The organism is Allobosea sp. Root483D1 (assembly GCF_001429505.1).
GTDB lineage: Bacteria > Pseudomonadota > Alphaproteobacteria > Rhizobiales > Beijerinckiaceae > Allobosea.
The window spans coordinates 278,000-332,097 of record NZ_LMJW01000018.1; the positions used below are offsets into that span (position 1 = coordinate 278,000).

Sequence of the window (54,098 nt, forward strand, 5' to 3'; positions counted from 1 at the left end):
TCGGCGGCCATCTTGCCCGACTTGTTGTCGCGAGCGACCTCGAAGCTGATCTTCTGGCCTTCCTGCAGATCGCGCATTCCAGCGCGCTCGACAGCAGAGATGTGGACGAAGACGTCCTGGCTGCCGTCGTCAGGCTGAATGAAGCCGAAGCCCTTGGTGGAATTGAACCATTTCACTGTGCCGGTGGCCATTGAAGAACCCTCCTATTGGCAATACCTGTCGTCCGCCATGCGACTGCTCGGCGGATTCAGAACGATTTCGAAAGGGGGGAGTTCATCAGAAGCGTGCCGAAGCACGAAAATAAAACCGACCGTCCAAGCAAATATCGACAAAATCAAGCTACGATTTTCGAGGCGAGATGTCAATCATCGCTCTCGTTTTTCATTTCAATCGCGCCGAATTTGGGGGTTGAATTCGAGTTTTTAGTGAATGAAGACCAGATTTTAGACCTGAGCTCAGTGAAGTTTCGCAGTATCGCCTGCTTCTTTATTTTCCATAGGGCCGGGTGCGGCAAATGTGGTGAGCGGGCTTGCGCCTCACCGCTTCAAATTGACGATCACCACGCCGGCCAGAGCCATGGGGCGCTCGAAGCGCTCCACCAGCGAGACGTCGCTTTCAGCCCGGCCCCTCTCCCACCCGGGAGAGGGGTTCTCCGGCTCTCTCACCCCGTCGGCATTGCCGACATGTCGGCGAAAACGGCCTCGAAAGTGTGGCCGTCGGCATCCTCGAAGGCGCGATTGTAGAGCCAGCCCATATCGGTCGCCGGGCGCGGATCGGCCTTGCCGCCGGCGGCTGCCGCAGCCTTGACCAGCGCATCGACCGCGGCGCGGCTCTCCTGGGTGAGCGCCAGCAGGACCTGCGCCCCGGCATGAGCGTCGGCGACTGGCTTGGCGGTGAAGGTCGCGAAATAGTCGCGGCTCAGCAGCTGGAAGGTGATCGCCTCGGACCAGACCATGCTCGAGGCCTGGTGATCGCTGAAATCGGGGTTCTGCGTGCAGCCGATCGCCTCGTAGACGCGGGTCGCGGCAGCGATGTCGGTGACGGGCAGGTTGACGAAGATCATCTTGGACATGGCAGTTCTCCTTGCTGGGGTAGGGGGCTGTCAGAGGTTCTGCTGCAGGATGCGTTCGTTCGGATGGACGCAGATCAGCGCGAGCCGGCCTTCGCCGACATTCTCGAAGCGATGCGGGATATCGGGAGCGGCGACGACGATGTCGCCGGGGTAGCCGCGAGTGGTTTCGCCACCGACGGTGAACTCGGCCTCGCCCTTCTGGACGATCCAGGTCTCGGAATAGGGGTGGACGTGCAGCATCGAGCCCTGGCCCGGCTCGGCATCGACCATGAAGAACGAGATCGGCCCGCCGAGCGCTTCGCCCTCGAAGCGCAGCGTGCGGTTGGCGCCGCGCTGCTGGTCCTGTGCACGAAGGATATTGAACATCGCTGCCTCCCTGGCTGCTGGTGATCTATCTTCACGAGAAGATATCTATCGCAGAAAATATCTTCCCGTCAAGATAAATATCTTCGCGCCGAGATATCTTGGCCAAAGGGCATGCGCCGTGTATGTCTCGCTGTGGCGGCAGCGACGGCCAAGGCTCGGAAATGACAAACGAATCAGTGAACCAGGAAGGCACCGCGGAGGACCACGTCGACCGGCTGCGTCGGCTATGGGCACGGGAGCTGCCCGGCCTGAACACCGAGCCGATGGCGATCCTCGGCCGAGCCTTTCGGCTCGGCAACATGGTCCGGCCCAGCATCGAGGCGACCTTTGCCGGCTTCGGGCTCGACCGCGGCGAGTTCGACGTGATTTCGACCTTGCGCCGGTCCGGGCCGCCCTACCGGCTGACGCCGACCGAGATGTATTCCCTGCTGATGATCTCCTCGGGTGGACTGACCCACCGGCTCGACCGGCTGGAGAAGGCCGGGCTGATCCGGCGCGAGAAGTCGCCGCAGGACGGGCGCAGCGTGCAGGTCGCGCTGACGGAAAAGGGTGCGGCGCTGGCCGAGCAGGCGTTTCGCACGGATATGGCGAGCGAGCTTACCTTCCTGCAGCCGCTCGATGCAGGCGAGCGCGAGATGCTGGCGGGATTGCTGAGGAAGCTGATTTTGGGGGTCGAACGGGATCAGGCGGGAGCTCAGGGCGCCGAGTGAAGGCACGTCATGCTCGGGCTTGACCCGAGCATCTCAGACCGGATGAGGCTCCAATCCGCGCCTTCTCGTCACGAGATTCTCGGGCCTGCGCTTCGCTTCGCCCGAGAATGACGACGTGTTCACCGCTTCAAATTGACGATCACCACGCCGGCCAGCGCCATGGCGCCGCCGATCAGGCCGAGCGTGGTCGGGATCTCACCGAGCCAGAGGAAGCTGATCAGCATCGCCGCCGGCGGCACGCAGTACTGGAAGTTGGAGGCGCGGGCAGCCGGCAGGCGCGATAAGGTAATCGCCCAGGTGCCGTAGGCGACGACGCTCGAGACCAGAGCAAGCCAGACGACGGACCAGATCGCCTGCGCCGGGGCGGCCGGCAACTGCTCCAGTGCGCCGGGCAGGAAGGGCGTGAGCGCGAGGCCACCGAGCGCCATGTTCCAGGCCGCGACGGTGAGCGGCTTGTGACGGGCGAAGAGCGGCTTTTGCACCACGGTCGAGACCGAGTTGCAGAGGGCGGCGCCGAGGATCAGCAGGACGCTGATGCCGATATTGAGGTCGAGCCCGTTGCCGAGCGCGATCACGCCGATGCCCGCGAAGGCGAGCGCTGTGCCGAGCCAGGCGATCAGGCTGAAGCGCTCGTTCAGGACCAGCATGGCGAGCGCTGCCGTCATGATCGGGTTGGTGTTGATGATGAAGCTCGCCGCGCCCGCCGGCACGACGCGCTGGCCGAGATTGAGGAAGATCGCATAGAGCGCGATGAAGACGATGCCGCCGGTGAGGAAGCGCCAGATGTCGGCGCGCTCGGGCAGCTTCGGACGCATCACGACCAGGAAGAGCGCCGCGAACACGCCGGCGATGGCAAAGCGCAGCGCCGCGAGTTCGAGCGCGCCGAAGCCGGTAAGGCCCGCCCGGATCGCCGGGAAGGAGGACGCCCAGGCGATGACGGTGAAGGGAATGGTGAAGAGGAGAATGGCGTCGAGGGTGGAGCCGGGCCGGGTGGGCGCGGCGGGAGCGGCGGTGGTCATGGTGGCCTCACAGGGGCAAATGACGGTTCGCTCCCGATAGACGCCCCGGCGAGCTGATTGACAAACGAGTAATTCGATGGCGAGCTGTGAGCATGGATCACAGCTCGCCGCTTCCACCCCTCGATACGCTGCGCGCCTTCGAGGCCGCTGCCCGCTCCGGCAGCTTCTCGGCCGCGGCCGAGGCGCTGAACCTCACCCATGGCGCGATCTCGCGGCAGGTCGCCAAGCTGGAACACTGGCTTGGCCTGCGGGTGTTCGAGCGGCAGGCGCGCGGGGTTGCGCTGACACCGGAGGGGCAGCGCCTGTTCCAGCGCACGCAGGAGGCTTTCCTGGTCTTCGCCGACAGCTCCGACCGCTGGAGCGAGCCGCGCGGGACGGCGGTGGTGCGCTTCAGCGCGACGCCATCGGTCTGCTCGCTCTGGCTGATGCCGCGCTGGCAGCGCCTCGAAAGCGGCGATCCCGCCGTGCGGATCATGCTGCAGGTCGATCATCGCAAGGTCGACCTTGAGGAGGAGGGTATAGACCTCGCCATTCGCTGCGGCCGCGGCGGCACGCCGGGCCGGGTCTCAGTGCAGCTCTTCGAGGAGTGGTGCTACCCGATCGCCTCGCCGGAACTGGCCAAGGCGATCGGCGAGGGCAAGCCGGAGCGCTTCCTCGACCAGCCGCTGATCCATGATTCGGACGCCGCCGGCTGGCGCGCCTGGTTCAATGCGCAGGGGCTCGACTTCCGGCCGCGCCAGCAGGATCGGAGGTTCGAGGACTACAACCTCGTGCTCGACGCCGCCGCCAGTGGGCTAGGCGTGGCCTTGTCGCGCCCGCCTTTGGCGCAGGCGCAGGTCGATGCCGGGCGGATCGCCAGGGTCGACGCCCGCATTGCGCTCAACCCGGTCTCGTACTGGCTCGACCGGCCGATGGGGCAGCCACGGCCCGCGGCAGTGGCGCTGGCGACGCGGATCGCGACTGAGGCCGGACTGTCGGCGGCCAAGCTGGCGGGCTTCCTGAAGCTGGAGGCGAAGGCGGCCTAGGAGACGGCATCCAGTCACGTCGTTTCGATCCAATGCAGGGCTGCTGGATCGGGCGCAGCCCTCCCCCCTTGTGGGGGAGGGTTGGGAGGGGGGTATGCAGGGCGCTGCCCCTTCGGAGACGTCTCTACTGCAAAGCTGATGTTTGCCCGCGGGGCTGACTACCCCCCTCTCCAACTCTCCCCCACAAGGGGGGAGAGGGCCTGTTGCGGCGCCCGCGCTAATTGAGGGGCGATGTCATTGGAAGCCGAGTGATCCAGATGTGCCCGCATCTCCTCGGCCAGGGCGAAGAAGCGGTCGCGAACCGGCCTGGCATGCGGGTGGGCCTGCTCGATCGCCATGAAGACACCGGGGCTGTCATGGCGGACCATCTCGGTCGCGCGCATCAGGAGGTCGAAGCTCGCCGTGGTCATCCGGCGCGGCAGCGGCTCCATCCTGACCAGGATCTTGGCGATGAGATGGGTCAGGCCCTGGACCATCGCCGCCTCGCGGTCGTGCGCCTCCGGCGTCGTCATGATCACGGTGAGGCCAAGCATGCGGCGCAGGAAGGCGGCGATGCGCCAGGCGCTGCGGCCCCGGATCGGGCAGATCGCGATCTTGAGGCCGGCAATGCCGTCGCGCCCGCTCTGCGGGCCGAAGAGGGGGTGTGTGCCGACGATCTCGACGTTGTCAGGCAGCTCGGCCAGCATGGTCGCGGCCGGGCCGATCTTGACCGAGCCGACATCGACGACGATCGCCCCGGCGCGCAGATGCGGCCTTAACGTCGCGATCGCCTCGGAGAGGGCCGCGACCGGCACGGCGAGAATGACGATGTCGCAGGCGGCGATCTCGGCCGGGTCGGCGGCGATGATGCCGCCAGCAGCGGCGTCCGCTGTCAGCGCCGGATCGAACGCCAGGAGGCGGCAATGCGACCTGAGATGACGGGCGATCAGGCGGCCGAAGGCGCCAAAGCCCATCAGGCCGATGGAGGGATTGGTCTTGTTTTGGGTAAGCATCGCGTTGTCCTTGAGGAGGGCCGCGATGCCGGGTGACTGCCTGATTTCAACCGCCAGCGCGGCGGTTGAGCATGGGAGTGCGACCGCCTTCTATGAGGACGGCGCGTAATAGTTGCGAGCGAGGCAGGTCGCTTGGTTCATGCTTCGCTTCAAGCGCAGGCTGCGGGGACTGTCAACCACAGCCTCATCTCGGGCAGTTGTTCTCGCGCTCGCGCCGCTGGATGTCGGCGATATCGGCCCGGTTGCGGGCCGTCAGCGGCACGTCCGCGACATTGTCGTATTTGCAGCCGGCATTGTCGCCAAAGGCCTTCTTGCCGCGCTCCGTCTTGAAGCAGTAGCCGGCTTCAAAATAGATCGCGTTGCGTTCGCCCCAGAGTTCGTCACAGGGGAACGCCGCCAGCGCCGGCTGGTGCAGCAACATGAGCGCCAGGCAAGCCGCTGGAAGGCGCAGCATCAGGCGGCCTTCTTCGCCTTCTCGGCTTCCATCAATTCGACGAAGCGGGTGAAGAGGTAGTGGCTGTCCTGCGGGCCGGGTGAGGCCTCCGGATGATGCTGGACGCTGAAGGCCGGGCGATCGTTCAGCGCGATGCCGCAGTTCGAGCCGTCGAAGAGCGAGACATGAGTCTCGGTCGCGTTGGCCGGCAGCGTCGCCGGATCCACGGCGAAGCCGTGGTTCATCGAGACGATCTCGACCTTGCCGGTGGTCTTGTCCTGGACCGGATGATTGGCGCCGTGATGGCCCTGCTTCATCTTCATGGTCTGGCCGCCGATCGCGAGCGCCAGCATCTGATGGCCGAGGCAGATGCCGAAGGTCGGGATCTTGCGGTCGAGCAGCTCCTTGATCACCGGCACGGCATATTCGCCGGTCGCGGCCGGATCGCCCGGGCCGTTCGACAGGAAGACACCGTCGGGGTTCAACGCGAGGATGTCCTTGGCGGTCGCGGTCGAGGGCACGACCTCGACCTCGCAGCCGGCCTTGGCGAGCAAGCGCAGGATGTTGCGCTTGACGCCGTAGTCGATCGCGACGACCCGGTGCGCCGCGCTCTCGCGCTTGCCGTAGCCGCGCGGCCACTGCCAGGGCGTCTCGTCCCAGTCATAGCGCTGGGTCGCGGCGACGAGCGGCACGAGGTCGAGCCCGGCCATGTCGGGCAGGGCGGCGGCCTCTTTCTTGAGACGCTCGATGTCGAAATTGCCAGCCGGGTCATGGGCGATGACCGCGTTCGGCATGCCGTTCTCGCGGATCAGCGCTGTCAGCGCCCGGGTGTCGACACCGCAGATGCCGACGATGTTGCGGGCCTTGAGCCAGGCATCGAGATGCTTTGCCGAGCGCCAGTTCGAGGGCTGCGTCACCTCGGCATGCAGCACGATGCCGCGCACGCCGGAGGAGGCGGCGGCGTTGACCGTCTCGGTGTCCTCCTCGTTGACGCCGACATTGCCGATATGCGGGAAGGTGAAGGTGATGATCTGCCCAGCATAGGACGGATCGGTCAGGATCTCCTGATAGCCGGTCATCGCCGTGTTGAAGCAGACCTCGCCGGGAGCCTGCGTGATGGCGCCGAGGCCGAAGCCTTCGAGCACCGTGCCGTCGGCCAGCACCAGCACCGCGGTCGCGCGTGGCTCAACCCAGCCCTCTTGCCAGCCTTGCGTGGCGGGGTTTCCTTCATGAGCGGTCATGTCTATGTCTCGTCCAGGCCGCTGGAAGCTGCGGCAAGCGTGAAGGCTGCGCGCGAGTGGCGCTGCCGGTCTGGAGCGCGAGCCTTAATCAGGCGCCTGCGCCCCGTCAATGAATGAAGAAGGTTTGCAACATCATGTCCAACCTGCGTGAGCAGTTCACCGCCGACCTGAAGACCGCGATGAAGGCCGGCGAGAAGGGCAAGGTCTCGACCATCCGCCTGGTCCAGGCGGCGCTGAAGGACAAGGACATCGAGGCGCGCGGGGCCGGCAAGGGCGAGGCGACGCCGGACGAGATTCTCGCCTTGCTGCAGAAGATGATCAAGCAGCGCCAGGAATCGATCACGATCTACGACGCCAATGCCCGTCCCGAGCTCGCCGATGGTGAGCGCGCCGAGGTCGCGGTGATCTCCGCCTACCTGCCGAAGCAGATGAGCGACGAGGAGATCAAGGCGGCGATCGAGGAGGTCATCGCCGAGGTCGGCGCGGCCAGCGTCAAGGACATGGGCAAGGTCATCGGCGCGCTGCGCGCCGCCTATGCCGGCCAGATGGACTTTGCCAAGGTCTCCCCTATGGTAAAGCAGTTGCTGGGCGGCTGATCCGCAGGCGGCATTTCCGCCATATCGACGGGGCAGCGTTTCGGCAAAGGAGGCTTCCGATGTCGAAACGGTCGATCATTGTGATCGCGCTCGGCCTCGCCTTGCAAGGCCCGGCTGCGCTCGCCCAGTCGGAGGGCTGGGGCACCGGCTATCAGATGGGCACCTCCTATGCCGGGGTGAGCGGCGCCGACGGGACGCGGCTCACCTTCTATTGCGGCGATGCGGCGGCGGCTCGCGCCAACCCGGCGATTGCGAGCGGCCCTTACCTGATGGCCGTCCTGCCCAAGACGCAGCTCAAGGACGCCTTGCCGTCGACGATCGAGATCGTGGCTGACGGCAAGGCGACGCGCGTGCCGGTCAAGGCTCAATCGGGTGTCGACGAGGTCGAGCTGACCTGGACACCCGATGAGGGTTTCGGCGTCATACAGATGAGGCCGGTGGTGGCGGGCCTGCGCGAGGCGAAGCGGATCGAATTGCGGGCTGCCGACGCGACCATCCTGCTGCCGACGGACGGTGTGGCGAAGGCCCTGGCTGGCGATCCGCTGCGCTGTCCGTAAGGAGCCGGCTGCTTACGGCGAATAGCTCGTGCGCTGCATCACCCGCTCCTCGATCGCGCCGACCATGCGGCCGTGCTCGGCGGCGCTGCTGTCCTTGATCTTCGACCATTCGGCATCCTGCATGAAGCGGGCCCAGCGCTCGCGCATCGTCGCTTCATCATGCCAGCGCAGGACATAGACGAACTCGGTGCGGTCCTTGCCCTTAGCCTCCCACATCGCTGCGATGTCGAAGCCATGGGCCTTCATGATGCGGGCGGCATGGTCGCGGAAGCGGGCGTGGAAGGCCTCCTTGTTGCCGTCGAAGATCTCGTAGATGCGCAGTTGTTCGATCATGGTCGGTCGCTCGGTCGCTGAGGCAGGGAGGGCGAAGGCGGCCGCCGCGGTGAGCGCGGCCGCAAGCAAGGCTGATCGCCGGATGGGGCGGTGCATGAGCTGAAGCTCCTCGGCTATTGCTGTGCGAGGAGGCTGCCTGCCTGGCTGCTCTCAGTAAAATATATTGTTCGTCCTAGTTTGATATGTCCTGCATATCGATGGCCGCTTGCCGGAGCACGGCGAGGAAATTGTCCCGCGCGGGCGAGCCGCGCGTCGCATCCCAGGCGGCGATCAGTTCGACATGCGCCATCTCCGGAGGCGCCTCGACTGCGATCGGCCGGAAGGCGACGCCGGCGCGCGGTATCAGCGCCAGCGAAGCCGGGATCAGCGCGACGCCGAGGCCGCTCGCGACCAGGCTGGCGACAGTCTGCATCTGGCGGGCCTCCTGGACGATGCGCGGCGAGAAGCCGGCGAGCCGGCAAAGCCAGATGATCTGGTCGTGGAAGCCGATGCCGAGCTGGCGCTGCGTGCCGATGAAGTCGTCGCCGGCGAGAGCGGCGAGGGGAATGGTCTTGCGTCCAGCAAGCGCGTGATCGTCCGGCAGGGCGGCGAGGATCGGTTCGCGCAGCAGGCATTCGCTGGCGAGCTGCGCAACCATGATGCCGGGCTGGCGCATCAGGCCGATATCGGCCTCGCCGGCGGTGATCGCTGCGAGTTGCTCGCCGGTTGTCGCCTCGCGCAGGACAAGCTCGATGCCGGGGAATTCGGCGCGGAAACGGCGCAGCGCCAACGGCAAAAGATCATGGGCGGTGCCGACGAAGGTGATCGCGAGGCGGCCGGCCTGGCCGGCGGCGACGCGCTGGGCCTCCCTGATGCCGTCATCGAGCTGGGCGAGGACGCGCCGGGCGGTGACGAAGAAGGCTGCGCCGGCCGGCGTGAGCGCGACGCTGCGGTTGCTGCGCTCGAACAGGCGGAGGCCGAGCGCGTCTTCGAGCTTGCGGATCGCCTGGCTGAGCGGCGGCTGCGCCATGTGCAGCCGCTCGGCCGCGCGGTGGAAATTCAGCTCCTCGGCAACGGCGATGAACTGGCGCAGCAGCCGCGTCTCGATCATCGGGCGCGCTCCTGCCTCGCTTCGCCAGCATGGCTGGCTATCACGCGCTGTGGATTGCGCCAATAATCAGGGGAGCGCTGCGATCGGCGATTGGCACAAGCTCTCCGCATCGCCAGATAGGAAGCCATGAAGTTCCCGCCCTCCGTCCTTGAGGAGATCAAGGCGCGGCTGCCAGTCTCGGCGGTCGTGGGCAAACGCGTGCGCCTCGCCAAGGCCGGCCGCGAATGGAAGGGGCTCTCGCCCTTCAACGCCGAGAAGACGCCGTCCTTCTTCGTCAACGACCAGAAGGGCTCGTTCTTCGATTTCTCCTCCGGCAAGAACGGCGACATCTTCAAGTTCGTGATGGAGACCGAGGGGCTGTCCTTCCCGGAGGCGGTCGAGAAGCTCGCCTCGGAAGCCGGCGTTATCTTGCCGAAAGTTTCCGTCGAGGCGCAGGTACAGGAGGAGAAGCGCAAGGGGCTGCACGAGGTCGTCGAGCTCGCGGCACGCTTCTTCGAGGCCGAATTGCAATCCGAGCGCGGCGGGCTGGCGCGGCGTTATCTCTCGGGGCGCGGACTGGAAGGCCAGGCGCGCCAGCTCTTCCGCATGGGCTATGCCCCGCCCGACCGATTCGCGCTGCGCGATCATCTCGCCGGCAAGGGCGTCGGCGCGGATGCGATGATGGAGACCGGGCTTCTGGTGCATGGCGAGGAGATCGCCGTGCCCTATGACCGCTTCCGCGACCGGGTCATGTTCCCGATCCATGATGCGCGTGGACGGGTGGTCGCCTTCGGCGGCCGGGCGATGAGCGCCGAGGTCTCGGCCAAATACCTGAACTCGCCGGAGACGCCGCTCTTCCACAAGGGCGGTCTTCTGTTCAACCACCACAATGCCCGCAAGGCCGCGCACGACACTGGCCAGGTGATCGTGGTCGAGGGCTATGTCGACGTCATCGCCATGACGCTCGCCGGCTTCCCGCAGGTGGTGGCGCCGCTCGGCACTGCGCTGACCGAGGACCAGCTCACCCTGCTCTGGCGCATGGCCGGCGAGCCGGTGATCTGCCTCGACGGCGACAAGGCCGGGCGCAAGGCGGCGAGCCGGGCGATCGATCTTGCGCTGCCGTTGCTCGAACCGGGGCGCTCGCTCTCCTTCGCGCTGTTGCCGGAGGGGCAGGATCCGGACGATCTCGCCCGCTCCGGCGGCAAGCCAGCGGTCGCCGAGGTGATCGGTTCGGCAAAGCCGCTGGTCGACATGCTCTGGGCCCGCGAATTCGAGGCGAGCCAGCTCGACACGCCCGAGCGGCGCGCTGCCTTCGAACGCCGGCTGAAGGAGCCGCTCGGCCTGATCCGCGACGAGGCGACACGCCGGCATTATCGCCGTGAGATCGACGAGCGCATCGGCCAGCTCTTCGCCCCGCCACCGCAGCAGGAGCGTTTCGAGGGGCGCCGGCAGGGTGGCTTCGGCGGCAATGCGCGCGGCGGACGCGGTTTTCAGCGCGGCCCGGAGAGGCAGCCGCTGTCGCTGGTGCGGCCGAGCCAGCAGCTCACCAGTTCGCCGCTGATGCAGCGCCGGCATGGCGAGAATCAGCGCGAGGCGTTCATCCTGCTGGCGCTGGCGAGCCATCCCGACCTCGTCATGCGCTGCGTCGACGAGATTGCCGAACTCGCACTCGACGGGACGGCGGCCGAACGCTTTCGCCAGGCGCTGCTCGATGCGGCGATCGACGGCGCCTTCGACCAGGAGGCGTTCGGGCGGCGGCTGGAGCAGGGGCGTGTCGCCGAAGCACGGGCGGCGCTGCTCGCCGTCACCCAGCCGGCCGAGCGGCTGAAGCTGGCGCAAACTGCTGATCCTGAATCGGTTTTTGATTCGATTCGTCAGGCTCTCGTCTTGCATCATCGCGCACGCACGCTACATAGCGAGCTGAAGGCAGCCGAACGCGCATTGGCTGACGAACCAACGGAAGCCAATTTCGCCTGGATGAAGGACGTCAAGGGCCGCCTCGAGACGATCGAGGGGACCGAGGCGAATTCCGACAAGTGACCAGGCTGGCGCGTTGCTTTTCGTCGGCAGATCCGGGGTGACTTTCGAGATGGTGCACGATTCATCAACGATGGTCGGCGCTATCTGTGACGAATGAGTAGGGTGGGGTGCGCGGCAGCAACGGCAGCCGCGGCGCCCTTTTCTGCGTCGGAGCGGCTACCTCCGGCGCGCAAGATGGTGGAGCGCTGATTGATGGCGACCAAAGTGAGCGAGCGGGACAAGTCCGAACCGGGTTCCCCGGAAGCGCCCCCGAGCACGGACAGCCCGCTCCTCGATCTCACGGATCAGGCCGTCAAGCGGATGATCAAGCTCGCCAAGAAGCGCGGCTATGTCACCTATGATGAATTGAACGAGGTCCTGCCTTCGGAGGAATTCTCTTCCGAGCAGATCGAGGACGTGCTCGGCCAGCTCAGCGAGCAGGGCATCAACGTCGTCGACAACGAGGATCCGGAATCGGCCGGCGAAGAGCGCGCGGCCCGCGGCAAGGACGATAGCGAGGACGAGGCCGAGGGCGGCGATCTTGTCGAGGCTTCGCGCCCATCGCTGCCGGTCGAGACCAAGCGCAATCTCGAGCCGACCGAGCGCACCGACGATCCCGTCCGCATGTATCTGCGCGAGATGGGCTCGGTCGAGCTGCTCTCGCGCGAGGGCGAAATCGCGATCGCCAAGCGCATCGAGGCTGGCCGCGAGGCGATGATCGCCGGGCTCTGCGAGAGCCCGCTGACCTTCCAGGCGATCATCATCTGGCGCGACGAGCTCAACGAGGGCAAGGTCCTCCTGCGCGACATCATCGACCTCGAAGCGACCTATGCCGGCCCTGACGGCAAGAACCCGGAGCAACTGCCGGGCGAGGGCGAGGAAGGTGCGGAAGCCGCCGAGGAGGCGACGCCGGAGGGCGAGACCCCACCCGAGGGCATGGATGACGACGATATCGAGAACAACGTCTCGCTCTCGGCCATGGAAGCCGAGCTGAAGCCGCGTGTGCTCGAGACCTTCGATTCGATCGCGAGCAACTACACCAAGCTGCGCCGCCTGCAGGATCAGGACATCGCCAACCGGCTGGAGAACACCAAGCTCTCGCCGTCGCAGGACCGCAAATACAAGAAGCTGAAGGACGACATCATCGTCGCGGTGAAGTCGCTCTCGCTCAACAACAACCGCATCGAGGCGCTGGTCGAGCAGCTCTACGACATCAACAAGCGCCTGATCTCGCACGAGACCCGGCTGCTGCGTCTCGCCGAGAGCTATGGCGTCGGCCGCGAGGATTTCCTGAAGCAGCATATCGGCGGCGAGCTCGATCCGAAGTGGCTGCTGCGCGTCTCCAAGCTCGGCTCGCGTGGCTGGAGGGAGTTCGTCGCGCAGGAGAAGGATCGGATCAAGGATCTGCGCGAGGACATCCACACGATGGCCTCGGAGACCGGCCTGGAGATCCAGGAGTTCCGCAAGATCGTGCTGATGGTCCAGAAGGGCGAGCGCGAGGCCCGGCAGGCCAAGAAGGAGATGATCGAGGCGAACCTGCGTCTCGTGATCTCGATCGCCAAGAAGTACACCAACCGCGGCCTGCAGTTCCTCGACCTGATCCAGGAAGGCAATATCGGCCTGATGAAGGCGGTCGACAAGTTCGAGTACCGCCGTGGCTACAAGTTCTCGACCTATGCGACCTGGTGGATCCGGCAGGCGATCACCCGCTCGATCGCCGACCAGGCCCGCACCATCCGCATCCCGGTGCACATGATCGAGACGATCAACAAGATCGTCCGGACCTCGCGCCAGATGCTGCACGAGATCGGCCGCGAGCCGACCCCGGAAGAGCTGGCCGAGAAGCTGGCCATGCCGCTGGAGAAGGTGCGCAAGGTCCTGAAGATCGCCAAGGAGCCGATCTCGCTGGAGACCCCGATCGGCGACGAGGAGGATTCTCACCTCGGCGACTTCATCGAGGACAAGAACGCGATCTTGCCGATCGACGCCGCGATCCAGAGCAATCTGCGCGAGACGACGACGCGGGTGCTGGCCTCGCTGACCCCCCGCGAGGAGCGCGTGCTGCGCATGCGCTTCGGCATCGGCATGAACACCGACCACACGCTCGAAGAGGTCGGCCAGCAGTTCAGCGTCACCCGCGAGCGCATCCGCCAGATCGAGGCGAAGGCGCTGAGGAAGCTCAAGCACCCGAGCCGCAGCCGGAAGCTCCGGAGCTTCCTGGACAATTGAGACGGGTTTCGAACGGGGCGCTTCGGCGCCCCGTTTCTTTTTGTGCAAGCGATCGTCGTCTCGCAGATCCGGCTCTAGCGATTGGCCGCCGTGGTCTCGCGATAGTCGCTGATCGCATCCATGATATCCCAGGCCGCGAAGACGACGGGGACAGTTACGCCGCCGGCTTTGGCGAGGGCCACGTTGCGGTTGCGCGCTGCCAGTTCCGCCGTACGCGTCGTCAAGCGCGCGGTGTCTTCGACTATGCGCTGGGAGGCCTTCTCGGACGCTTTCCTGGTCAACGTCTGCTGAGCGAGTCGAGCTGACTGCTTATTGATCTCGCCCTGGACCGAGCGGACGATATTTTCGGCGTTCGCCGAGTTTGCGAGAGCTTTGTCGAGGACACGCGTTGCCCCCTTTCCTGCCAGTTCGCTGCCCCCGGCCTTCCCTCCTTCCATCGCAATCCCTGCCACTTGAGCACCGGCGCCGGCGTCCCAACTCTTGATGACCGAATGGGTGACCGAATGAGCGAGGCCCGTGGCTGCAAATGCCGTCGCTCCCGCTCCCGCCTTGACGCCGAGAATCGTTAGGCCGCCGCCGGCTGTCAGGGTCCCGCCGACCAATGCGGGGGCGACAAATCCGATGCCGACCACGGCCCCAAGGACGGCGACACCGACCTGGGCGCCGAGCTTGATGGCGGCTAGATTGTCTATTCCGTCCTGGGTTTCCCGGATGACGTCGCTATTGATGTCCGAGGCGTTCCGGTAAAAATTCTGGATGTCCTTCCGCGCCATGTCGCGGAGCTGCCCCATGGTCGTGACATATCCCTGCGCCGCGCCAGGACCCTCTTCGGAGAGCTTGCGGACCCAGGCCAGAAGATAGCGCTCGTGCAGTTCGTTGGTGCGGCGTTCGACTTTTTCCGGGGAACCTTCCCGCACGACGGCGATGCCAGGCGGCTCTTTCCAGAAGAAGACCGTGTAGATCGCATTGATCACCTTGCTGTCCCGATATGTCTCCCATTCGATTTTCAGGGATTGCTGGCTGGCGATGACGAGTGCGCAAGAGCGAAAGAACCGGCTGATCGTGGGAAGATCATAACAGACAACCGAAATATTCTTTTGCATGTTTCCGCCTTTGTTGGAGGTAATTGAGGTATTTCAAGGGGGTGGCCGCCATGCAGGGCCATTCTGCGAGCCCGGAAAACAGCAGTTCGCCGCGATCGGTTCGACCGCGGGGCCGCGGGGCGATTGGGCTTTTCAGAGCGGCTTTCGACCTGCCGCCGCGTCGTGAAGGGCGGCGCGAGCCACCCTCCGCGGGACGGTCAGCCCGCCGGCGCGACGAGCATCCCGGTGAGCTTGCGCGCCACCGGCAGCGCCAGCAGCAGCACCGGGAAGGCGATCAGCCAGGACAGGCCCCAGGCGCCGGGCCAGCTTTGCAGGAAGGCCGGTGTCGGCCCAAGGACGCGCAGCGTCGAGATTCCCGAGACGATCAGGGTCATCAGGCCCGACAGGATCAACGGGGTGACGAGCGCGCCATAGCGCGCCGGCAATTTGCGGAAACGGTTCATGGGAACATCCGTAAGGACAGGCTCAGCCGTCATGGCCTTCTGGCATCCTGGCGGCGCTAAGCCGGGGGATGCGTTGCCTGACGTGAGACGCTTACGGCCATCCAAAGGGACGCGCGCCGCCGTTACGACCCATCCGGGCCGGAGGCAAGCAGAATCGGTCCAGGCAGCCACAGTTCTGCTAGGGTGAGCCTCACAATCGAGGCTTCCCCTGGAGGAGCTATAGATGACCGGTATCCCGACCGCCGCCGAGATCGAGGCCGCCAAGGCGGCGCTGCAGGCCAACCTTCCACCCCAGCAGAAGAAGCAGGAAGAGGAAGGTTCGGCTGCCGGCGACATCGCCGAGGGTGTCCTCGATGTCGCCAGCAACGTCTCGATCGAAGCAATTGGCGTCGCCGTTGAGATCGTCGGCACCGTGGTCGAAGGCGCGGGCACCGTCGTGGTCGCGACCGGGGAGGCCGTCGTCACGGTGATCGGCGGCATCTTCGAGGGGCTGGGCTAGCAAGCCGTCCGCGACAGGGATATCGATGCGGGGCCATCGCGGTAAGTGGAGCAAGGCATGTCCCTCGAATTCCTGCTGACTTCGCTGATCATCGTCGCCTCGCCCGGGACGGGTGCGATCTACACCATCGCCGCCGGGCTGACGCGCGGAGCCAAGGCCAGCGTGCTCGCGTCCTTTGCCTGCACGCTCGGCATCGTGCCGCATCTGCTCGCCGCGATGATGGGCCTGGCGGCGCTGCTGCACGCCAGCGCTCTCGCCTTCTCGATCGTCAAATATGCCGGCGTCGCCTATCTGCTCTGGATGGCCTGGCAGACGCTGAAGGAGCAGGGCGCGCTCAGCGTCGAGGCCGCGGCCGACAAGCGCTCGGCCTGGCGCGTGCTGGTCGACGGCCTCGCGCTCAACGTGCTCAACCCCAAGCTCTCGATCTTCTTCGTCGCCTTCCTGCCGCAGTTCATCGCCGCCGACGAGGCGAGCCCGATGGCGCGCATGCTCGAGCTCTCCGGCGTGTTCATGGCGATGACCTTCGTCGTCTTCGCGCTCTATGGCCTGTTCGCCGCGGCGATGCGCGACAAGGTGGTGAGCCGACCGGCGGTGATGGCGTGGCTGCGGCGTACCTTCGCGGCCGCTTTCGTCGCGCTGGGCGCGAAGCTCGCGCTGACCGAGCGGTAATGGCAGGCAAGCAGACCCGCCTCTCGATCGAGACGCGCGGGGCGGGGCTCTACGAATTCACCGACGCGGTCGCCCGCTTCGTGCGTGAGACGGCGCTCGATGTCGGCCTGCTGACGCTGTTCGTGCGCCATACCTCCTGCTCGCTGCTGATCCAGGAGAATGCCGACCCTGACGTCAGGCGCGACCTTGCCGCCTTCTTCGCCCGGCTCGTGCCGCCCGCGGACGATCCGTCGATGGCCTATCTCACCCATCGCGCCGAGGGGCCGGACGACATGCCGGCCCATATCAAGGCGGCGGTGCTGCCGGTCTCGCTTTCCATTCCCGTCAGCGGCGGCCTGCTGGCGCTCGGGACCTGGCAGGGCATCTACCTGTTCGAGCATCGCACCAGCCCGCATCGGCGCGAGGTCGTGCTGCATCTGGCCTGAGCGGTCAGCCCGTAACAGGGCGGGCCAGCAACCGCATGAACGTGCCGTAGCATTCGTGCAGGTCGTCCGGCGACAGGCCGAGATCGAGCTGCTGGAAGCCGATGAAGGCGGCGTATTCGACGCGGGCGAGAGCGAGGGCTTCCCGCGCCGTGAAGCGCCCGCTCTCGCCATGAAGCTTTTCCAGATAGACGATGCGCTCGCGGTCGACCTCGGCGCAGGTCGCGGCCACGCCGGGATCGAGCTGGGCGAGGCGGCGCATGCCCTGCTCGACGCGGACATCGAGGGCGAGCGCCATCCTGTCGAGCGCGACCAGGCGGTCCTGCGCCGGCCCGCCCTTGTCGGCTTCCTGCATCAGGCGCAGCGTATAGGTCTCGCGCCAATGTGCGGCGAGCGCGGCGAGATAGGCCTCGATCGCCGGAAAATGCGCGTAGAAGGAGCCTTTCGTCTTGCCGGCGCGGCGGCAGAGCGCCTCGATCGTCAATCCGGATGGCCCCTGCTCGGCGAGCGCGGTGAGGCCGAGCCCGAGCCAGTCACTCCGGCGGAAGCGGCGCGGGGCAGGGGAGGTCACCGCCACAGGCCGATCGCACCGCTGATCGCAATCGCCGCGAACAGCGCCCATTGCGGGAAATGCGCGATCCGCAGGCGAAACAGGCCGATCATGCCGAGGCTCCAGAGGCAGAACAGCGCCGCACCGGCAGTGGCGAAGAGGGCGAGGTCGCGGCTGCCCTGGCCGGTCGCGACGAGGCCGAATGCGAGCGCCAGCGCGGCGAGCACGATCGTCACCAGATGCCAGCAGTAATACATGGTGAATTTCGGCACGGCGTGCAGCCGCTCTGTCACCAGCAGGGGCGTGGCGACATGCCGGCCGCCGAGAATGACGTGGATCAGGGTCGTGGCGGCGGCGAGCGCGGCGGCAAGGGCAAGCCAGGCGTTCATGGCGACCTCTCGAAAATATACCGTACTGTATGGTATTATTTTCGAGAGGAAGCAAGCCTTCGAACTGCAGGCGGAGGACGGTCCCGATGGCAGGAGGGGGGAGTGCGATGCGGAGAAAGCGAGCGCGGCGACTGTGGTCCGAAGCGGGATGGGATCACCGCCCTGCGTAGTATTCGGGCTCCGGCGGCGGTTCCCAGGACTGGCCGGTGGCGATCAGGCAACTCACGCCTTCGGGAAACGTCGCGAACAGGGTGAAGGAGCCGCTCGGGGAGGCGAAGAGTTCGATCACGCTGCCGTTCGCCGCGAGGCCGTAGCCGATTCGGCGCTCGCCATAGAGTTCATGCAGCTGGCTCGTCGCTGTGCCGCGCTCGGCGCAAGGAATGCCGGCGGGAGCCTGCGCCCGAGCCATGTCGGGGGACAATGCCAGCGCCAGCGCGATCGGCAGGCAGGATGTGAGGAAGCGCGTCATGGCTGCTCCTGCGACAGGGCGGCAGGAAAGCGCGCGGAGGTGGACGGGCGCAGCTTTTCCGCCCTGTCTTAAAAGACATGGTGATGTCGATGCCGGGGCACCAGAGGCGCAGAGCGTCGCGTGGCCGGGGCATCGGCGGCGCTGCCATGCTGAAGGATCGCCCTTGGCCAAATGGTCCGCATCTGCGCTATACAGCGCGGACAGACGGAGCTCGCCATGTCCTTTCTCAAATCCCTTTTCGGTCGCAAGGAAGCCAAGCCGGCCGCTCCAGCCGGGCCGCTGAAAAGCACCGAGTACTTGGGCTTCACCATCCATGCGACGCCGTTTCCCGAAGGCGGGCAGCAGCAGCTTTCCGGGGTGATCGAGAAGGAGATCGACGGCGAGATGAAGAGCCACCGCTTCATCCGGGCCGACCGCTTCCCGGGCGCCGAGGAGGCGGCGGACTTCGCCATCATCAAGGCCAGGCAGCTGATCGACGAGCAAGGCGAACGACTGTTCAAATAGGATTTATGGTAATCTCTGTTCTATGCATGGATGTTGTTCCAATATTGTTGGCTCAATATTGATTCAAAATTTTAAATCTAAGCGACCATTGCGATTTCCCTACGAAATCGTCTAAATTTGATTCAAATAATACGGAGCTCACTGCGGCTTTTGATCTCTTCAAAATAGCTATTTGGCTGGGTTGTCGGATTCGCCTCTGCCATTTAAAACTTTATTCGGTTTTTCCCGCTTTGATGCCATCACGTTGTTCGTCGTACCGAGATCGTCCGCATGCCTCCCAATTCCCCCGGCAGCCAGAAGCCGGATGAACCTTCGGGTGCGCAAGCCGGCGTCGCCGACGACAGCTGGTTCCGCGAAGTCGTGGCGCAATTGCCGTTGGCGCTCTATGCGACGGATGCCGACGGGCGCGTGACCTATTTCAATCAGGCGGCTGCCCGGCTCGTTGGCCGCGAGCCGCAGCTCGGCCAAGACCGCTGGTGCATCGCCCACCGTCTCTTCCAGGTCGATGGTTCGCCGCTGGCGCATGAGGACTGTCCGCTGGCGGTCGCACTGCGCGAGAGGCGGGCAGTCCGCGGCATCGAAGCGCTGGCCGAGCGGCCCGACGGCAGCCGCGTGCGCTTCATGCCGCTGCCGACGCCGCTCTACGATGCCGAAGGCAAGCTCACCGGTGCGGTCAATGTGATGGTCGACGTCAGCACCGGCCCGCAGGCCGGCAGCGATACCGCATCGCCCACCCACGACCTCGCCGAAGAACTCGCGGCAGCGATCGCGCAAAAGCAGCTGCACCTGCACTATCAGCCGGTCTTCTCGGCGGCAGGCGTCCTCACCGGCTTCGAGGCACTGGCGCGCTGGGTCCATCCCGAGCGGGGCGTGATCCCGCCATCCGAATTCATCCCGGCGGCGGAGGAGAGCGGGCTGATCCTGCCTCTGGCGCGGGAGCTTCTGTGCCAGGCCTGCACCGAGGCGGCGAGCTGGGAAAAGCCGCTGCGCATCGCCGTCAACGTCTCGCCGCTGCAGTTCCGCCATGGCGACCTGCCCGGGCTGATCGACGAGGTGCTGATGGAGACCGGCCTCGAGCCGGAGCGGCTCGAGCTCGAGATCACCGAAGGGGTGATGATCACCGATTTCGACCGGACCATGCTGGTGCTGCACCGGATCAAGGCGCTCGGCGTGCGCATCGCGCTGGACGATTTCGGGACGGGCTACTCCTCGCTCTCCTATCTGCACATGTTCCCGCTCTCGACGCTGAAGATCGACCGCAGCTTCGTCGCCAATCTCGGCGTCGCCTCGGAGGCGGCGGCGATCACGCGCGCGGTGATCGCGCTCGGCCATGCGCTCGACATCGAGGTGGTGGCGGAGGGCGTCGAGACGCGCGAGCAGCTCGACTTCCTGATCGACGAGGGCTGCAACTACATGCAGGGCTACATGCTCGGACGGCCGCTGCCGCCGGAGCAATATGCCGACCTGACCGGTCGCAAGGGCTGAGCTAACCTCGCCCGCCGGTTGCCTGCAACTCGGCGAGCAAGGCCTTGCCGCTCCAGCTCGCCTTGTCGATTTCCGCAGCCTTGATCAGCGCAACCAGGCGCGCGTTCACCGGCGCCCGCTGCCCGAGCCGCTCGGCGAGGCTGATCACCTCGCCATTGATCCAGTCGATCTCGGTCCTACGCCCGGCGGCGAGATCGTCGGCCATGGAGGAGCGCGCCAGCGGGTCGATCGCGAGCATCTTGCGGGCGAGACGGGCGAAGAGCACATCGGGCAGGCGCAGCAGAGCCGGGATCCAGCGTGCCGGCAGAGGCGTCAGCCGGGCTGGCCGGATGCCGGCTTGCGCCAGAAGAACGAGCGCCTCGGCCTGGGCGAGGGCAAGGCAGCGGCGATAGTCGCGCTGCGCCAGCTCCTGCTGCAATGGCAGGCCGGAGAGGGCGTTGACCGCATTGTTGAGGTTGAAGAGCAGCTTGGCCCATTGCACCGGCAGCATGTCGCGGTGCCGGCGCAGGGCGAAGCCGGCGCGGGTGAAATCGGCCAGGAAAGGCGCGAGCTTGGCCGAGTCCGCGACTTCGGGCTCGCCTTCCGACGCCTGATGGAAAGCGCCGGGGCCGCGCCTGACCACGTTGAACGGCACCATGCCGGCGAGCACCGTGCGGCCGGGCAGGGCGGCACGCAGCGTCCCGGTGTTGCCGAGGCCGTTCTGAAAACTGATCACGACGGCGTTCGGCCCGACGATGCCGGCCAGCTCGGCGGCGGCCTGCGCCGTGGCGCCGGATTTCACCGTGACGAGGATCAGGTCGGCTGCCGCCGCTGCACCCGGCTCGGCCGAGAAGGCGATCGCCTCCGGCAGAACGCGCCAGTCGCCGCCGCCATAATGGGTCAGCGTCAGGCCGTGCCGGCGGAGTTCCTCACCGATGCCGGAGCGGCCGATGAAATTGACCTCGGCGCTGCCCGCGGCGAGGCGGCCGCCAAGATAGCAGCCGATCGCGCCGGCGCCGTAGATCGAGATTCTCGCCATCATCCCCTCGCGACAGGCGGCCAGCATGCCGAGCGGGCTGCTTCCATGGCAAGCGCATCGCCAGGGGAGGCGGTCCGAACCCCACATCGGCGCTGCGTCGCCCCGCTGCCCGCGCGCTTGTGGCCCTGTCCGGCGCTGCCTAATGCTCAGGCACGGAGAAAAACTTTCTCCGATCGCATGGCGAGGAAACATGAACGCCCAGGACGCGCGCTACGCGCCGGATTCAGCCTATGCCTGGATGAGGCTTGCGCTCGCCCTGCTGGTCGGGACGATCGCCTGCGTCGGCTCGTGGTCGGCGGTCGTGGTGGTGACGGCGGTGCAGCAGGAGTTCGGCGTGATGCGCGCCGACGCCTCGCTGCCCTATACCTTCGCGATGATCGGCTTCGGCGTCGGCAACATCGCGATGGGCCGGCTGGCCGATCGTGTCGGCATCGCCATGCCGATCGTGCTCGGCGCGGTGCTGCTGGGCGCCGGCTATGCTCTCGCCTCGATCGCCGGCTCGCTCTGGCAGTTCGCCCTGGCCCATGGCTTCCTGATCGGGCTCGGCGCCGCCACCGGCTTCTCGCCGCTGATCGCCGATCTCTCGCACTGGTTCCGGCGTTATCGCGGCCTCGCCGTCGTCTTCGGCGCCTCTGGCAGCTACCTCGCCGGCATGTTCTGGCCGCAGCTGATCAACTGGGGCGTCGAGACGCATGGCCTGCGCACCACCCATCTCTGGCTCGGTATCGCCTGCCTCGCGGTGATGCTGCCGCTGGCGCCGCTGTTCCGGCGCCGGCCGAACGCGGCGAGCATCGCTGCTGCCGAGGCGGTGAGCGCTGGCGCGCGCGGCAGCCTCGGATTGTCGCCGAACCAGCTGCAGCTGCTGCTGGTCGTGGCTGGCTTCTGCTGCTGCGTCGCGATGTCGATGCCGCAGGTCCATATCGTCGCCTATTGCAGCGATCTCGGCTATGGCGTCGCCCGCGGCGCCGAGATGCTGACGGTGATGATGGCGCTCGGCATCGTCAGCCGGGTCAGCTCCGGCTTCATAGCCGACAAGATCGGCGGCACGGCGACGCTCGCTCTGTCCTCGGTGATGCAGGGCATGGCGCTCTTCCTCTATCTCTGGTTCGACGGGCTGAGCTCGCTCTTCATCGTCACCGGCATCTTCGGCCTGTTCCAGGGCGGGATCGTGCCGATGTATGCGGTGATCATCCGCGACTACATGCCACCGCGCGAGGCGGGCATGCGCATCGGCATCGTGATGTCGGCGACGGTCTTCGGCATGGCCTTCGGCGGCTGGGTCTCCGGCCTGATCTTCGACGCGACCTCGTCCTACCGGCTCGCCTTCCTCAACGGCCTGGCCTGGAACCTGATCAACCTCTCGATCGTCTGCTGGCTGATGCTGAAGGCGCGGTCAAAGCTGGCGGCAGCGTCATAACGCAAGCCCTCATCCTGAGGAGCAGACGTTGGTCTGCGTCTCGAAGGACGCTCCAGCTGGTTCCAGAGCCTCCTGGACCATCCGTCGAGACGCCGCTTTGCGGCTCCTCAGGATGAGGGCTCCACTTGTTCCGGCTCTCGATCAGGCTGAAGCAGTTCCCGGCCGATACGTCCCGAAGCACCAGACGTGGCCTTCCGGGTCCTTGCAGATGAAGTCTCGGCTGCCATAGGGCTGGTCGGTCGGCTCCATGCAGATTTCGGCGCCGGCCTTGCGGGCCCGTTCGCAGAGCGCGTCGATATCCGTCGTCGCGATATAGGGCGAGGCGGTGGTGCCGCCGAGCTCGGCGGGCGTCTTTACCAGCTTGGCGAAGTCGGTGCCCTCGCTCGAGCCGAACATGACGATGCCCTCGCCGAGCCGCAACTCGGCGTGCACGACCTTGCTGCCGTCCTCCGAGAGGAATACGGCGTGTTTCTCGAAGCCGAAGGCCTCGATGAGCCAGTCGACCATCTTCACCGCGTTGCGGTAGCGGAGGCCGAAATAGATTGCGGCTGGTTGCGGCATTGGCGGCATCTCCGGTTGCGTGTCGCGCCAGAAAAGCCGACCGGGCGCGCGCCGTCTTGAAAGAATCGGACGTCAGGCGGACTCCAGTATGCCGTGCTCGCCGGCGTCGTTGCGGGCGAGGGCGGTTGGCGGTAGGCCGCATAGCGCAGCAAATTCCCGGGTCATATGGGCCTGGTCGGCATAGCCGGCGGCTTGGGCGATCGCGGCCCAGCCTCCGGGTTCCTGCTGCCCGGCCAGTTCGCGGGCATGCTCGAAGCGCAGGATGCGGGCGATGGTCTTCGGCCCGACGCCGGTCTCGCTGACGAAACGCCGGGTCAGGTGGCGCTCGCTCCAGCCGGCCGCAGCTGCGAGGTCGCGCATGCGGCCCCTGCCGCGCCGCGCCGTCAGCCAGGCAAGGCCGCCGGCGACCTCCGGCGACAGGCTGCGCCCGCGCGCCAGCCTCTGGCTGATGACGCGATCGAGCAAAGCAAAGCAGTCGGCCCAGGACCGGCATTCGCGCAGGCGCGGACCGAGAAGACGCAGCTCGCCGAGATCGTCGAGATCAACGATGCGGCCGGCCATGTCACGCTGGTCGAGCTGGAAGAAGCCATAGGCGCCGGCGGGGGTGAAATCGACCTGCACACAGGCGGCGAGCCCGGTTGAGGAAACCAGGACGGGGCGGTCGATCAGGCCGGCTGCGAAGCCTTGCGGCGCGGTGCTTTGCCCGCCAGCGACGGACAGCATGAAGGGGGCGGCGAAGTTGACGATCAGCGGCAGGACGAGCACCGGCACTTCGCGGCGCAAGATGGGTTCGGCGCGGTGCTCGCGATAGCCCGTGTAGCCGAGCACGGCGCCCGCCAGATCGGGCCGCGGCGGCGCCCGCACCAGTTCCCAATCCGCTTGCATTGCCGGCCCCGCGGTCTTCGGCGGATAGTGGCGCGTATCGGCTGCCGGCTCAACGGCAAAGGGGGTATGCCATGCTCATGACCAGACCGTCCGACGCTCTGCCGAGGCTGCCTCGATCGGCCGAACTGACGAGGTGGTGATGCCACGCCTGATGCAATTCGAACGCCGCCATGAGCGGCTGGTCCCGATACGGCGCTTTGCTATGCGCCTGGGCCGGGCGGTGCTGCTCTGGCTGGCGCTGACCGTGATCGGGCTCGCGATCGGCATGGCGGGCTACGCTGCCAGCGAGGGCATGAGCGCCGTCGATGCCTTCGTCAACGCGGCGATGATCCTGTCGGGCATGGGGCCGGTCGCCGAGCTCAAGACCGTCGGCGGCAAGATCTTCGCGGGAGCCTATGCGCTCTTCTCGGGGCTGTTTGTGGTGATCGCCACCGGCTTCGTGCTGGCGCCCATCCTGCATCGTGTGCTCCACTCCTTCCATATCGAAGAGGGGAAGGGCAACGATGACTGAGCCTGGCGCGAATCCTGCCGAAGAACCCTGCGGCACCTTGACCGTGCGCACCATCGCCATGCCGGCGGACACCAACGCCAACGGCGACATCTTCGGCGGCTGGGTGATGTCGCGCATGGACCAGGCCGGCGGCATCGCCGGGGTCGACCGGGCGCAAGGACGCGTGGTGACGGTCGCGGTCGAGGCGATGACCTTCATCCGTCCGGTCAAGGTCGGCGACGTGCTCAGCGTCTACACCTCGGTGAAGTCGGTCGGGCGCACCTCGATGAAGATCCAGGTCGAGGCCTGGGCCAGGCGCTTCCGCACCACGCTGCACGAGAAGGTCACCGATGCGAGCTTCACCTTCGTCGCGATCGACGATGACGGCAAGCCGCGCCCGGTGCCGCCGATGCCAGCCGGCTGACGTGGTGCGCAAACCCTAACGAGATGTGAACCGGCCCCATCGTCGAGTGATTCAGAAGAATCCGACAACTTAAACGTTCTTTAAGTGGACCGCCGCAATTCTGCCGTCGGCCGGTCCATCGGGACCGCTCTGTCAGGGGGCTGGGAGGTCCTGCATGATCGATCGCCGTCGCTTGCCGGCGAGCGTGGTTTGGCTTGCGCCAGCGCCGGAACATGGCGCCGTGCCGACGAGCCGTCGCCGCACATCATCGAGATCGTAACCCGTTCTGAGGCCGACCATCGTCGGCCGCTCGCCCCATCGTCCGTGTCCGCTCCTGGCCAGCGCCGCGCTGCCGGGGATGCCTTCAGGAGTACCGCGTCAATGTCGAAGACTGTGAAGCCCGCGCGCCAGAAGGCGTCACGTATCGGGATCGCCGCGCGCATCTATGCCGCGCTGGGCGTCCTGACGGTGTTGACGATCGCGGCCTCTCTGGTCGCCTGGTTCTCCTATGGCCGGGTCGGCAGCACGGTCGCCGACATGGTCGAGCGCAAGATGCCGGTGGTCGAGCTGGCGCTCGAACTGTCGCAGGCGGCCACAGCCTCGACGGCGCTGGCGCCGCGCTTCATGGAAGTGCAGAGCGTACGCGAGCGCGCAGCTTTGACCGGCGAGTTCGACAAGGTCGAGGCCCGGCAGTTCGACCTGGTCCGCAAGATCGGCGAGGGCAATGTCGACAACAAGAAGGCGCAGGCCGCGCTCGACGGCCTCTCGCGCCAGATCAACGACATCAACGACCTGACCGGCGAGCGCCTGCGCAACGCCGCGGAAGGCACCGCCGCGCTGGAGAAGCTCGGGACCGCCTACGAGGCCTTCGTCAAGGCGGCCAGCGGCGAGGCCGAGCAGGCCAAGTTCGCGGTGACCTTCGGGCTCGACGATCTCGCCGTGCTCTCCGGCGAAGCGCTGACCGGCGCAGTCAAGACGCTGATGGACCGCGACTTCGCCATCTTCGACCTGGCGCGCACGCTGCAGGCCAATGTCAACGAGATGGTCGGCGTGCTGCGCGAGATCGCCCAGATCAACGACAAGGAGAAGCTCAGCCTTGCTCGCGAACGCTTCAACGGCATCGCCTATCGGCTGCGGACCCTGCTCGCCGACGCCGAGAAGATCACCGTCAACAAGGCCCGGGCCAAGACGGTCGAGGACCTGATCGCGGTCGGCGAAGGCAGCGACGGGCTGGTCGACATCCGCAACCGCGACATCACCACCCGCGAAGGCATCACGCGCGGCCTCAAGGAGGTCGATCAGGCAGCGGCTCAATTGCGCCGCGAGGTCGACGCGCTGGTGCAGGGCGCGCGCGGCGAGGCTCAGGCTGCCGTCGGCTCGACGCAGAAGCTGATCGAGACCAGCAAGCTCTGGCTCGGCATGATCGGCCTCGGCTCGCTCGTCGTCGCGCTGGCGCTGGCGCTGTTCTATGTCCGGCGCCAGATCGTCGGCCGCCTCAACCGGCTCTGGGCCGCCACCAGGGCGATCGCCGACGGTGAGCTCGAGACCCATGTCGAGACCAAGGGCAATGACGAGATCGCCGACATCTCGAAGAGCGTGCTGCTCTTCCGCGACAATGCGGTGGCGCTGCGCGCCGCCGAGCTCGCCAAGGTCGAGGACGAGGAGCGCGCCCGCGAGCAGCGCCGGCAGATGATGGCCGAGCTCGGCGAGGCCTTCGGCGTGGTCGTCGCAGCGGCGGCGCAGGGCGATTTCGGCCGGCGCGTCGACGCCAACTTCGCCGATGCCGAGCTCAACGCGCTGGCAGGCTCGGTCAACGAATTGCTCGAGACCGTCCAGACCGGCCTGTCCGAGACCTGCGAGGTCCTCGGCCACCTCTCGGACGGCCGCCTGGTCGCCCGCGTCGAAGGCCGCTACCAGGGCGCCTTCGCCGAGCTCAAGAACGGCACCAACAGCCTCGCCGGCGAGTTCGAGAGCACGCTGGCGCGCCTCTCGGAGACGGTCTCGGCCGTGCGCAGCGCGACCAGCGAGATCCTCGACGGCGTCACCGACCTCGCCGAGCGTACCAGCGAGGAGAGCAATGCGGTCTCGGTGGCGACCAACCAGCTCGGCGCCTTCGCGACCAATGTCCAGAAGACCGCCAAGGACGCCGCGCAGGCGGTCGGCATGGCCCAGAGCGCCGAGGAGCGGGCCCAGCAGGGCGAGCAGGTCGTCGCCTCGGCACTGGAAGCGATGCACCGCATCCGCGTCTCCTCCAGCAAGATTTCGGAGGTGATCTCGATGATCGACGAGATCGCCTTCCAGACCAACCTGCTGGCGCTGAATGCGGCGGTGGAAGCGGCCCGTGCCGGCGACGCCGGCAAGGGCTTCGCCGTCGTCGCCAGCGAGGTGCGCAGCCTGGCCAAGCGCTCGGCCGACGCCTCGAACGACGTCAAGAAGCTGGTCGAGGCGGCCCATGGCGACGTCAAGGTCGGCGTCGGCCTGGTCGAGCAGAGCTCGGCCGTGTTCGGCAGCATCCTGACCTCGGTCAACGATCTCTCGGCGCTGATGAACGGCATCTCGCAGACGGCTCGCGGCCAGGCGAGCGATGTCGCGACGATCAACAAGGAGATCGACGGGATCGGCACCATGGCGCACCAGAACGCCGCGCTGGTCGAGGAGACCAATGCCGCGCTCGCCCTCACCGACGAGCAGACCCGTTCGCTGACGGAGCACATCGCCCGCTTCAGCTTCCGCGAGGGCGGGGCGGAGCACGATCACGAGCAGGCGCGCGCGGCCTGATCCAGGACGCCGAAACCGGGTTCACCAGAACGCCGCCGCTCCCACAGAGCGACGGCGTTTTTCATGCGCTGCCGGCCGCCGCCTCACGCCGGCATGACGTGAAGGTGATGGCCCAGCCGATGGACTTCGCTGGCCGTCGCTCCTTAGATGGACGGACAAGACGATGCGTCGGACGGGCCTGTGGCTGCCTCCGGGCCGTGCCGCCCAAAAGTCTTTCCTGACGTCAGATACAAATGGCGAGGATCAGATCATGACCGTGACGATCATCCATCCCAACCGCAGAATCCTGCTGCTTGGCGCAGCGGCTGCCGGCGTCGTCGGCCTGCTGCCACGCCATCTTGCTACCGCGAGCGCGCAGACTGGCGGCCATACCCCGACCCAGACGATGCCCGGCGGCGCCAACAACTACATGCCGGGCGCGGCTCTGGTCGAGAACCTCGGAACCGGTTTCGTTGCCTCAGGACTCGTGCGCAGGGCCGGCAATGGCGAGCCGCTGCGCAATGTCCGGATCCAGATCTGGGCCGCGACCGATCGTGGCGGCGAGCGCGAGCCGAGCAATCGCGGCAGCGTCATGACCGATGCGAACGGCCGCTATCGGCTCNGCCGATCGTTCCGCAGTTCGGCCAACCGCACATCCACATCGCCTATGACGATCCCGGCTTTGCGACCCTGTTCCTGCGGCCGGTGCTGAACAGCCGGCACGATAAGAGCATGGCCGTCGACTTCGTCCTCGCTCCCGCTGCGGGCAATGCCGGCAAGTCGAGCTGACACGGGCCGACGGGGCATCGCCTGGCTGGCGATCGCGGCCGTCGCCACTATCCCCGTGGTCGCGGCGGCGCTGAGCCCGCTGCAGCGCGGTCGTGAGCTTCTCTGGGTCATCGGCGGCATGGCCGGCGTGGTGGCGCTCAGCCTGCTGTTCGTGCAGCCGCTGCTGACCGCGACCGCTCCGGTCCTGATGCCGGCCGCGCGGGGGCTGCATTGGCATCGTTGGGGCGGAATCGCGATCGTCGCCACAGTCGGACTGCATATAGGGGCGCTCTACGCCTATAGCCCCGACGACGTGATGGACGCGCTGCTGCTAGTCGCGCCGACGCCGTTCTCGCTTTACGGCGTGATCAGCCTGTGGTGCCTCATCCTCACCGCCATCCTCGCCGCGACGCGCCGGCGCTTGCGCTTCTCCCACCGGAACTGGCGCATAGCGCACAGCGTGCTGGCCGTGGCGATCGTTAGCGCCGGTGTCGTTCACGCCATCCTGATCGAGGGCGCGATGGAGGAGATTTCGAAGCTCATGGTCTGCATCGCCGCGCTGGCTGCGACCACGGTCGGCGCGCTCGAGATCAACGTCCTCGGTCCCCTGCGCCGGCGCCGCAATCTGCAACGCGCCTAGTGCTACCGGACCGGAGCGTCACGCTCGCGGCAAAGCCGTTGCACGCCTGACCGGCCGGATGCTAGGGCTGCGGTGGGCCGGTAGCTCAATGGTTAGAGCTCGCTGCTCATAACAGCGCCGGTGCCGGTTCGAGTCCGGCCCGGCCCACCATTCCTTTGTGATTTCATTGAAAATATTGCGCTTTTTCGCCTGATTTTCCCGCCGCCTGCAACCCGGCTCGAAAGTGGGAAAGATTTATTCAGGCTTCGTCCTCGGAAACGGGGTCTTCGACCTCCTCGATTCCGTCGAGATCGATAAGATCGATGAGGCCGTTCCTGCTCCGACGGCAGCGATCCGATGGCGCGCCGCCCTGGCGACCAGGACAGGGCGGTTCACATCGGCAGTATCGCTCCTAAGGCTGTCGGAAGAAATCTGCAGTCCGCTTTTCAGGACGCCATCGAACGTCGTGATCGACGGCTTCAGGGCCAATCTCCAATACGCCAGCTTCTCTTTATAGTTCTCTTCAGAAACGCCAGATCAGCGGAACGATGAAGACCGCGACGACAAAGAACCAGGCCAGAAGCGGCAGGCCAAGCTTCCAGTAGTCGCTGAAGACATAACCGCCCGGTCCCATCACCATCAGGTTGGTCGGGGTGGCGATCGGCGTCAGGAAGGCGCCGGCCGCCGCGACGGCCGTGCTCATCAGCACCGGGCGCGGCGAGATGCCCATGGCGGTGGCGGCGGCGACGCCGATCGGGATGATGATCAGCGCCGTCGCCGTGTTGCTGATGAGCTGGCCAAGCACCGCGGTCAGCACGAACAGGCCGGCGAGCAGCGCCGTCGGGCCGGCATCACCGACCAGCGCGACGAGGCGGTCGGCCAGCATTGTCGCCGCTCCGGTCTCGATCATCGCGGTGGAAAGCGGCATCATCGCCCCAACCAAAATCACGGTTGTCCAGCCGATCGCGCGGTAAGACTGTTCGACGGTCATGATGCCGCAGAGGATGATGGCGCCGGCCGCCAGCAGCCCCGCCACGGCGGATGGGACGATGCCCGTCGCCAGCATCAGCACCATCGCGAACAGGATGACGATCGCTTGCTTGGCGCCGGGGCCCATCGGCACGGCCTGGCGCCGCACCAGCTCCGGGGAGCTGACGACGAGGACGTCGGGGTCGTCGAGATGGGTGTCCAACGCCTTCCAGGTGCCTTGCAGCAACATGGTGTCGCCGGCTTGGAGCACGACGCCAGCCACCTTCGTCGCACCGGCGCTCGGCGCTTCGCCCGCGCCACGCTGCACGGCGAGGATGATCAGGTCGCCGCTTTCGGTGACCATGCCGGGGAACACGGTCTGGCCGATCAGGCCGGAACGCGGCGGGATCACAACTTCGGCGAGGCCGGAGCGGCGGTTGAACAGGGTCTCCTCGCTGTCTCCGGTACCCTCCTCACGGAAGGCGAGATGCATCTGCGCAGCGAAATTGGCCGCGGCTTCGGCGTCGCCGCGCAGCAGCAGATGGTCGCCCTCGGCGATCGTCGTGCGGCGCAGCGGCCCGGCGGTGTCGCCGTCCTGGATCGCGACGAGCTGCAGCCCGGACCATGAGCCGAGGTCGATCCCGGCGGAGGCCTGCCCAACATAGGGACAGGTCGCGCGGACGCGCAATTGATGGAGGCCGCTGGCCAGCCCGTATTGCTCGACCAGTGTCTTGGCGTGGCGGCTGAAATCCGCCGGCATGGTCGCGCCATTGCGTTGCGGCAGCAGCTTCTCGCCGAACAGGACGATGATGGCCATGGTGCCGGCGAGCAGCGGGATGCCGGCCAGCGCGAACTCGAAGAAGCCGAAGCCGCCGACACCGGCATCGAGCCCGGCCTCGGAGACCAGCACGTTCACCGGCGTACCGGTCAGAGCCAGCATGGAGCCGGCATGGCCGGCGAAGACGAGCGGCATCAGCAGTTGCGAGGAGTTGCGCTTGAGCCGGACCGCAATGACGACCACAACCGGCAGCAGCGCGGCGACCGCGCCATTGAGGCTGATCAGCGCGACCAGCAGCGCAACCAGCCCCATCATCATCAGCAGCAGGCGCGTGCGGCTTTCCTCGCCCGCACCCTTGATCAGGAGCTGGCCGGCCCAGGCGGTGACGCCGGTGACCTCGAGCCCGGAGCTGACGACAAACAGGGAGGCGATGAACATGACGGCCGGGTCACCGAAACCGGCGAGCGCCTGGGGCAAGGTGAGCACGCCGGTCGCCCAGAGGCCCAAGGCGGTGCCCATCGCGACGAGCACGACGGGCACCTTGTTCGTGATGAACAGGACGACAGTGATGGCGATGATGAGGCCGGTATAGGCGATCGGGCTCACGCGGCGGCTCCTTGTGGGTCCTGCTCGCTCGCAGACCCTGTTGGGGGTCAGTCTTCGAGCGTCGCCATCAGGATGCCGAGGCGGCAGCCCTTCTCATACTCGTCGAGATTCACATATTCCTTGATCGTATGGATCTCGGCCTGGCCGGCACCGATGGTGATCGTCGGGACGCCATGCTTGTCGAGCCAGTTCGCGTCGAGGCCACCATTGGAGAACAGATAGACCGGCTCGATGCCGAGCACGCCCAGCGCCTTGGCAGCGCGCTTGACCACCGGCGAATCCTTGGCGAGCTCGAAGGGCGGATAGGCCGGTTTGTGGCTGAACTTCACCTGCGCGGTTTCGCCGGCATCGTCCTTGACCTCGGCCTGTGCCTTGGCGAAGGCTGCCTTGAAGGCCTCGGCGATCTTGGTCGCGAAGGCGGCCTCCGGGCTGCGCGCCTCGCCGCGGATATAGGCATAGTCGGTGACGACGTTGGTCGCGTCGCCGGCGGCAACCGTGCCGCCCTTGCCGCCGAAGATGCCGACATTGCTGGTGCCGCGCCCGTCCGCCTTGACGATCTTGCCGAACCAGCCCTCGCGGCGGGTTTCCGCGAGCGCGATCGCGCCGACGAGCGTCGCCGAGATGCCCTTTTCCGGAGCGACGCCGGCATGCGAGGCCTTGCCGGTGATCTCGACCTCCCAGTTCTCCTGTCCGACTGCGCCGATCAGCAGTTCGGAGGCGAGCTGGCCGTCGACATTGATGCACATGACAGCGCCGCCGAGATCCTTCGGGTCGAGCTCGCGCGCGCCGTGCAGGCCGCTTTCCTCGCGCACCGTGAAGAGCAGCGTGATCGGCGGATGCGGCAGCTTGTGCTTGATCAGCGTCTCGGCCAGCACGACGAGGAGGGCCACGCCGGTGCGGGCATCGCCGCCGAGCGCGGTCGTGCCGTCGGAGACGATGCGGCCACCCTCGCGCTTCGGCTTGGCGCCGGCACAGAGCGGGACGGTATCGAGGTGGGTCGAGAATAGCAGGCGCGGTCCCGGTTTGGTGCCGGGCAGGTCGACGATGAGGTTGCCTGTCTCGGTCGGCAGCGGGATGCGCTTGTTGGCGTCATCGAAGCGGATCGCGGAGGCCGGCACGCCGACCGCCTTCAGCGCTTCGCTGACCGCGGCGCCGATATCGGCTTCCTTGCCGGTCACGCCTTCGACCGAGAGGAAGCGCATGAGATGTGCGATGGCGGCTTCGACGTCGAGGGGAACGCTGGGGCTGCTCATGATGTCCATCCGATAAAGGTGAGAGGCGATGTCGCGGTGCTGGGCGGCCGGGCTCACAGGCCCCAGGGCAGGCCGAGCATCTTCCAGATGGCGAAGAGCGCCGTCCACAGCACGAACATCCACACGACATAGGGCAGCATCAGCGAGACCACGGTGCCGACGCCGGCGTTCCTGTCGTATTTCTGGATGAAGCCGACCACGAGGGCGAAATAGGCGTTGAGCGGCGTGATCGCGTTCATCGGTGAATCACCGATGCGATAGGCTGCGAGCACGGCTTCCGGCTCGACGCCGAGCTTCATCAGCAGGGGCACGAAAACGGGGGCGAAGATCGCCCATTTCGCGATCGCGCCGGTGAGCAGCAGGTCGATGATCGCGACCACCACGATGAAGCCGAGCAGCAGCGGCAATGCGCCGATATTGGCGGCCTGCAGCACGCCCGAGAGGCTCAGCGCCATCACAGTGCCGATATTGGTGTAGGTGAAATAGGCGACGAACTGGCTGAGCACGAAGAACAGGAAGATCGTACCGCCCATGTTCTTGATCGATTTCTCGATCGCGGCGATGACCTCCGCCAGCGTCTTCAGAGTGCCGGCGCCGATTCCATAGGCCCAGCCGGTGACCAGGAACAACAGCATGATCAACGCGATCAGGCCGTTCATGAAGGGCGAGTTGCCGATCAATTCGCCGGTCGTCGGGTTGCGCAGGGGCGCGCCCGCGGGGAGCGTCAGCAGGCAGAACACCGCAACCAGCGCGAGGAGGCCGAATCCGGCGAAGCGAAGACCGCGCGACTCCGCCTCGGACAGTACGGCGCCCTGCTCGGTGACCGTTCCTTCGGCCGCCAGCTTCGGATCGTAGGTTCCCAGGCGCGGCGAAATCATCTTGTCGGTGATGAACGCGATGATGACGGTGAGGAACAGCACCGAGGCGATCGAGAACCAGAGATTGGAGGCGAGGCCAATCGTGCGGTTGGGGTCGACGAGGCGGGCGGCGTCGTTGGTGAACTCGACCAGAACCGCATCGAGCGGCTTGATCAGCATGTTGACGGTGAAGGCGCCGGCGACCGCGGCGAAGCCGAGCGCCAGGCCTGCGACGGGATGGCGCCCGACCGCGAGATAGGCGATGCCGGCCAGCGGGATCAGCACGAGATAGCCCGCATCGGCCGCGATGCTGGCGATGATGCCGACGAAGGCCAGGATATAGGTCAGCGCCCAGTGCGGCGAGACAATCACCAGTTTGCGGATCAGCGCGGTGACAAGCCCGGATTCCTCGGCGACGCCGGCGCCGATCATCGCGACGATCATGAGGCCCACGGCCGTGAAGCTCATGAAGTTCGGAATCAGCGACGAGTACATGAAGCGGATGCCGTCGATCGTCAGCAGGCTCTGGATCGCCGTGCTCGCCGCCTCGATCTTGTGCGTGTCGGGGTTGATCCGCTCGTAGGTCACTGCGGTACCGAAGAGCCCCAGCACGGCCGACAGGGCGATGACGATGCCGATCAGGATCAGGAAGATGACGACCGGATGAGGCACCATGTTTCCGACCTTCTCGACGGTGTCGAGAAAGCGCTGCATGGTCGTCTTTGGCGCGACGGTGGCGGTTGTCATCGCATTCCCCCTTGAGCCGAGACCTTCAGCTGAAGACCTGCGGCCGCCGCGCAGGACCTGGAAGCCCACAAAGCCGCAAGATTTCAACCTCGGAGGCGAATTCTAACTCTCGGGTATCGCTGCGGCATAGGCAGTGAATCTCAAACTCTGGGTCTTGCGTCCCAAAAACGAGCCTGCCGCATCACGGGAACCCGTGCGGCGGCAATGTCGATGTTCCAACAATGGGATGACGAGCGCAGGGTTGGGACTCTGAGCCGATCCGCGTCGTTGCCGGTATTGCTAGCGTCGTTGTCGCCTCGCACGGTCCCCTGGCCGCAAGTGCGCCCGCGGGCTGGCGATGGAGTAGCTGTCAGGGAGAAGTCATATGCCGAGGCGAGGCTCTTGGTGCCTGAAATCGCCGCTGCAGGAGCGGGAGGCCACCGGGGAACAAGCATGAAGCGAGACCCAGCTTCATCCGGCCCGCGCTGTCCCGGAGCCATGGCCGCGCCGTCGCGCTTCACGCGAACCGTGAGCGCGGCGGGAACGTGACCTTGGACTGGAGCCTTGGTGCGGAGGCCGCGACCTGGGCGACCTCGACAGCGCGCCTCGACGATTTCCGCCCGCTGCTTCCGGCGGAGGAGGGGATCGTTGCGGGACTTCAGTCCGGCACTTTCGACCGGCTCGGGGACGGGGGGCTACCGACAGAGCCCGATCCGGCCCGCATCGTGCGGGCTCCGTTCCTGCGCTTCCTGATCCTCGGAGGCGAGGCAGGATGCCGCCCGCACGAGAAGGGGATCCTCGTCCGAGGGGCCTGGATCGCGGGGTCCCTCGATCTCGAGGCTTGCCGCGTCTTCCGCGACATCGGGTTCAGCGATTGCTGTTTCGAAGCTGTTCCGATCCTGCGCGCGGCCATCATCAACCGGCTGTTCCTCGACGGCTCGCGGTTGCCTGGGCTGCAGGCGGAGCGGCTTGAGGCGCGGGGCGGAATCTACCTGCGGGGAGCGGAGATCGAGACCGGGATCAACCTCGACCAGGCGCGGCTCGGCGGCAATCTCGAATGCGACGGCGCGATCATCAGCAATCGCGGCAGCTATGCTTTGCAAGGCCGGGGCCTGGAGGTGCGCAATGTGCTGCTCCGCGGTGCGACGCTGCGCGGTGGCGCCAATCTGTCAGGCGCCATATTGGCCGCCGATCTCGACGCGACGGGAGCCGGCATCCAGGCTTTCGAGCGGATGGCGCTCGATGCGGACGAACTCGCCTGCCGTGGCAGCGTCGTTTTGCGAAGTGCACGCATCAATGGTGAAGTACGGCTGACCAGTGCCGCCCTCGACGGGGATCTCGATTGTTCCGGCGCGACGGTCGAGAATGCCGGCGGAGCCGCCGTCGAGGTCAGCAGAGGTGTTGTCGCGGGGGCTTTCTTCCTGCGGCATGGAGCGCGGCTCGACGGCACGCTGGCGCTGACCGGTGCGTCGATCGGCACGATCCATGACGAGGCGGTCTGCTGGCCGAAACCGGGAGAGCTGCTGCTCAACCGCTGCCGCTACGGAGCCTTCATCGACGGTCCGGTCGATGCCGAGAGCCGCCTTGCCTGGCTGGCGCGGCAGTCGCCGGAACGGTGGGGCGAGGATTTCTGGCCGCAACCCTATGAGCAACTCGCCGCCGTTTTCCGCGAGATGGGCCATGGCGAAGATGCGAGCACGGTGCTCGTCGTCAAGGAGCGGCTGCAGCGCCGGGCGCGGCGGGGCCGGGCCGAAAGCCCGATATGGCGGGCGCTGCTCTTCATTGCCGACGGCATTCTGGGCATCACGCTCGGCTATGGCCGCAGACCGCTTCTCGCGGTCGCCTGGCTCGTCTTCTGCTGGTTCGCGGGCACCGCAGTGTTCTTCTACGCCGAACAGCAGGGCGCGATGATGCCCAATAGTGCGGTCGTGCTGCGCGCACCCGAATGGACTCTCTGCGGAGTCGCGCGCGGCGAACAGAGGTCCCTCGTCGCCAGCGGGTTATCGCAGGGGCTGGGCGAACCGGGCGAGACACAGCTCGCCTGCTTCCGCCGGCAATGGGAGGCTTCGAGCTATCCTGCCTTCAGCCCGTGGATGTATTCGCTCGACACCTTGCTGCCGGTGCTGGACATGGGGCAGCGCACCTTCTGGCGCCCGAATCCGACGAAATCCGGAGGGCGTGTCGCGATCGGCTATTTCTACTTCCATTCTCTGGTGGGCTGGGCCCTGAGCCTACTGGCCGTTGCAGGTTTCTCGGGGCTGGTGAAATCGTCATGACGGCAAGCATCCTCGTGACCAGCCAATCCACCGGCCGATAGAGGCCAGCTTTTGGAGTTGACCCGGTTTTGTGGACTGCTAGCGGCTATGGCGGGTCGAAAGCGCGACGGCATCCTGACCGGAATCTGGCACTCGAAAGCCCAAAAGATCAACGGAATCAAGGATGACTCTGCGTCTCTGGCCCGCCCACCCTCGTTCTTGTGCTACCGCTTGGCGAGCTGGATGCCAGAGACCACCTGGGTCACTCACCCCACGACAATATCGTCATACTCGGGATGGCGGCTGACCCAGCCGGCCATGAAGGAGCAGCGTGGCACGACCTTGCGGCCTGACGCCCTGATCTGCTCGAAGACGCCCTTGGCCAGGCGCGAGCCGATGCCCTGGCCCGACAAAGCCTGCGGCACCTCGGTATGGGTGAGCACGACGCGATCGCCGTCGAGCTTGTAGTAGGCGAGGGCGAGCTCGCCATCGATGGCAAGCTCGAAGCGGTTCTGGTCGGGGTGGTCGACAACGCCGGTATCCATCGGGCCATCCTTTCGCTCGCAGCGTCCGGGCTTGCGGGACGCCGGATCGACTGCAGTCTGGGGTGGGAGCGCCGTTGGACGCAAGAAGCCGGCATCGACAGGGCGAAGCGTCGATGCCGGGTTGCAAGGTCGGTCGCGCCCTGCCTATAGCATCGGACCGAAAAGCGGAATCCACTTTTCGGAATAATCCGATGCGATAACAATGTGATAGATCATCGTGATCGCGCCCGATTGGGCGCGCGATGATCTAAGGCCTCAGCCGGCCGCCAGCTTGGCCGCGATCCCGGCGACGTGCCGGCCCTGATAGCGGGCGCCGGCGAGCTCGTTCTCGGAAGGCTGACGCGAGCCGTCGGCCCCGGCGATGGTGCTGGCGCCATAGGGCGAGCCACCGCTGATCTCCGCCATCGTCATCTGGCCCTGGAAGGTATAGGGCAGCCCGACGATGACCATGCCCTGATGCAGCAGGACAGTGTGGGTCGAGAGGATCGTGCTCTCCTGGCCGCCATGCTGGGTGTTGCTGGAGGAGAAGACGCTGCCGACCTTGCCGACGAGCTTGCCCTGGAACCAGAGGCCGCCGGTCTGGTCGAGGAAGTTCTTCATTTGCGCCGGCATGTTGCCGAAGCGGGTGGGCACGCCGATGATGATCGCGTCGTAGTTCGGCAACTCGTCGACCGTGGCGATCGGTGCCGCCTGGTCGAGCTTGAAGCCGGACTTGCGGGCGACCTCCTCGGGGACGAGCTCGGGCACGCGCTTGATGACCACGTCTGCGCCGGTCTCGCGCACGCCCTCGGCGACCGCCTGCGCCATCGTCTCGATATGGCCGTAGCTGGAATAGTAGAGAACCAGAACCTTCGTCATCGGAAACATCCTCTTTCGGGGTGAACCGCCGGAGCGGGGAAGCTCTGCCGGTCTAGATTGAGCGTCCTAGGGCACTCGTCCACTCACGAGCGTGACAGTCAGCCGCGCTGCGAGTCGAGCTGCTCCTGATCCTTCTGGACCTGCTGAGCCTTCATGTAGCTCTCGATCAACAACGCGTAGGGCGGGAAGATCTTCGTATAGACCTCGGCCCATTCCTGGGCATCGTCGCGATGCCAGGTCTTCTGCAGCTCGGAGGCGACGGCGGCGGTGTCCATCGGCACGACGCCGGCCTGGACGACGCGGGCGAGCGTGATCTCCTGCGCCATCTTCGAATAGGTGCCCGACGCGTCGACCACGGCGAAGACCTTGTAGCCGTCATGGGCGGCGGCGATCGCCGGGAAGGCCATGCAGACCGAGGTGATGGTGCCGGCGATGATCAGGGTCTTGCGGCCGGTCGCCTTCACCGCCGCGACGAAGTCGGGGTTATCCCAGGCGTTGATCTCGCCCTTGCGCGCCACGTATTGGGCGTGCGGCGCGTTCTGGTGAATCTCCGGGATCAGCGGCCCGTTCGGGCCCTGCGGCACCGAGGCGGTGGTGATCACGGGCATTTTGCTCAGCGTCGCCATGCGGGCGAGGGCGGCGGCATGGTTGCGCAGCACCGGCATCGGCATGTCGGCGACGGTCTGAAACAGGCCGCTCTGATGGTCGATCAGCAGCATGACCGCGTCGTTGGGATCGATGACCGGGCGCTGGCCATTGAAGTTGGCGGGGGTCGTCATGGCAGGTCTCCTTGGTGCTCGCGCAAAGGGAGGTGGAGCGCAGCGGTGTCCGCACCGCGCTCCACCGGAGGCTCAGGCCTTCTTCGCCGAGACGGTGGCGTAGCTGGTGATCAGGTTGCGATAGTCGGGGATGTGGTTCGAGAAGAGCGCACCCAGCCCCTCGACATCGTTGCGCCAGTCGCGATGGAGCTCGCAGGCAACGCCGAACCAGCTCATCAGCTGGGCGCCTGCGTCCGACATGCGCTGCCAGGCGGCTTGGCGGGTGATCTCGTTGAAGGTGCCGGAGGCATCGGTGACGACGAAGACCTCGAAGCCGGCCTCGATCGCGGCAAGCGCCGGGAAGGCGACGCAGACCTCGGTGACGACACCGGCGATGATGAGCTGCTTGCGCCCGGTCGCCTTCACCGCCTTGACGAAGTCCTCATTGTCCCAGGCATTGATCTGGCCGGGGCGCGGGATGAACGGCGCATCCGGGAAGGTCTGCTTCAGCTCCGGAACGAGCGGGCCGTTCGGACCATCTTCGAAGCTGGTGGTGAGGATCGTCGGCAGCTTGAAGTATTTGGCGAGGTCGGCCAGCGCCAGGACGTTGTTCTTGAACTTGTCCGGATCGATATCGCGGACCAGCGAGAGCAGGCCGGTCTGGTGGTCGACCAGCAGGACGACGGCCTTGTCCTTGTCGAGGCGGGTATAGGGCTTGGTCATGGTCTTTCTCCCTTGGAGAGGCATGTCCGGCATTGCGGCGGCGGACGGCGCCGGAGCCGGCTTTCAGGCCGGGATCTTGCCAAAGCGGCCGCTCTGGAAATCGGCCATTGCCTGGCGGATCTCCTCCTGCGTGTTCATGACGAAGGGGCCGTGCATCGCGACCGGCTCGTCGATCGGCTCGCCGCTGAGGACCAGCACGCTGGCGTCGGTCTCGGCCTCGATCGTCACTTCGCCGCCAGTGCGGTCGAACAGCACGAACTGGGCTTCGCGAGCCTTGTCGGCGCCGTTGATCAGGACGTTGCCGCGCAGGACGACGATACCGAGGGTACGCCCTTCCGGCAAAGCAAGCGACGTCTGCCCGTCGCGCTTCAGGGCGAGGTCCCAGATGTCGATCGGGGTGAAGGTCCGGGCCGGGCCGGCATGGCCCTGATAGTCGCCGGCGATGACGCGCAGCGTGCCGGCGCCATCGGGCAGTGCGACCGCCGGAATGTCCTTGTCGAGCAGGGTCTGGTAGCCGGGGGCGGCGCTCTTGTCCTTCGCCGGCAGGTTGACCCAGAGCTGCACCATGTCGAGCGTGCCGCCGCTGCGGGTGAAGGCCTGCGAATGGAACTCCTCGTGCAGGATGCCTGAGGCGGCGGTCATCCACTGCACGTCGCCGGGGCCGATCAGGCCGCCCTGCCCAGTGGAGTCGCGATGCTCGACCTCGCCCTGATAGACGATGGTGACGGTCTCGAAACCGCGATGCGGGTGGACGCCGACGCCGCGCGGCTTCTCAGCGGGCGCAAACTCGGCAGGGCCGGCATGGTCGAGCAGCAGGAAGGGGCTGACATGCTCGCCCTGGGCAGCGTGCGAAAACATCGAGCGGACGGGAAAGCCGTCGCCGACCCAATGGGCGGCGGGGCTGCTGTAGATGCCGCGAACTTGTCGCATAGCCTTGTCTCCTCGGATGCGCCGGCATGGCGCTGTGTTGTCCAGAAGATTATGAGCGAGACAGCGGGTGCAGTAGCCGGCATTATCCCGCCACTCTGTCCTATTGGCAGGACAATGGTGCCGCGATGCAGGACCTGAACGATCTCTACTTCTTCGCCCAGGTGGTCGAGCATCAGGGCTTTGCCGCTGCCGCCCGCGCCATGGGGATGCCGCGCTCGCGTTTGAGCCGGCGCCTCGCGCTGCTGGAGGAGCGGCTCGGCGTCAGGCTGGTGCAGCGCTCGACGCGGCGCTTCGCCGTCACAGAGATCGGCCGCGAATATCATCGGCATTGCCTCGCCATGCTGGTCGAGGCCGAGGCGGCGCAGGAGGCGATCGATCGGGTCCGGGCCGCGCCTCAAGGCGTGGTGCGCATCGCCTGCCCGTCGGCGGTGCTTTATTTCCAGGTCGGGGCGATGATCGCCCGCTTCCTCGCCGCCTGTCCCAAGGTCGAGGTGCAGCTGGAGAGCACCAACCGGCGGGTCGACGTGATCCGCGAGGGCTTCGACATTGCGATCAGGGTGCGCTTCCCGCCGCTGGAGGAAAGTGAGCTGGTGATGAAGGTTTTGGCCGAGAGCCGGCAATGCCTGGTGGCGGCGCCGCAGTTACTGGCGGATTTCGGGCGGGCGCCGGTGCCCGCCGATATCGGGGCGCTGCCGAGCCTGTCATGGGGCGGTCTGCACCCGGCCCATGAATGGCGGCTGCAGGGGCCGGGTGGCGCCGAGGCCAGTATCCGCCACCAGCCCCGCTTCGTCACCGAGGACATGGTGGCGCTGCGCCATGCCGCGCTGCAGGGCGTCGGCGTCGTGCAGATGCCGACCATGGTGGTGATCGAGGATATCCGGGCGGGCCGGCTGGTCGAGGTCCTGCCGGATTGGACGCCACGGGCCGGCCTCATCCACGCCGTGTTCCCATCGCGGCGCGGCTTGCTGCCCTCGGTCCGCGCTCTGCTCGATTTCCTCGGCAGCGAGTACGCCCGGCTGGATGCGGAGAGCCGCTAGCAAAAGCGGCCGAGCATCTGCCCGGCCGCCACGTTGTGTCTTCCTGTGGGCGGTTCGCTTACTTGAACGCGATCAGCACGCCGTCTGCGCCGATCGTCGCCTGCAGACCCTGGCGGCGCGTGTCGAGGCTGAGGGTCACGCCCTTGTCGTTCTTGAGCCAGACGCGGCCCTGGCCAGCGCGGCCGACGGCCCAGCCTTCCTTGAGCTGGACGTAAGGACCGGCGAGATCGTTGCGCTCGGTCAGGCCGTAGACGCGTCCGCTGGCGACGACGCGGGCTGCGCCGATGCCACCGATGCCGAGCCCGCCGACCGAGATCGGATAGGAGCGGCCGCGATAGGTGAAGGTGCCGCCGCCGAGCTCGCCGGACGCGATGAAGGCGACCGCGATCTGCTCGATCTTGACCGTGCCGGTCTGCGGGCCGAGCGTTCGCGGCTGGGCGATCGCCGAACCGGAGACCAGCATCAGCGCAGCGGCGCCGGCGAGAAGGGATTTGATGGCGGGCACTGGCAGTACTCCTTGGTGATGCAACGGAGTAAAGAACCGCCGGGGAGCCCGGCGGTTCCGTCTGCCCGCTTCGCCGGCTACCGGAAGGGCGGGGAGTACTGGATGCCGCCCTTGCTCCAGAGCTCGTTCGGACCGCGTGCCAGTTGCAGGCGCGAGCTCTTGCCGAGATGGCGCTCGAAGCTCTCGCCGTAGTTGCCGACGGCCGAGATGATACGCACGACCCAGTCGTTGCCGACGCCCATCGCCTCGCCCATCTTGCCGTCGAGGCCAAGGAAGCGCTTCACCTCGGGGTTCGAGGATTTGAGCATCTCCTGGACATTGGCCTTGGTGATGCCGAGCTCCTCGGCGTTGATCAGGGCGAGCACGGTCCAGCGCACGAGGTTGAACCAGGTCTCGTCGCCGGTGCGGACCCAGGGGCCGAGCGGCTCCTTCGAGACCACCTCCGGCAGGATGAGGTGGCTGTCGACGTCCTGCAGCTTCATCCTGACGGCGGAGAGGGCCGAGATGTCGGTGGTGTAGGCGTCGCAGCGGCCGGATTCATAAGCCTTGAGTGCTTCCTCCGATGTGCCGAAGGCGGCCGCCTCGTATTTCACCCCGAGCTTGCGGAAATAGTCGGCGAGATTCAGTTCGCTCGTCGTGCCTTGGGCGACGCAGACCGAGGCGCCGCCGAGCTGTGCCGCGGAGGAGACGCCGAGCTTCTTGGAGACCATGAAGCCCTGGCCGTCATAGTAATTGACGGTGGTGAAGGTGACGCCCTGGCCGGCGTTGCGCGACAGGGTCCAAGTGGTGGTGCGCGGCAGGACGTCGATCTCGCCGGCCTGCAGCGCGATCAGCCGGTCCTTCGAGGTCAGCGAGACGAAGCCGGCCTTCTCGGTGTCGTTGAAGATGATCGCAGCGAGGGCCCGGCAGACATCGATATCGAAGCCCTGCCAACGGCCGTCGGCGTCCTGGGTCGAGAAGCCGGCAACGCCGGGGCTGGTGCCGCAGATGATCTTGCCGCGGTCGCGGATCATCTTGATCGTATTGGCGTCGGCGGGCGCCGCGAAGCCGGCGGCGAGTGCCAACGCTGCGGTCAGGCGAAGCAAGGTCCGTTTCATCTTTGATCCCCTGTTGTTGTTTCCAGGCAAAGCTCTCCCGCCGCGGCGGAGACGTCCCCGCCGCGTTCGTCATCTTTCGTCTTTCGGCCTCAGGCGACCTTGGCAGCCGCCGGCTTTTCCAGTGCGACCAGCAGCGCGTCGAGATCGTTCCAGAGGTCGTCCGGGTCCTCGAGGCCGATGCTGATGCGCAGCGCCGGACCCGGATGGGGCCAGGGCGTCACGGTGCGCTCGCCACCCAGCGCCAGCGGCGCGATCAGGCTGCGCGTGCCGCCCCAGGAGGCGCCGATGGCGAAGACCTTGAGCGCGCTGAGAGCCGCTTCGAACAGGGCATCGGGCACTGGTCGCAGCACGACGCTGAACACACCCGACGAGCGGCCCATGTCGCGCCGCCAGAAATCATGGCCGGGGCAGGAAGGCAGGGCCGGGTGCAGCACGGTCTCGACCGCAGGCGAACGGGACAGGCGCCGGGCGACATCCTCGGAAACCTTGCCCATATGGGCGAGGCGCAGCGCCAGGGTCTCGATGCCGCGCAGAGCAAGCTGGCACTCATCGGGCGAGACGCCGACGCCGAAGCCGCGCAGCGTCTCCTTCAGCTTCTCACGCAAGCCGAGATCGGCAACGGTGACCGAGCCGAGCAGCAGGTCGGAATGGCCGCCGACATACTTGGTCAGCGCCTCGCAGGCGAAGTCGGCACCATGGGCCAAAGGCTTGAAGATCAGCGGCGTCGCCCAGGTGTTGTCGCAGCCGACGAGTACGCCCTTCGCCTTCGCCGCCTTGACGATGGCTGGAACATCCTGGACTTCCATCGTGTTGGAGCCGGGCGACTCGACCCAGACCAGCTTGACCCGATCGTCGATCAGCGCGGCGATACCGGCGCCGATCAGCGGATCGTAGACGCCGTAGTCGATGCCGCGCGGCTTCAGGTATTCCTCGCAGAAGCTGCGCACCGGCTGGTAGACCTGATCGGGGATCAACACCTTGTCGCCCGGCAGCAGCACCGAGAGCATCACGATGGTGACCGCCGCCTGGCCGGAGGGGACGAGCACGGTGCGCACACCGGCATGCAGGGCTGTGAGCTGGGCCTCCAGCGTCCGGGTCGTCGGCGTGCCGTGCAGGCCGTAGGTATAGCCATCGAAGCCGCGATGCTTGCGGGCGAAGAAGCTCGCTGCGTCCGGGTAGACGATGGTCGAGGCGCGATGCGTCGGCACCGTCAGGCTGGCATAGCCTTCCTCGTTGACCGAAGGGTGATGAACGGTGCGGGTCGCGTCATGCATGGAGGGCTCCTTTGACGAAGAGGTTCCCTCCGCAGGACCCTTCCGGCAATCAGCCAAAACTTATGACTCGATGCCTAGTCGTTATGGTCAGCGTACTTCCATCAGGCAGTCGATGAAGTCTCGCACCAGCTGGGATTTGGGCCGGTCGAGCGGCAGGATCAGCAGGCTGCGGCTCTGCACCTCCGGCTCGAACGGCCTCAGCACCAGCCGCGTCGGGTCGGCGCCGGCGACTGCATAGGGGCTGACCAGGCCGACGCCGACGCCCTCCGCGACGAGGGCGCAGACGGTCGCGGCGTAGATGGTCTCGACGACGATGCGCGGCTTGACGCCGGCTTCCGCGAAGATGCGGTCGAGCCTTTGGCGGGCGCGATCCTCCGGCACGTAGGCGACGAAGGGCAGATCGTGCAGGTCGGCCGGGCCGATCAGCTCCTTCTCGGCGAGCGGGTGGCCGAGCGGCAGGGCGCAGAGCACGCGCGGCTGGACGAAGAGCTGATGAAGGACGCCGGAGACGTCGATCTCGTCGGCGGCGAGACCGATGTCGAAGGCGCCGGAGGCGACGCCGTCGCGGACGTCGCGCGAAGGCAGCACCATCAGCGTCACCGCGATCTCCGGGCGCCGGTCGCGGAAGCGGCGCACCGCCCGCGGCACAAGCGAGGAGCCCAGCGCCGAGAGCGAGCCGACGCGCAGCTGGCCGGCGCCATGGTCGCGGATGCGGGCGGCGGTGGCGCGCAAGGAATCCATGCCGAGGAAGGAGGCCTGCACCTGGGCGTAGAACAGCTTGCCCTCGGGCGTCGCGACGATGCGGTTTCGGATCCGGTCGAAGAGCAGGAAGCCGAGCGACTTCTCCAGCTCTGCAATCGCGCGGCTGACGCCGGGCTGGGTGACGCCGAGCAGTTCGGCGGCGCGTGAGATCGTGCCGGCCTTCATCACCGCGGCGAAAGTTTCGAGCTGTCGGCTGTTCAAGCGGTGTCCGCCCCGGGGCTGTTGTTCGCCGTGCAGCCTAGCGACGGCGCCGGGTCGAGGGAACCGGGGCGTTGCTCGGCGGGGCGCCGCTTAACTGCGGATTTACCCTGTTCCTTTAGGGTCGACAGGCAGAACTCAAATGGAAGCGCCGCATCGATGCTCGCCCCGGCCCTGAAGCTGCCTGATCCTGCCAATGAGGATGCGCCCGGAGCGGAGGCGGCGGCGCGGGCCGTGCTCGAGATCGCCGAGCGTTTCGGCAAGCTCAGCGCCGAGATCACCGATATTTCGGGGCGTGTCGGCGACGTCAATGGCGAGCTCGACCGGCAGACCGACGGGCTGCATCGCGTCGTCACCTCGGTCGAGCAGGTGTCGCGCTCCAACCAGGCGATCCAGCAGGCGGCGGACACGGCCCAGCAGGCGGCCTCCGTGGTCAAGAGCGGGCTCGAGCGCGTCACCGGCGCGGTCCGGCAGGGGCTCAATGCCGCGCAGAACGACATCGCCGAATTGTCTGAAGGCGCGCAGTCGATCTCGCAGGCGCTGAACGAAGCGGTGAGCCGGGCGCACAAGGCACGCGAGGCCAGCGAGGCGATCCAGACGATCACGCGCGAGATCCAGTTGCTATCGATCAATGCCGGCGTCGAGGCGGCGCGCAGTGGCGCCGCCGGGCGCGGCTTTGCGGTGATCGCCGCGGCGGTGAAGCAGCTCGCCGAGCAGACGCGCGAGGCGACCTCCGCCAGCGCCCGGCAACTGGACGCGCTGGTCGCGACCGTCGACCAGCTGGCGAAGCAGAGCGAAGCGAATGCACAGGCGGCGCGGCGCGCCAGCGAGGAGAGCCAGGGCATTTCGCAACAGATCGGCGAACTCGATCATTTCGGCCGCTCGGTCGTGGGCCTGATCGGCGAGATCGACTCGATCTCGGCGCCGGCGCGCGAGAATGCCGTCGCCTTCGCCCAGGTCGGCGGCGAGCTGAAGGGGCTGGTGGCCGGAGTCGATCAGTCGGGCCGCAATCTCGAGGTCGCGGCGCGGCGCGGGGCTTCCCTGGTGTCGACCAGCGAGGCGATCCTCGGTGCGATCGCGGGTTCGGGCGTGCGTACTCCGCAATCGGACATGATCGGGGTCGCGGTCGAGGCCGCTGCGGCGATCTCCGAGCTGTTCGAGCAGGCGCTGGCGAGGGGTGAGATCGGCCTGGGCGATCTGTTCGGCGAGGCCTACCGGCCAGTCCAGGGCAGCGACCCGCAGCAGTTCATCTGTGGCTTCACGGCCTTGACCGACCGACTGCTGCCGCCGGTGCAGGAGAGGCTGCTGACGGTGAACAAGCGCATCGTCTTCTGCGCGGCTGTCGACCGCAACGGCTATCTGCCGACGCACAACCGCAAATACTCGCAGCCGCAAGGGGCAGATCCGGTCTGGAACAACGCCAATTGCCGCAACCGGCGCATCTTCAACGATCGCACCGGTCTTGCCGCGGCGCGCAACCAGAAGGCGTTCCTGCTGCAGACCTATCGGCGCGACATGGGCGGCGGCAACTTCCTGGTGATGGAGGATCTGTCGGCGCCGATCTTCGTGCGGGGCCGGCACTGGGGTGGCTTGAGGTTCGGCCTCAGCGTCTGACGGGGTAGGGCGGAGCCTTAACCGCCGTGTGCGAGGTTTCTAGTCGAGTACGAGTTTCGAGTTGCTGACATGCATATCGCGCCATCCTTCCCCAATCTCTCGGTGCTGCTGATCGATCCCAGCCCGCACTATCGGCGCATCATCCGCACGATGCTCTACCAGGCACAGCTGCAGCGGGTCTTCGAGGCGGCCGATCTCTCCACGGCGGCGACGACCTTCATCCAGAAGCAGCCCAACATCGTCATGCTCGACTGGGATCTGCCCGACGGTGACAGCGTCAAATGCCTGGCCTCGATGCGCTCGTTCAAGACCTCGCCCTTCGCCAAGGCGCCGGTGCTGGTGATGATGGAAAAGCCCGACCGGCGCGCGGTGGTGCAGGCCGCCAAGCTCGGCGCGCACGAGATCATCGTGAAGCCGATCTCGCCGAACAATCTCTGGCTGCACCTGTCGGGCATCATCAACATCCCGCGCAAGTACAAGGAAGCGAACGGCAGCATCTCGCTGGTGCCGCGTGCAATCAGCAACAACTTGTTCTGAAATTGAACAAAGCTGCCGCGGAACGGCCACAATCCTTGCCGCGAGCCCGGTCAGTTAGCGAAATTTTTACCAATCGCCGGGATGCTTCCTAGTCAACAAACACAGGGCGCGCCGCCGTGGTCATCACCGTCTCCCTTCCGCCTTTCCTCGGCCGATCAGAGGCTGCGGCTTTCCGCAATCAGCTCCTCGTCGCGCTGGAGCAGAAGGAGAGCATCGCGGTCGAGTGCGCCGAGGCCGGGCCGTTCCCGAGCCTGTGGATCCAGCTCATGCATGCGGCCGCGACCAGCGCCAAGGCGCGCGGGCTCAGCGTCACACTCAAGGCGGTGTCCAACGAATGCCGCCAATCCTTTCAGGCGATCGGGTTCGACCCGGCGCAAAGCGCTCTCGTTCTGGAGTGATGCCGCGATGAAGATCCTCGCGATCGACGATACCAAGACATTGCTCAGCCTGCTCAGCATGACGCTGCGCAATGCCGGCCACGAGGTTGCGGAGGCGGAGAACGGCGAAGAGGGGCTGGTGCGTTTCGACCAGTTCAAGCCCGACCTCGTCATCACCGACCTCAACATGCCGATCATGGACGGCATCGAGTTCACGCGTGCCTGCCGCTCTCGGCCGGCCGGCCAGAACACGCCGATCATCGTGCTGACCACCGAGAACGGTGCCGAGATCAAGGCGGAAGGCCGCCGTGCCGGCGCCAGCGCCTGGATGGTCAAGCCGTTCGAACCCAACACCCTGCTCGGCCTCGTCGCGCGCTACCAGAACTGAGGCGTCCATGGATCCCCTGGCGGAACTCAAGCAGACCTTCTTCCAGGAGTGCGAGGAACTCCTCGGCGCACTGGAGCAGAAACTCCAAGCGCTCGACGAGGGCTCGACCGATTCCGAGGACGTCAACGCGGCCTTCCGCGCCATCCACTCGATCAAGGGTGGCGCAGGCGCATTCGGCTGCACCGAACTCGTCGGCTTCGCCCATGTCTTCGAGGCGGCGCTCGATCATCTGCGCTCCGGCCGCGTCGCGCTGGAGGATGCGCCCTTCACCCTGTTCCTGCGCTGCTCGGACGCGGTCGCCGACCTTGTCTCCGCCGCCCGCAGCGACGAGCTGGCGCCGGTGCGCCCCGATCTTCTCGCCGCGCTCGAACAGGTCGGCCAGGCCAAGCCGGTCGCCGCGCCTGCCGCTCCGGCTCCCGCTGCGCCTCCGGCGGCTCCCAAGGCCGACGCACCGCCCGGCATCGCCGCGCTCGGCAATCTCCTCGCCATGGTCGACGCCAAGATGGGCGGGCCCGCTCCCGGGGCTTCGGCTGCGGCCAATGACGGTTGGGACGACGACGAGCCCGTTGCCGCCGCCACGCCGGCGCGCAGGCCCGGCCACGACGTCCGCATCAAGATCACGCCGGAAGCCGACCTGTTCCGCCGGGTGATCGAGCCGCGCGTCGCGATCGGCATCCTGCCGGCGGACGAGGTCGTCTCGGTCGCCTGCGATCTCAGCCATGTGCCGGCGCTCGAGACGCTCGACGTCACCGATTGCCACATGCGCTTTACGGTGATGCTGCGCACCGAGCTCAGCGCCGACGAGATCGTCTCCAAATTCGACTTCACCCTCGCCAATGAGGAGTTCGAGGTCGAAGTCTTGGCCGAGGTCGAGGCCGTTGCCGAGGTGGCGCCCGCCGCTGCTCCGGAGGTGCCGCAAAACGTCGCCGCCGACCTGTCGGCGATCCTCGCCCGGCTCGGACCGACCTCCGACGCTGCGCCGCAGCCTGACATCCAGCCGGTCGCCGCGCCCGCGGCGGCTTCGGCTGCCGCTGCGCCCGCGGCTGCAGCTGCCCCGGCGGCGCCGCGCGCGCCGGTGCGGCCCGCCGCCAACGATGTCGCCGCACGCCAGCGCCAGGCGGTCAGCGTCCGCGTGGACCTCGACCGCATCGATCGGCTGATGAATCTCGTCGGCGAGATCGTCATCACCCAGTCCATGCTGGTCGAATGCGTGCGCTCGCTGCCTTATGACGTCTATGCCAAGACCGCCGAAGGCATCCTGACCCTGTCGCGCCAGACACGCGAGCTGCAGGACCATGTCATGGCGGTGCGCGCCCAGCCGGTGAAGGCGGTGTTCCAGCGCATGCCGCGCCTGGTGCGCGAGCTCGCGCAGACCCTCGGCAAGGAAGTGAAGCTCGTCCTCGAGGGCGAGAACACCGAGGTCGACAAGACCATCATCGAGGAACTGGCCGACCCGCTGACCCACATGATCCGCAACTCGATGGATCACGGGGTCGAGACGCCTGAGGAGCGCATCGCTGCCGGCAAGCACCCGGAAGGCACGATCAGGCTGATCGCCGAGCATCGCGCCGGCCGCATCGTCATCAGCGTCACCGATGACGGGCGCGGCATTGGGCGCGACAGGCTGCTCGCTAAGGCGAAATCACGCGGCCTTGTCGGCGCCGACGAGAAGCTCGCGCCCGAGGAGATCGACCAGTTGATCTTCGCCGCCGGCCTGTCCACGGCCGACGCTGTCAGCGACATCTCCGGGCGCGGCGTCGGCATGGACGTCGTGCGCCGCAACGTTGAATCGCTCGGCGGTCGCATCAGCGTCGATTCCGAGCCCGGCCGCGGCTGCAAGTTCACGCTCGCTTTGCCGCTGACGCTCGCCGTGCTCGAAGGCATGGTGATCCGCTGCGGCGACGATCGCTATGTCATCCCGATCGCCAGCGTGATCGAGACGCAGCACCTCGCCAACACGCCGATCGAGCACCTGACCTTCGGGCAGGAAGTGCTGCGCTGGCGCGGCGAGATCACGCCGCTGCACCGGCTTGGCGCGGTGATGGGATCGGCGGGCACACGCGACGAGAACATCATCATCATCGCGGAGACCGAACGCGGCGGGAATGTCGGCATCGCCGTCGACGAAATCGTCGGCCAGCAGCAGGTCGTCGTGAAGAGCCTCGAATCGAACTACGGCACGGTCAACGGCGCCTCGGCCGCGACCATCCTCGGCGACGGCCTGGTCGCTCTCATCCTTGATGTGGACTCGATGCTGCGTGTGGCGGCGTCGAGCGTCCGCCAACCCGTTCCCGAACTCAAACTGGCTGGATGAACCATGTCCCTGCAGCTCAGCGAAAAGCACTTCACCTCGGCGCAGCCTGAGTCCGCGGCGCGCCGGATCGTCACCTTCCGGGTCGGCGACCGCACCTTCGGCATCGATGTCGGCATGGTGCGCGAGATCAAGGGCTGGCAGGCGACGACGCCGCTGCCGCATGCGGCCCCGCATGTGCGCGGCGTGCTCAACCTGCGCGGCGTGATCCTCGCGGTCTACGATCTGCGCACCGCGATCGGCCTCGGCTCCACCGAGGCGACCGCGACCCATGTGATCGTCGTCGTCGATGTCGAGGACAAGACCGCCGGCCTCTTGGTCGACTCGGTCTCGGACATCGTCGACGTGCCGGTCAGCGCGGTCAGGCCGGCGCCGGACCTCGAGCGCGACGAGCACGGGCTGATCGAAGGCCTGGTCCTGCTCGACACCGAGATCGTCGCGTTGCTCGACCTCGCCGCGGTGATCCGCGACGGCGGCGACAACCAGGACAAGCAACTGCGCGTCGCCTGAGCCTCCGATGGCCCCCGGCAGCGCCCAGCCGGGAGACCAGAGATCAGTCCGATCGCCTGAGAGATCAACGAGCCGATGAGCCAACTGGGCGCTTTCTCGAAATTATCGGTCAAGCTGCCGGCGCTGTTCGCCGGCGGCGCGGCCGTTTCGGGCGGGCTCGTCGCATTCGCAGTACAGCAGGGCGCGGCCACCCGGCTCGGCGCCCTCGGCCTGTCCAGCCAGCAGGCCGAACTCGCGCTGTCGGGGTTCGCAAGCGCGGCCTTGCCCTTTGGCATCGCCGGTATCGCGCTCGCCGCCGGTCTCGGCTGGCTCGTTGCCCGTTCGCTGGCGCGGCCGGTCACGGCGTTGCGCGAGGGCATGGAGAAGCTCTCGGAAGGCGCGCCCGGTGACCTGCCGGAACTCGCCCGCCGCGACGAGATCGGCGAGCTTTCGCGGGCGCTGCGCCAGGTCCAAGAAAGCTCGATCGAGGCAGGGCGGATTCGGGCGGCGCTCGACGGCTGCCGCACCGCGATCATGGTCTGCGACGCGAAAGGGCAGGTCGTCTACGTCAACAAGTCGCTGCTGGCCTTCTTCAGCGAGGCGCAGGAGGATTTCCGCGCCGCTTTCCCGGGCGTCTCGGCCAAGGACATGCTCGGCAAGGTCCTCGAGCTGTTCACCAGCCCGCAAGGCGTTCCCGAGGCGCGCACGATGCGCGTCGCGCTGGGCCGGCGCATGGTCGGGCTGATGCTGACCACGATGATGCAGCCTGACGGCCAGCGGCTCGGTGCGACGATCGAATGGCGCGAGCTGACCGAGGAATTGCGCGCCGCCGACGAGGTCGCAGCCGTCGTGGCCGCCGCGGCCAAGGGCGATTTCTCGCAGCGCGTGCCGCTCGCCGGCAAGCCGGAGGCGCTGCAGCGCATCGCCGAGGGGATCAACGAGATCAATACGATCGTCGAGGCGGCCACGAACGAATTCGCCGCGGTCCTGGCCGGGCTCAACGAGGGCGACCTGACCGGGCGGGTCGACGGCAGCTATGAAGGTTGCCTCGGCGAACTGAAGGCCGGGCTCAACCAGACGCTCGCGCGGCTGACGCAGACGGTCTCCGGCATCCAGGCGACGGCGGCTCACGTCGCGGCGACGGCCGTCGAGATCCGAGCGGGAGCGGCCGATCTCGCTGAGCGCACCGAGCATTCGGCTGCGGGGTTGGAAGAGACATCCACGACGACCGGACAGCTCGCGACCTCGATCGGACAGAGCGCAAGCCGCTCGCGTCACGCGACCGAGCTCGCCGGCGAGGCGATGGCCGTCGCCGGGACCGGACAGCAGGCAGTGGCCGAGACGATCGGTGCGATCGGGCGGATGGAGCAGTCCTCGGCGCGGATCGCCGAGATCGTCTCGGTGATCGACGGCATCGCCTTCCAGACCAATCTGCTGGCGCTGAACGCCGCCGTCGAAGCGGCCCGCGCCGGCGATGCCGGCAAGGGCTTCGCCGTGGTCGCGAGCGAGGTGCGCACGCTGGCGCAGCGCTCCGCCACAGCCGCCAAGGACATCAAGGGCGTGATCGCCAATTCCAACGCTGAGGTCGCCGAAGGCGTGCGCCTGGTGCGCAGGACCGGCGAGACGCTCGGCCGCATCGTCACGGCGGTGGAACAGGTCTCCGCCACCATCTCGGAGATTTCGCAGGCGAGCGCCGGGCAGGCGAGCGATATCGCGGCGATGAGCCGATCCGTCGCGACGATGGACGAGGCGACCCAGCAGAATGCGGCGCTGGCAGAGCAGAGCGCCGGCTCGGCCGCGAGACTCGCCGAGCAGACAGAGGCCCTGCGCGAGCTCGCCGGCTTCTTCCACCTGGGCCGGGCGCCGGTCCAGGCGCGGCCGGCTCCGATCGAATCGAGCTGGCAGCGCGCGCCCGCCGCGAACGCGACGACCGAGCCGCGGCGCCTGCCCGCTCGCCAGGATACCCATTCCACCGAATCCCGTCCCGTCACTCCGCGCCGCCGCGTCGCCGGCGGACGGAAGGACGAGTGGTCCGAGTTCTAGTTCTTATCGCCAAGGCCGAAGCATGCTTGCCCCGCAGCCCGTTCAATCAGACACCACGCTCAGCCGTGACGACATGGCGCTCGTGGCCAAGCTGGTCTACGAGCACGCCGGCATCGTCATCCGCGAGCACAAGGAGGCGATGGCGCGCGGGCGCCTGGCGCGGCGCGTCAAGGTGCTCGGCCTCGGCTCGATCGCGGAATACTGCTCCTATCTGCGTACGCCAGCGGCGGTCGACGAGATCCCGGAGCTGATCAACGCCGTCACCACCAACCACACTGCGTTCTTCCGTGAGCGCCACCATTTCGACCATCTGCGCAAGGATGTGCTGCCGCGCCTGATCCAGGAGCGGGCAGGGCGGCGCGGGCGCATCCGGATCTGGTCGGCGGCCTGCTCCTCGGGCGAGGAGCCCTACAGCGCCGCCGCGATCTCGCGCGACGTGATCGGCCATCGCAGCGATCTCGACTTCAAGATCCTGGCGACCGACATCGACACCGACATCCTCGACCGCGCGGCGGCCGGACAATACCCCGCCGACCAGTTCGACCGGCTGCCGGCGGACCTGCGCCCGCTGCTCAGGCTGGAGGGCCAGAGCACGCGCGGCGAAGCCCGCATCGCCGACGACCTGAAACGGCTGATCGCCTTCAAGCGGCTGAACCTGATCGAACGCTGGCCGATGAAGGGGCCGTTCGACGTGATCTTCTGCCGCAACGTCTTCATCTATTTCGACACGCCGACCAAGGCCGCGATCCTCGACCGCTATGTCGCCCTGCTGCAGCCGGGCGGCTTCCTCTATCTCGGTCACTCCGAATCCCTGCCGCAGCCACACCCCCAGCTCAGGCTGATCGGCCGCACCATCTACGAGCGCACGCCATGAGCCTGAACCGATCCTCACGGCGCTATTTCGATCCGCGCTTCGACGCCACCATCATCACGGTCGCGCCGGGCGAGCATGAGATCACCGCGGCGAAGGACGAGATCGTCGCCACCGTGCTCGGCTCCTGCGTCTCGGTCTGCATGCGCGACCCGCAGATCGGCGTCGGCGGGCTCAACCATTTCCTGCTGCCCAAGAACAATGGCGGTACCGACACCAGCGCCG

At 66.8% G+C, this 54,098-nt stretch carries 57 protein-coding genes and 1 tRNA gene (2 of these 58 running past the window's edge); 29 read left to right on the forward strand and 29 right to left on the reverse strand.

The window, feature by feature from the left end:
* The 3 genes from ASE66_RS16640 to ASE66_RS16650 all read right to left on the reverse strand — a co-directional run.
* A protein-coding gene (locus tag ASE66_RS16640; RefSeq protein ID WP_057190805.1) for a cold-shock protein crosses the window boundary here: on the reverse strand, positions 1 to 191 show its 5' portion. It extends 19 nt beyond the left edge of the window; the window shows 191 of its 210 coding nt (coding positions 1–191); the start codon lies at positions 189 to 191; its stop codon lies beyond the left edge, outside the window.
* Between the two features lie 470 nt (positions 192 to 661).
* Positions 662 to 1,072 (reverse strand): VOC family protein, encoded by a 411-nt coding sequence (locus ASE66_RS16645; RefSeq protein WP_057190806.1) that lies wholly within the window; start codon positions 1,070 to 1,072, stop codon positions 662 to 664.
* Between the two features lie 30 nt (positions 1,073 to 1,102).
* Positions 1,103 to 1,438 carry a cupin domain-containing protein gene (locus tag ASE66_RS16650; protein ID WP_057190807.1) on the reverse strand — a complete coding sequence of 112 codons (336 nt, stop codon included), beginning with the start codon at positions 1,436 to 1,438 and terminating at the stop codon, positions 1,103 to 1,105.
* A gap of 161 nt (positions 1,439 to 1,599) precedes the next feature.
* On the opposite strand from ASE66_RS16650, the gene ASE66_RS16655 reads away from it, so the two are divergent.
* Positions 1,600 to 2,148: a MarR family winged helix-turn-helix transcriptional regulator gene (locus tag ASE66_RS16655; protein ID WP_057191110.1), complete on the forward strand. Its 549-nt coding sequence runs from the start codon at positions 1,600 to 1,602 to the stop codon at positions 2,146 to 2,148.
* 119 nt (positions 2,149 to 2,267) lie between these two features.
* Here ASE66_RS16655 and ASE66_RS16660 read toward each other — a convergent pair whose 3' ends face one another.
* On the reverse strand, positions 2,268 to 3,167 hold the full coding sequence (locus ASE66_RS16660) for a DMT family transporter (RefSeq protein ID WP_057190808.1): 900 nt from the start codon (positions 3,165 to 3,167) through the stop codon (positions 2,268 to 2,270).
* Between the two features lie 92 nt (positions 3,168 to 3,259).
* Here ASE66_RS16660 and ASE66_RS16665 point away from each other — a divergent pair, with 92 nt between their 5' ends.
* On the forward strand, positions 3,260 to 4,192 hold the full coding sequence (locus ASE66_RS16665) for a LysR substrate-binding domain-containing protein (protein ID WP_057190809.1): 933 nt from the start codon (positions 3,260 to 3,262) through the stop codon (positions 4,190 to 4,192).
* 158 nt (positions 4,193 to 4,350) lie between these two features.
* Here the strand turns inward: ASE66_RS16665 and ASE66_RS16670 are convergent, their stop codons facing one another.
* The 3 genes from ASE66_RS16670 to carA all read right to left on the reverse strand — a co-directional run bounded on the left by ASE66_RS16670 (position 4,351) and on the right by carA (position 6,858).
* Positions 4,351 to 5,184 carry a prephenate dehydrogenase gene (locus ASE66_RS16670; RefSeq protein ID WP_057190810.1) on the reverse strand — a complete coding sequence of 278 codons (834 nt, stop codon included), beginning with the start codon at positions 5,182 to 5,184 and terminating at the stop codon, positions 4,351 to 4,353.
* Positions 5,185 to 5,368: 184 nt separating this feature from the next.
* Complete coding sequence (locus ASE66_RS16675) at positions 5,369 to 5,638, reverse strand: YARHG domain-containing protein (RefSeq protein WP_057190811.1); 270 nt, start codon at positions 5,636 to 5,638, stop codon at positions 5,369 to 5,371.
* A complete protein-coding gene (carA, locus tag ASE66_RS16680; RefSeq protein ID WP_057190812.1) occupies positions 5,638 to 6,858 on the reverse strand; it encodes a glutamine-hydrolyzing carbamoyl-phosphate synthase small subunit in 1,221 nt (406 codons plus the stop codon). The genes ASE66_RS16675 and carA overlap by 1 nt, the downstream gene beginning before the upstream one ends.
* Before the next feature lie 134 nt (positions 6,859 to 6,992).
* Between carA and ASE66_RS16685 the strand changes: the two genes are divergently transcribed.
* On the forward strand, positions 6,993 to 7,454 hold the full coding sequence (locus ASE66_RS16685) for a GatB/YqeY domain-containing protein (RefSeq protein ID WP_057191111.1): 462 nt from the start codon (positions 6,993 to 6,995) through the stop codon (positions 7,452 to 7,454).
* A gap of 59 nt (positions 7,455 to 7,513) precedes the next feature.
* Positions 7,514 to 8,011: a hypothetical protein gene (locus ASE66_RS16690; RefSeq protein ID WP_057190813.1), complete on the forward strand. Its 498-nt coding sequence runs from the start codon at positions 7,514 to 7,516 to the stop codon at positions 8,009 to 8,011.
* A 12-nt stretch (positions 8,012 to 8,023) separates the two neighbouring features.
* Here the strand turns inward: ASE66_RS16690 and ASE66_RS16695 are convergent, their stop codons facing one another.
* Both ASE66_RS16695 and ASE66_RS16700 read right to left on the reverse strand, forming a co-directional pair.
* Positions 8,024 to 8,440, reverse strand: coding sequence for an NIPSNAP family protein (locus ASE66_RS16695; RefSeq protein WP_244494954.1), 417 nt, complete (start codon positions 8,438 to 8,440; stop codon positions 8,024 to 8,026).
* Between the two features lie 76 nt (positions 8,441 to 8,516).
* On the reverse strand, positions 8,517 to 9,434 hold the full coding sequence (locus ASE66_RS16700) for a LysR substrate-binding domain-containing protein (protein ID WP_057190814.1): 918 nt from the start codon (positions 9,432 to 9,434) through the stop codon (positions 8,517 to 8,519).
* 126 nt (positions 9,435 to 9,560) lie between these two features.
* Here ASE66_RS16700 and dnaG point away from each other — a divergent pair, with 126 nt between their 5' ends.
* A complete protein-coding gene (gene dnaG, locus ASE66_RS16705) occupies positions 9,561 to 11,453 on the forward strand; it encodes a DNA primase (RefSeq protein ID WP_057190815.1) in 1,893 nt (630 codons plus the stop codon).
* Between the two features lie 192 nt (positions 11,454 to 11,645).
* Positions 11,646 to 13,661 (forward strand): RNA polymerase sigma factor RpoD, encoded by a 2,016-nt coding sequence (gene rpoD / locus ASE66_RS16710; RefSeq protein WP_057190816.1) that lies wholly within the window; start codon positions 11,646 to 11,648, stop codon positions 13,659 to 13,661.
* Between the two features lie 74 nt (positions 13,662 to 13,735).
* On the opposite strand, the gene ASE66_RS16715 is transcribed toward rpoD, so the two are convergent.
* Both ASE66_RS16715 and ASE66_RS16720 read right to left on the reverse strand, forming a co-directional pair.
* Positions 13,736 to 14,764, reverse strand: a complete 1,029-nt coding sequence (locus ASE66_RS16715; RefSeq protein ID WP_057190817.1) for a hypothetical protein — start codon at positions 14,762 to 14,764, stop codon at positions 13,736 to 13,738.
* 197 nt (positions 14,765 to 14,961) lie between these two features.
* Positions 14,962 to 15,207 carry a DUF2798 domain-containing protein gene (locus tag ASE66_RS16720; protein ID WP_057190818.1) on the reverse strand — a complete coding sequence of 82 codons (246 nt, stop codon included), beginning with the start codon at positions 15,205 to 15,207 and terminating at the stop codon, positions 14,962 to 14,964.
* A 223-nt stretch (positions 15,208 to 15,430) separates the two neighbouring features.
* On the opposite strand from ASE66_RS16720, the gene ASE66_RS16725 reads away from it, so the two are divergent.
* From ASE66_RS16725 to ASE66_RS16735, 3 genes are read left to right on the forward strand one after another with little or no spacing between them, the layout of a single operon-like run.
* Positions 15,431 to 15,706: a hypothetical protein gene (locus tag ASE66_RS16725; RefSeq protein WP_057190819.1), complete on the forward strand. Its 276-nt coding sequence runs from the start codon at positions 15,431 to 15,433 to the stop codon at positions 15,704 to 15,706.
* Between the two features lie 57 nt (positions 15,707 to 15,763).
* Entirely contained in the window at positions 15,764 to 16,375 is a 612-nt protein-coding gene (locus ASE66_RS16730; protein WP_057190820.1) for a LysE family translocator, read from the forward strand.
* Positions 16,375 to 16,800 carry a secondary thiamine-phosphate synthase enzyme YjbQ gene (locus ASE66_RS16735; RefSeq protein ID WP_057190821.1) on the forward strand — a complete coding sequence of 142 codons (426 nt, stop codon included), beginning with the start codon at positions 16,375 to 16,377 and terminating at the stop codon, positions 16,798 to 16,800. Before ASE66_RS16730 ends, ASE66_RS16735 begins: the two co-directional genes overlap by 1 nt.
* Before the next feature lie 4 nt (positions 16,801 to 16,804).
* Here ASE66_RS16735 and ASE66_RS16740 read toward each other — a convergent pair whose 3' ends face one another.
* The 3 genes from ASE66_RS16740 to ASE66_RS16750 form a co-directional block, all read right to left on the reverse strand.
* Complete coding sequence (locus ASE66_RS16740) at positions 16,805 to 17,368, reverse strand: TetR/AcrR family transcriptional regulator (protein ID WP_162262499.1); 564 nt, start codon at positions 17,366 to 17,368, stop codon at positions 16,805 to 16,807.
* Entirely contained in the window at positions 17,365 to 17,736 is a 372-nt protein-coding gene (locus ASE66_RS16745; protein ID WP_057190823.1) for a hypothetical protein, read from the reverse strand. Before ASE66_RS16745 ends, ASE66_RS16740 begins: the two co-directional genes overlap by 4 nt.
* Positions 17,737 to 17,890: 154 nt before the next feature.
* A complete protein-coding gene (locus ASE66_RS16750) occupies positions 17,891 to 18,205 on the reverse strand; it encodes a hypothetical protein (protein WP_057190824.1) in 315 nt (104 codons plus the stop codon).
* Positions 18,206 to 18,421: 216 nt separating this feature from the next.
* Between ASE66_RS16750 and ASE66_RS16755 the strand changes: the two genes are divergently transcribed.
* Both ASE66_RS16755 and ASE66_RS33825 read left to right on the forward strand, forming a co-directional pair.
* Positions 18,422 to 18,709, forward strand: coding sequence for an HlyU family transcriptional regulator (locus tag ASE66_RS16755; protein WP_057190825.1), 288 nt, complete (start codon positions 18,422 to 18,424; stop codon positions 18,707 to 18,709).
* 270 nt (positions 18,710 to 18,979) lie between these two features.
* Positions 18,980 to 20,194: a putative bifunctional diguanylate cyclase/phosphodiesterase gene (locus tag ASE66_RS33825; protein WP_057190826.1), complete on the forward strand. Its 1,215-nt coding sequence runs from the start codon at positions 18,980 to 18,982 to the stop codon at positions 20,192 to 20,194.
* A 1-nt stretch (position 20,195) separates the two neighbouring features.
* Here ASE66_RS33825 and ASE66_RS16765 read toward each other — a convergent pair whose 3' ends face one another.
* A complete protein-coding gene (locus tag ASE66_RS16765) occupies positions 20,196 to 21,212 on the reverse strand; it encodes a 2-dehydropantoate 2-reductase (protein WP_057191113.1) in 1,017 nt (338 codons plus the stop codon).
* A gap of 190 nt (positions 21,213 to 21,402) precedes the next feature.
* Here ASE66_RS16765 and ASE66_RS16770 point away from each other — a divergent pair, with 190 nt between their 5' ends.
* Positions 21,403 to 22,629 carry an MFS transporter gene (locus ASE66_RS16770; protein WP_057190827.1) on the forward strand — a complete coding sequence of 409 codons (1,227 nt, stop codon included), beginning with the start codon at positions 21,403 to 21,405 and terminating at the stop codon, positions 22,627 to 22,629.
* A 141-nt stretch (positions 22,630 to 22,770) separates the two neighbouring features.
* Here ASE66_RS16770 and ASE66_RS16775 read toward each other — a convergent pair whose 3' ends face one another.
* Together ASE66_RS16775 and ASE66_RS16780 are read right to left on the reverse strand one after the other, a co-directional pair.
* The gene (locus ASE66_RS16775; protein ID WP_057190828.1) at positions 22,771 to 23,190 is read right to left on the reverse strand and encodes a VOC family protein; all 420 of its coding nucleotides are present in this window, start codon (positions 23,188 to 23,190) and stop codon (positions 22,771 to 22,773) included.
* Between the two features lie 72 nt (positions 23,191 to 23,262).
* Positions 23,263 to 24,075, reverse strand: a complete 813-nt coding sequence (locus tag ASE66_RS16780) for a helix-turn-helix domain-containing protein (protein ID WP_057190829.1) — start codon at positions 24,073 to 24,075, stop codon at positions 23,263 to 23,265.
* Between the two features lie 139 nt (positions 24,076 to 24,214).
* Between ASE66_RS16780 and ASE66_RS16785 the strand changes: the two genes are divergently transcribed.
* The 6 genes from ASE66_RS16785 (at position 24,215) to ASE66_RS16810 (ending at position 29,283) form a co-directional block, all read left to right on the forward strand.
* Positions 24,215 to 24,586, forward strand: a complete 372-nt coding sequence (locus ASE66_RS16785) for a hypothetical protein (protein ID WP_057190830.1) — start codon at positions 24,215 to 24,217, stop codon at positions 24,584 to 24,586.
* Entirely contained in the window at positions 24,579 to 24,989 is a 411-nt protein-coding gene (locus ASE66_RS16790) for an acyl-CoA thioesterase (protein WP_057190831.1), read from the forward strand. Before ASE66_RS16785 ends, ASE66_RS16790 begins: the two co-directional genes overlap by 8 nt.
* Before the next feature lie 360 nt (positions 24,990 to 25,349).
* On the forward strand, positions 25,350 to 27,746 hold the full coding sequence (locus tag ASE66_RS16795) for a methyl-accepting chemotaxis protein (RefSeq protein ID WP_057190832.1): 2,397 nt from the start codon (positions 25,350 to 25,352) through the stop codon (positions 27,744 to 27,746).
* A 250-nt stretch (positions 27,747 to 27,996) separates the two neighbouring features.
* Positions 27,997 to 28,347 (forward strand): twin-arginine translocation pathway signal (locus ASE66_RS16800; RefSeq protein WP_244494955.1); only part of this gene is annotated, 351 nt, incomplete at its 3' end.
* A 147-nt stretch (positions 28,348 to 28,494) separates the two neighbouring features.
* Positions 28,495 to 29,133 (forward strand): ferric reductase-like transmembrane domain-containing protein, encoded by a 639-nt coding sequence (locus ASE66_RS16805; protein ID WP_057190833.1) that lies wholly within the window; start codon positions 28,495 to 28,497, stop codon positions 29,131 to 29,133.
* A gap of 74 nt (positions 29,134 to 29,207) precedes the next feature.
* Positions 29,208 to 29,283: transfer RNA gene (locus ASE66_RS16810), tRNA-Ile, on the forward strand.
* 352 nt (positions 29,284 to 29,635) lie between these two features.
* On the opposite strand, the gene ASE66_RS16820 is transcribed toward ASE66_RS16810, so the two are convergent.
* Genes ASE66_RS16820 through ASE66_RS16830 form a run of 3 tightly spaced genes read right to left on the reverse strand, consistent with a single transcriptional unit; the run spans position 29,636 to position 34,322 of the window.
* Positions 29,636 to 31,465 (reverse strand): SLC13 family permease, encoded by a 1,830-nt coding sequence (locus ASE66_RS16820; protein WP_057190835.1) that lies wholly within the window; start codon positions 31,463 to 31,465, stop codon positions 29,636 to 29,638.
* A 47-nt stretch (positions 31,466 to 31,512) separates the two neighbouring features.
* On the reverse strand, positions 31,513 to 32,718 hold the full coding sequence (locus tag ASE66_RS16825; RefSeq protein WP_413814274.1) for a M20/M25/M40 family metallo-hydrolase: 1,206 nt from the start codon (positions 32,716 to 32,718) through the stop codon (positions 31,513 to 31,515).
* Positions 32,719 to 32,771: 53 nt separating this feature from the next.
* On the reverse strand, positions 32,772 to 34,322 hold the full coding sequence (locus ASE66_RS16830; protein WP_057190836.1) for an AbgT family transporter: 1,551 nt from the start codon (positions 34,320 to 34,322) through the stop codon (positions 32,772 to 32,774).
* 524 nt (positions 34,323 to 34,846) lie between these two features.
* Between ASE66_RS16830 and ASE66_RS16835 the strand changes: the two genes are divergently transcribed.
* Positions 34,847 to 36,577 carry a hypothetical protein gene (locus ASE66_RS16835; RefSeq protein ID WP_057190837.1) on the forward strand — a complete coding sequence of 577 codons (1,731 nt, stop codon included), beginning with the start codon at positions 34,847 to 34,849 and terminating at the stop codon, positions 36,575 to 36,577.
* A gap of 245 nt (positions 36,578 to 36,822) precedes the next feature.
* Here the strand turns inward: ASE66_RS16835 and ASE66_RS16840 are convergent, their stop codons facing one another.
* The 5 genes from ASE66_RS16840 to ASE66_RS16860 form a co-directional block, all read right to left on the reverse strand.
* On the reverse strand, positions 36,823 to 37,101 hold the full coding sequence (locus tag ASE66_RS16840; RefSeq protein WP_057190838.1) for a GNAT family N-acetyltransferase: 279 nt from the start codon (positions 37,099 to 37,101) through the stop codon (positions 36,823 to 36,825).
* 255 nt (positions 37,102 to 37,356) lie between these two features.
* The gene (wrbA, locus tag ASE66_RS16845; protein ID WP_057191115.1) at positions 37,357 to 37,959 is read right to left on the reverse strand and encodes an NAD(P)H:quinone oxidoreductase; all 603 of its coding nucleotides are present in this window, start codon (positions 37,957 to 37,959) and stop codon (positions 37,357 to 37,359) included.
* 98 nt (positions 37,960 to 38,057) lie between these two features.
* Positions 38,058 to 38,738 (reverse strand): hydrolase, encoded by a 681-nt coding sequence (locus ASE66_RS16850; protein ID WP_057190839.1) that lies wholly within the window; start codon positions 38,736 to 38,738, stop codon positions 38,058 to 38,060.
* Between the two features lie 72 nt (positions 38,739 to 38,810).
* On the reverse strand, positions 38,811 to 39,440 hold the full coding sequence (gene ycaC, locus ASE66_RS16855; protein WP_057190840.1) for an isochorismate family cysteine hydrolase YcaC: 630 nt from the start codon (positions 39,438 to 39,440) through the stop codon (positions 38,811 to 38,813).
* A 63-nt stretch (positions 39,441 to 39,503) separates the two neighbouring features.
* Entirely contained in the window at positions 39,504 to 40,370 is an 867-nt protein-coding gene (locus ASE66_RS16860; protein ID WP_057190841.1) for a pirin family protein, read from the reverse strand.
* Positions 40,371 to 40,495: 125 nt separating this feature from the next.
* Here ASE66_RS16860 and ASE66_RS16865 point away from each other — a divergent pair, with 125 nt between their 5' ends.
* Positions 40,496 to 41,407: a LysR family transcriptional regulator gene (locus tag ASE66_RS16865; protein ID WP_057190842.1), complete on the forward strand. Its 912-nt coding sequence runs from the start codon at positions 40,496 to 40,498 to the stop codon at positions 41,405 to 41,407.
* Between the two features lie 58 nt (positions 41,408 to 41,465).
* Here ASE66_RS16865 and ASE66_RS16870 read toward each other — a convergent pair whose 3' ends face one another.
* From ASE66_RS16870 to ASE66_RS16885, 4 genes are all read right to left on the reverse strand, one after another.
* Entirely contained in the window at positions 41,466 to 41,912 is a 447-nt protein-coding gene (locus ASE66_RS16870; RefSeq protein WP_057190843.1) for a hypothetical protein, read from the reverse strand.
* A 77-nt stretch (positions 41,913 to 41,989) separates the two neighbouring features.
* Entirely contained in the window at positions 41,990 to 43,009 is a 1,020-nt protein-coding gene (locus tag ASE66_RS16875) for an amino acid ABC transporter substrate-binding protein (protein ID WP_057190844.1), read from the reverse strand.
* Positions 43,010 to 43,098: 89 nt separating this feature from the next.
* Entirely contained in the window at positions 43,099 to 44,283 is a 1,185-nt protein-coding gene (metC, locus tag ASE66_RS16880) for a cystathionine beta-lyase (RefSeq protein ID WP_057190845.1), read from the reverse strand.
* An 87-nt stretch (positions 44,284 to 44,370) separates the two neighbouring features.
* Entirely contained in the window at positions 44,371 to 45,246 is an 876-nt protein-coding gene (locus tag ASE66_RS16885) for a LysR substrate-binding domain-containing protein (RefSeq protein ID WP_057190846.1), read from the reverse strand.
* 156 nt (positions 45,247 to 45,402) lie between these two features.
* Here ASE66_RS16885 and ASE66_RS16890 point away from each other — a divergent pair, with 156 nt between their 5' ends.
* From ASE66_RS16890 to ASE66_RS16930, 9 genes are all read left to right on the forward strand, one after another.
* Positions 45,403 to 46,857, forward strand: coding sequence for a methyl-accepting chemotaxis protein (locus ASE66_RS16890; protein ID WP_057190847.1), 1,455 nt, complete (start codon positions 45,403 to 45,405; stop codon positions 46,855 to 46,857).
* Between the two features lie 69 nt (positions 46,858 to 46,926).
* Positions 46,927 to 47,394, forward strand: a complete 468-nt coding sequence (locus ASE66_RS16895) for a response regulator (RefSeq protein WP_057190848.1) — start codon at positions 46,927 to 46,929, stop codon at positions 47,392 to 47,394.
* Between the two features lie 116 nt (positions 47,395 to 47,510).
* On the forward strand, positions 47,511 to 47,792 hold the full coding sequence (locus tag ASE66_RS16900) for an STAS domain-containing protein (RefSeq protein WP_057190849.1): 282 nt from the start codon (positions 47,511 to 47,513) through the stop codon (positions 47,790 to 47,792).
* A 7-nt stretch (positions 47,793 to 47,799) separates the two neighbouring features.
* Complete coding sequence (locus tag ASE66_RS16905) at positions 47,800 to 48,159, forward strand: response regulator (protein ID WP_057190850.1); 360 nt, start codon at positions 47,800 to 47,802, stop codon at positions 48,157 to 48,159.
* Between the two features lie 7 nt (positions 48,160 to 48,166).
* On the forward strand, positions 48,167 to 50,473 hold the full coding sequence (locus ASE66_RS16910) for a chemotaxis protein CheA (protein WP_057190851.1): 2,307 nt from the start codon (positions 48,167 to 48,169) through the stop codon (positions 50,471 to 50,473).
* Between the two features lie 3 nt (positions 50,474 to 50,476).
* Positions 50,477 to 50,980 carry a chemotaxis protein CheW gene (locus ASE66_RS16915; RefSeq protein WP_057190852.1) on the forward strand — a complete coding sequence of 168 codons (504 nt, stop codon included), beginning with the start codon at positions 50,477 to 50,479 and terminating at the stop codon, positions 50,978 to 50,980.
* A 75-nt stretch (positions 50,981 to 51,055) separates the two neighbouring features.
* Positions 51,056 to 53,002 (forward strand): methyl-accepting chemotaxis protein, encoded by a 1,947-nt coding sequence (locus ASE66_RS16920; protein ID WP_057190853.1) that lies wholly within the window; start codon positions 51,056 to 51,058, stop codon positions 53,000 to 53,002.
* A 22-nt stretch (positions 53,003 to 53,024) separates the two neighbouring features.
* Positions 53,025 to 53,876: a CheR family methyltransferase gene (locus tag ASE66_RS16925; RefSeq protein ID WP_244494956.1), complete on the forward strand. Its 852-nt coding sequence runs from the start codon at positions 53,025 to 53,027 to the stop codon at positions 53,874 to 53,876.
* Positions 53,873 to 54,098, forward strand: the beginning of a protein-coding gene (locus tag ASE66_RS16930; protein WP_057190855.1) for a hypothetical protein. Its footprint extends 368 nt past the window's final position; 226 of the gene's 594 nt are visible here — the first part of the coding sequence; the start codon lies at positions 53,873 to 53,875; its stop codon lies off the right edge, out of view. The genes ASE66_RS16925 and ASE66_RS16930 overlap by 4 nt, the downstream gene beginning before the upstream one ends.

Bases quoted from the DNA above. Each gene is read 5' to 3' on its own strand.
- ASE66_RS16645 (WP_057190806.1), bottom strand. From the start codon at position 1,072: ATGTCCAAGATGATCTTCGTCAACCTGCCCGTCACCGACATCGCTGCC.
- ASE66_RS16650 (WP_057190807.1), bottom strand. From the start codon at position 1,438: ATGTTCAATATCCTTCGTGCACAGGACCAGCAGCGCGGCGCCAACCGC.
- ASE66_RS16655 (WP_057191110.1), top strand. From the start codon at position 1,600: ATGACAAACGAATCAGTGAACCAGGAAGGCACCGCGGAGGACCACGTC.
- ASE66_RS16660 (WP_057190808.1), bottom strand. From the start codon at position 3,167: ATGACCACCGCCGCTCCCGCCGCGCCCACCCGGCCCGGCTCCACCCTC.
- ASE66_RS16665 (WP_057190809.1), top strand. From the start codon at position 3,260: ATGGATCACAGCTCGCCGCTTCCACCCCTCGATACGCTGCGCGCCTTC.
- ASE66_RS16670 (WP_057190810.1), bottom strand. From the start codon at position 5,184: ATGCTTACCCAAAACAAGACCAATCCCTCCATCGGCCTGATGGGCTTT.
- ASE66_RS16675 (WP_057190811.1), bottom strand. From the start codon at position 5,638: ATGCTGCGCCTTCCAGCGGCTTGCCTGGCGCTCATGTTGCTGCACCAG.
- carA (WP_057190812.1), bottom strand. From the start codon at position 6,858: ATGACCGCTCATGAAGGAAACCCCGCCACGCAAGGCTGGCAAGAGGGC.
- ASE66_RS16685 (WP_057191111.1), top strand. From the start codon at position 6,993: ATGTCCAACCTGCGTGAGCAGTTCACCGCCGACCTGAAGACCGCGATG.
- ASE66_RS16690 (WP_057190813.1), top strand. From the start codon at position 7,514: ATGTCGAAACGGTCGATCATTGTGATCGCGCTCGGCCTCGCCTTGCAA.
- ASE66_RS16695 (WP_244494954.1), bottom strand. From the start codon at position 8,440: ATGCACCGCCCCATCCGGCGATCAGCCTTGCTTGCGGCCGCGCTCACC.
- ASE66_RS16700 (WP_057190814.1), bottom strand. From the start codon at position 9,434: ATGATCGAGACGCGGCTGCTGCGCCAGTTCATCGCCGTTGCCGAGGAG.
- dnaG (WP_057190815.1), top strand. From the start codon at position 9,561: ATGAAGTTCCCGCCCTCCGTCCTTGAGGAGATCAAGGCGCGGCTGCCA.
- rpoD (WP_057190816.1), top strand. From the start codon at position 11,646: ATGGCGACCAAAGTGAGCGAGCGGGACAAGTCCGAACCGGGTTCCCCG.
- ASE66_RS16715 (WP_057190817.1), bottom strand. From the start codon at position 14,764: ATGCAAAAGAATATTTCGGTTGTCTGTTATGATCTTCCCACGATCAGC.
- ASE66_RS16720 (WP_057190818.1), bottom strand. From the start codon at position 15,207: ATGAACCGTTTCCGCAAATTGCCGGCGCGCTATGGCGCGCTCGTCACC.
- ASE66_RS16725 (WP_057190819.1), top strand. From the start codon at position 15,431: ATGACCGGTATCCCGACCGCCGCCGAGATCGAGGCCGCCAAGGCGGCG.
- ASE66_RS16730 (WP_057190820.1), top strand. From the start codon at position 15,764: ATGTCCCTCGAATTCCTGCTGACTTCGCTGATCATCGTCGCCTCGCCC.
- ASE66_RS16735 (WP_057190821.1), top strand. From the start codon at position 16,375: ATGGCAGGCAAGCAGACCCGCCTCTCGATCGAGACGCGCGGGGCGGGG.
- ASE66_RS16745 (WP_057190823.1), bottom strand. From the start codon at position 17,736: ATGAACGCCTGGCTTGCCCTTGCCGCCGCGCTCGCCGCCGCCACGACC.
- ASE66_RS16750 (WP_057190824.1), bottom strand. From the start codon at position 18,205: ATGACGCGCTTCCTCACATCCTGCCTGCCGATCGCGCTGGCGCTGGCA.
- ASE66_RS16755 (WP_057190825.1), top strand. From the start codon at position 18,422: ATGTCCTTTCTCAAATCCCTTTTCGGTCGCAAGGAAGCCAAGCCGGCC.
- ASE66_RS33825 (WP_057190826.1), top strand. From the start codon at position 18,980: ATGCCTCCCAATTCCCCCGGCAGCCAGAAGCCGGATGAACCTTCGGGT.
- ASE66_RS16765 (WP_057191113.1), bottom strand. From the start codon at position 21,212: ATGGCGAGAATCTCGATCTACGGCGCCGGCGCGATCGGCTGCTATCTT.
- ASE66_RS16770 (WP_057190827.1), top strand. From the start codon at position 21,403: ATGAACGCCCAGGACGCGCGCTACGCGCCGGATTCAGCCTATGCCTGG.
- ASE66_RS16775 (WP_057190828.1), bottom strand. From the start codon at position 23,190: ATGCCGCAACCAGCCGCAATCTATTTCGGCCTCCGCTACCGCAACGCG.
- ASE66_RS16780 (WP_057190829.1), bottom strand. From the start codon at position 24,075: ATGCAAGCGGATTGGGAACTGGTGCGGGCGCCGCCGCGGCCCGATCTG.
- ASE66_RS16785 (WP_057190830.1), top strand. From the start codon at position 24,215: ATGCCACGCCTGATGCAATTCGAACGCCGCCATGAGCGGCTGGTCCCG.
- ASE66_RS16790 (WP_057190831.1), top strand. From the start codon at position 24,579: ATGACTGAGCCTGGCGCGAATCCTGCCGAAGAACCCTGCGGCACCTTG.
- ASE66_RS16795 (WP_057190832.1), top strand. From the start codon at position 25,350: ATGTCGAAGACTGTGAAGCCCGCGCGCCAGAAGGCGTCACGTATCGGG.
- ASE66_RS16805 (WP_057190833.1), top strand. From the start codon at position 28,495: ATGCCGGCAAGTCGAGCTGACACGGGCCGACGGGGCATCGCCTGGCTG.
- ASE66_RS16825 (WP_413814274.1), bottom strand. From the start codon at position 32,718: ATGAGCAGCCCCAGCGTTCCCCTCGACGTCGAAGCCGCCATCGCACAT.
- ASE66_RS16830 (WP_057190836.1), bottom strand. From the start codon at position 34,322: ATGACAACCGCCACCGTCGCGCCAAAGACGACCATGCAGCGCTTTCTC.
- ASE66_RS16840 (WP_057190838.1), bottom strand. From the start codon at position 37,101: ATGGATACCGGCGTTGTCGACCACCCCGACCAGAACCGCTTCGAGCTT.
- wrbA (WP_057191115.1), bottom strand. From the start codon at position 37,959: ATGACGAAGGTTCTGGTTCTCTACTATTCCAGCTACGGCCATATCGAG.
- ASE66_RS16850 (WP_057190839.1), bottom strand. From the start codon at position 38,738: ATGACGACCCCCGCCAACTTCAATGGCCAGCGCCCGGTCATCGATCCC.
- ycaC (WP_057190840.1), bottom strand. From the start codon at position 39,440: ATGACCAAGCCCTATACCCGCCTCGACAAGGACAAGGCCGTCGTCCTG.
- ASE66_RS16860 (WP_057190841.1), bottom strand. From the start codon at position 40,370: ATGCGACAAGTTCGCGGCATCTACAGCAGCCCCGCCGCCCATTGGGTC.
- ASE66_RS16865 (WP_057190842.1), top strand. From the start codon at position 40,496: ATGCAGGACCTGAACGATCTCTACTTCTTCGCCCAGGTGGTCGAGCAT.
- ASE66_RS16875 (WP_057190844.1), bottom strand. From the start codon at position 43,009: ATGAAACGGACCTTGCTTCGCCTGACCGCAGCGTTGGCACTCGCCGCC.
- metC (WP_057190845.1), bottom strand. From the start codon at position 44,283: ATGCATGACGCGACCCGCACCGTTCATCACCCTTCGGTCAACGAGGAA.
- ASE66_RS16890 (WP_057190847.1), top strand. From the start codon at position 45,403: ATGCTCGCCCCGGCCCTGAAGCTGCCTGATCCTGCCAATGAGGATGCG.
- ASE66_RS16895 (WP_057190848.1), top strand. From the start codon at position 46,927: ATGCATATCGCGCCATCCTTCCCCAATCTCTCGGTGCTGCTGATCGAT.
- ASE66_RS16905 (WP_057190850.1), top strand. From the start codon at position 47,800: ATGAAGATCCTCGCGATCGACGATACCAAGACATTGCTCAGCCTGCTC.
- ASE66_RS16910 (WP_057190851.1), top strand. From the start codon at position 48,167: ATGGATCCCCTGGCGGAACTCAAGCAGACCTTCTTCCAGGAGTGCGAG.
- ASE66_RS16915 (WP_057190852.1), top strand. From the start codon at position 50,477: ATGTCCCTGCAGCTCAGCGAAAAGCACTTCACCTCGGCGCAGCCTGAG.
- ASE66_RS16920 (WP_057190853.1), top strand. From the start codon at position 51,056: ATGAGCCAACTGGGCGCTTTCTCGAAATTATCGGTCAAGCTGCCGGCG.
- ASE66_RS16925 (WP_244494956.1), top strand. From the start codon at position 53,025: ATGCTTGCCCCGCAGCCCGTTCAATCAGACACCACGCTCAGCCGTGAC.